The organism is Saccharothrix lopnurensis, from assembly GCF_042658445.1.
In the GTDB taxonomy this organism is placed as follows: domain Bacteria; phylum Actinomycetota; class Actinomycetes; order Mycobacteriales; family Pseudonocardiaceae; genus Actinosynnema; species Actinosynnema lopnurensis.
This window is the reverse complement of the sequence record NZ_JBHSQO010000047.1, coordinates 1-52,400: the sequence shown is the minus strand read 5'-3', so window position 1 is coordinate 52,400 and position 52,400 is coordinate 1. Positions and strand designations below refer to the sequence as shown.

46 protein-coding genes and 1 other RNA gene are annotated in these 52,400 nt (G+C 74.2%); 16 read left to right on the top strand and 31 right to left on the bottom strand.

All coding sequences use genetic code 11. The features are described 5' to 3' along the window. Window positions 1-122: 122 nt before the first annotated feature. Window positions 123-1,109, bottom strand: a complete 987-nt coding sequence (locus ACFP3R_RS30705; protein WP_380641081.1) for a TetR/AcrR family transcriptional regulator — start codon at window positions 1,107-1,109, stop codon at window positions 123-125. Between the two features lie 66 nt (window positions 1,110-1,175). Here ACFP3R_RS30705 and ACFP3R_RS30700 point away from each other — a divergent pair, with 66 nt between their 5' ends. Further along, window positions 1,176-2,879 (top strand): right-handed parallel beta-helix repeat-containing protein, encoded by a 1,704-nt coding sequence (locus ACFP3R_RS30700; protein WP_380641080.1) that lies wholly within the window; start codon window positions 1,176-1,178, stop codon window positions 2,877-2,879. Here the strand turns inward: ACFP3R_RS30700 and ACFP3R_RS30695 are convergent. Next, on the bottom strand, window positions 2,857-3,216 hold the full coding sequence (locus ACFP3R_RS30695; RefSeq protein WP_380641078.1) for a VOC family protein: 360 nt from the start codon (window positions 3,214-3,216) through the stop codon (window positions 2,857-2,859). The genes ACFP3R_RS30700 and ACFP3R_RS30695 overlap by 23 nt on opposite strands. Window positions 3,217-3,338: 122 nt before the next feature. Here ACFP3R_RS30695 and panB point away from each other — a divergent pair, with 122 nt between their 5' ends. After that, window positions 3,339-4,193 (top strand): 3-methyl-2-oxobutanoate hydroxymethyltransferase, encoded by an 855-nt coding sequence (gene panB, locus ACFP3R_RS30690; RefSeq protein WP_380641076.1) that lies wholly within the window; start codon window positions 3,339-3,341, stop codon window positions 4,191-4,193. An 85-nt stretch (window positions 4,194-4,278) separates the two neighbouring features. Further along, complete coding sequence (pip, locus tag ACFP3R_RS30685; protein ID WP_380641074.1) at window positions 4,279-5,223, top strand: prolyl aminopeptidase; 945 nt, start codon at window positions 4,279-4,281, stop codon at window positions 5,221-5,223. Between the two features lie 146 nt (window positions 5,224-5,369). Here pip and ACFP3R_RS30680 read toward each other — a convergent pair whose 3' ends face one another. The 11 genes from ACFP3R_RS30680 to ACFP3R_RS30630 all read right to left on the bottom strand — a co-directional run bounded on the left by ACFP3R_RS30680 (window position 5,370) and on the right by ACFP3R_RS30630 (window position 16,312). Further along, window positions 5,370-6,134, bottom strand: a complete 765-nt coding sequence (locus ACFP3R_RS30680) for a helical backbone metal receptor (RefSeq protein WP_380641073.1) — start codon at window positions 6,132-6,134, stop codon at window positions 5,370-5,372. 1 nt (window position 6,135) lies between these two features. Continuing rightward, the gene (gene npdG / locus ACFP3R_RS30675) at window positions 6,136-6,801 is read right to left on the bottom strand and encodes an NADPH-dependent F420 reductase (RefSeq protein ID WP_380641071.1); all 666 of its coding nucleotides are present in this window, start codon (window positions 6,799-6,801) and stop codon (window positions 6,136-6,138) included. A 12-nt stretch (window positions 6,802-6,813) separates the two neighbouring features. Continuing rightward, entirely contained in the window at window positions 6,814-8,235 is a 1,422-nt protein-coding gene (locus tag ACFP3R_RS30670; protein ID WP_380641069.1) for an RNB domain-containing ribonuclease, read from the bottom strand. Between the two features lie 67 nt (window positions 8,236-8,302). Beyond that, window positions 8,303-8,491, bottom strand: a complete 189-nt coding sequence (locus ACFP3R_RS30665; protein WP_380641068.1) for a hypothetical protein — start codon at window positions 8,489-8,491, stop codon at window positions 8,303-8,305. 64 nt (window positions 8,492-8,555) lie between these two features. Continuing rightward, window positions 8,556-9,179, bottom strand: coding sequence for a hypothetical protein (locus tag ACFP3R_RS30660; RefSeq protein WP_380641066.1), 624 nt, complete (start codon window positions 9,177-9,179; stop codon window positions 8,556-8,558). 12 nt (window positions 9,180-9,191) lie between these two features. Beyond that, on the bottom strand, window positions 9,192-10,190 hold the full coding sequence (locus ACFP3R_RS30655) for a C40 family peptidase (RefSeq protein ID WP_380641102.1): 999 nt from the start codon (window positions 10,188-10,190) through the stop codon (window positions 9,192-9,194). Between the two features lie 6 nt (window positions 10,191-10,196). Then, the gene (locus ACFP3R_RS30650) at window positions 10,197-10,808 is read right to left on the bottom strand and encodes a hypothetical protein (RefSeq protein WP_380641064.1); all 612 of its coding nucleotides are present in this window, start codon (window positions 10,806-10,808) and stop codon (window positions 10,197-10,199) included. Next, the gene (locus ACFP3R_RS30645) at window positions 10,808-12,724 is read right to left on the bottom strand and encodes a hypothetical protein (RefSeq protein ID WP_380641062.1); all 1,917 of its coding nucleotides are present in this window, start codon (window positions 12,722-12,724) and stop codon (window positions 10,808-10,810) included. The genes ACFP3R_RS30650 and ACFP3R_RS30645 overlap by 1 nt, the downstream gene beginning before the upstream one ends. Continuing rightward, the gene (locus ACFP3R_RS30640; protein ID WP_380641100.1) at window positions 12,721-15,471 is read right to left on the bottom strand and encodes an ATP-binding protein; all 2,751 of its coding nucleotides are present in this window, start codon (window positions 15,469-15,471) and stop codon (window positions 12,721-12,723) included. The genes ACFP3R_RS30645 and ACFP3R_RS30640 overlap by 4 nt, the downstream gene beginning before the upstream one ends. Window positions 15,472-15,559: 88 nt before the next feature. Then, entirely contained in the window at window positions 15,560-16,033 is a 474-nt protein-coding gene (locus ACFP3R_RS30635; RefSeq protein ID WP_380641060.1) for a hypothetical protein, read from the bottom strand. A 3-nt stretch (window positions 16,034-16,036) separates the two neighbouring features. Further along, on the bottom strand, window positions 16,037-16,312 hold the full coding sequence (locus tag ACFP3R_RS30630) for a hypothetical protein (RefSeq protein WP_380641058.1): 276 nt from the start codon (window positions 16,310-16,312) through the stop codon (window positions 16,037-16,039). A gap of 382 nt (window positions 16,313-16,694) precedes the next feature. Here ACFP3R_RS30630 and ACFP3R_RS30625 point away from each other — a divergent pair, with 382 nt between their 5' ends. Beyond that, entirely contained in the window at window positions 16,695-17,039 is a 345-nt protein-coding gene (locus ACFP3R_RS30625; RefSeq protein WP_380641056.1) for a hypothetical protein, read from the top strand. A 171-nt stretch (window positions 17,040-17,210) separates the two neighbouring features. On the opposite strand, the gene ACFP3R_RS30620 is transcribed toward ACFP3R_RS30625, so the two are convergent. Together ACFP3R_RS30620 and rnpB are read right to left on the bottom strand one after the other, a co-directional pair. After that, window positions 17,211-18,878 carry a DUF6345 domain-containing protein gene (locus ACFP3R_RS30620; protein WP_380641054.1) on the bottom strand — a complete coding sequence of 556 codons (1,668 nt, stop codon included), beginning with the start codon at window positions 18,876-18,878 and terminating at the stop codon, window positions 17,211-17,213. 317 nt (window positions 18,879-19,195) lie between these two features. Further along, window positions 19,196-19,592: RNase P RNA component class A (gene rnpB / locus ACFP3R_RS30615), an RNA gene on the bottom strand. Between the two features lie 225 nt (window positions 19,593-19,817). On the opposite strand from rnpB, the gene ACFP3R_RS30610 reads away from it, so the two are divergent. After that, on the top strand, window positions 19,818-20,375 hold the full coding sequence (locus ACFP3R_RS30610) for an NAD(P)H-dependent oxidoreductase (RefSeq protein ID WP_380641052.1): 558 nt from the start codon (window positions 19,818-19,820) through the stop codon (window positions 20,373-20,375). Here ACFP3R_RS30610 and ACFP3R_RS30605 read toward each other — a convergent pair. The 6 genes from ACFP3R_RS30605 to ACFP3R_RS30580 form a co-directional block, all read right to left on the bottom strand. Then, entirely contained in the window at window positions 20,372-21,556 is a 1,185-nt protein-coding gene (locus tag ACFP3R_RS30605) for a bifunctional RNase H/acid phosphatase (protein ID WP_380641050.1), read from the bottom strand. The two genes, ACFP3R_RS30610 and ACFP3R_RS30605, sit on opposite strands and share 4 nt — an antisense overlap. After that, on the bottom strand, window positions 21,553-22,290 hold the full coding sequence (locus ACFP3R_RS30600; protein ID WP_380641048.1) for a zinc ribbon domain-containing protein: 738 nt from the start codon (window positions 22,288-22,290) through the stop codon (window positions 21,553-21,555). Before ACFP3R_RS30600 ends, ACFP3R_RS30605 begins: the two co-directional genes overlap by 4 nt. Further along, complete coding sequence (locus tag ACFP3R_RS30595; protein ID WP_417750604.1) at window positions 22,287-23,411, bottom strand: Nif3-like dinuclear metal center hexameric protein; 1,125 nt, start codon at window positions 23,409-23,411, stop codon at window positions 22,287-22,289. Before ACFP3R_RS30595 ends, ACFP3R_RS30600 begins: the two co-directional genes overlap by 4 nt. 14 nt (window positions 23,412-23,425) lie before the next feature. After that, complete coding sequence (cobC, locus tag ACFP3R_RS30590) at window positions 23,426-24,469, bottom strand: Rv2231c family pyridoxal phosphate-dependent protein CobC (RefSeq protein ID WP_380641044.1); 1,044 nt, start codon at window positions 24,467-24,469, stop codon at window positions 23,426-23,428. Window positions 24,470-24,598: 129 nt separating this feature from the next. Further along, a complete protein-coding gene (locus ACFP3R_RS30585; RefSeq protein WP_380641042.1) occupies window positions 24,599-24,721 on the bottom strand; it encodes a hypothetical protein in 123 nt (40 codons plus the stop codon). 155 nt (window positions 24,722-24,876) lie between these two features. Next, window positions 24,877-25,353 (bottom strand): hypothetical protein, encoded by a 477-nt coding sequence (locus ACFP3R_RS30580; RefSeq protein WP_380641040.1) that lies wholly within the window; start codon window positions 25,351-25,353, stop codon window positions 24,877-24,879. A 316-nt stretch (window positions 25,354-25,669) separates the two neighbouring features. On the opposite strand from ACFP3R_RS30580, the gene ACFP3R_RS30575 reads away from it, so the two are divergent. Together ACFP3R_RS30575 and ACFP3R_RS30570 are read left to right on the top strand one after the other, a co-directional pair. Then, entirely contained in the window at window positions 25,670-26,233 is a 564-nt protein-coding gene (locus ACFP3R_RS30575) for a DUF1349 domain-containing protein (RefSeq protein ID WP_380641038.1), read from the top strand. 16 nt (window positions 26,234-26,249) lie between these two features. Next, window positions 26,250-27,059 carry an SURF1 family cytochrome oxidase biogenesis protein gene (locus tag ACFP3R_RS30570; RefSeq protein ID WP_380641036.1) on the top strand — a complete coding sequence of 270 codons (810 nt, stop codon included), beginning with the start codon at window positions 26,250-26,252 and terminating at the stop codon, window positions 27,057-27,059. On the opposite strand, the gene ACFP3R_RS30565 is transcribed toward ACFP3R_RS30570, so the two are convergent. Continuing rightward, window positions 26,986-27,969 (bottom strand): cobalamin biosynthesis protein, encoded by a 984-nt coding sequence (locus ACFP3R_RS30565; protein WP_380641034.1) that lies wholly within the window; start codon window positions 27,967-27,969, stop codon window positions 26,986-26,988. The genes ACFP3R_RS30570 and ACFP3R_RS30565 overlap by 74 nt on opposite strands. A 52-nt stretch (window positions 27,970-28,021) precedes the next feature. Between ACFP3R_RS30565 and ACFP3R_RS30560 the strand changes: the two genes are divergently transcribed. Genes ACFP3R_RS30560 through ACFP3R_RS30550 form a run of 3 tightly spaced genes read left to right on the top strand, consistent with a single transcriptional unit; the run spans window position 28,022 to window position 34,982 of the window. Further along, on the top strand, window positions 28,022-29,500 hold the full coding sequence (locus ACFP3R_RS30560) for a DUF2397 domain-containing protein (protein ID WP_380641032.1): 1,479 nt from the start codon (window positions 28,022-28,024) through the stop codon (window positions 29,498-29,500). Then, window positions 29,500-30,669 carry a TIGR02678 family protein gene (locus tag ACFP3R_RS30555; protein WP_380641030.1) on the top strand — a complete coding sequence of 390 codons (1,170 nt, stop codon included), beginning with the start codon at window positions 29,500-29,502 and terminating at the stop codon, window positions 30,667-30,669. The genes ACFP3R_RS30560 and ACFP3R_RS30555 overlap by 1 nt, the downstream gene beginning before the upstream one ends. Continuing rightward, complete coding sequence (locus ACFP3R_RS30550) at window positions 30,666-34,982, top strand: SbcC/MukB-like Walker B domain-containing protein (RefSeq protein ID WP_380641028.1); 4,317 nt, start codon at window positions 30,666-30,668, stop codon at window positions 34,980-34,982. Before ACFP3R_RS30555 ends, ACFP3R_RS30550 begins: the two co-directional genes overlap by 4 nt. A gap of 154 nt (window positions 34,983-35,136) precedes the next feature. On the opposite strand, the gene ACFP3R_RS30545 is transcribed toward ACFP3R_RS30550, so the two are convergent. From ACFP3R_RS30545 to ACFP3R_RS30525, 5 genes are all read right to left on the bottom strand, one after another. Beyond that, window positions 35,137-36,339, bottom strand: coding sequence for an ROK family transcriptional regulator (locus ACFP3R_RS30545; protein ID WP_380641026.1), 1,203 nt, complete (start codon window positions 36,337-36,339; stop codon window positions 35,137-35,139). 324 nt (window positions 36,340-36,663) lie between these two features. After that, entirely contained in the window at window positions 36,664-37,614 is a 951-nt protein-coding gene (nudC, locus tag ACFP3R_RS30540) for an NAD(+) diphosphatase (protein ID WP_380641024.1), read from the bottom strand. Further along, window positions 37,611-38,999: a M16 family metallopeptidase gene (locus tag ACFP3R_RS30535; protein WP_380641022.1), complete on the bottom strand. Its 1,389-nt coding sequence runs from the start codon at window positions 38,997-38,999 to the stop codon at window positions 37,611-37,613. Before ACFP3R_RS30535 ends, nudC begins: the two co-directional genes overlap by 4 nt. Beyond that, on the bottom strand, window positions 38,996-40,282 hold the full coding sequence (locus ACFP3R_RS30530) for a M16 family metallopeptidase (protein ID WP_380641020.1): 1,287 nt from the start codon (window positions 40,280-40,282) through the stop codon (window positions 38,996-38,998). Before ACFP3R_RS30530 ends, ACFP3R_RS30535 begins: the two co-directional genes overlap by 4 nt. A 318-nt stretch (window positions 40,283-40,600) precedes the next feature. Further along, window positions 40,601-42,241 carry a DUF2207 domain-containing protein gene (locus tag ACFP3R_RS30525; protein ID WP_380641018.1) on the bottom strand — a complete coding sequence of 547 codons (1,641 nt, stop codon included), beginning with the start codon at window positions 42,239-42,241 and terminating at the stop codon, window positions 40,601-40,603. 420 nt (window positions 42,242-42,661) lie between these two features. Here ACFP3R_RS30525 and ACFP3R_RS30520 point away from each other — a divergent pair, with 420 nt between their 5' ends. Together ACFP3R_RS30520 and ACFP3R_RS30515 are read left to right on the top strand one after the other, a co-directional pair. Next, on the top strand, window positions 42,662-43,624 hold the full coding sequence (locus ACFP3R_RS30520; protein WP_380641016.1) for a neutral zinc metallopeptidase: 963 nt from the start codon (window positions 42,662-42,664) through the stop codon (window positions 43,622-43,624). Between the two features lie 15 nt (window positions 43,625-43,639). Next, window positions 43,640-44,539 (top strand): neutral zinc metallopeptidase, encoded by a 900-nt coding sequence (locus ACFP3R_RS30515; RefSeq protein WP_380641015.1) that lies wholly within the window; start codon window positions 43,640-43,642, stop codon window positions 44,537-44,539. Here ACFP3R_RS30515 and ACFP3R_RS30510 read toward each other — a convergent pair. Beyond that, window positions 44,509-44,946, bottom strand: a complete 438-nt coding sequence (locus tag ACFP3R_RS30510; protein WP_380641013.1) for a hypothetical protein — start codon at window positions 44,944-44,946, stop codon at window positions 44,509-44,511. The two genes, ACFP3R_RS30515 and ACFP3R_RS30510, sit on opposite strands and share 31 nt — an antisense overlap. 590 nt (window positions 44,947-45,536) lie before the next feature. On the opposite strand from ACFP3R_RS30510, the gene ACFP3R_RS30505 reads away from it, so the two are divergent. Beyond that, window positions 45,537-46,214, top strand: coding sequence for a response regulator transcription factor (locus tag ACFP3R_RS30505; RefSeq protein ID WP_380641011.1), 678 nt, complete (start codon window positions 45,537-45,539; stop codon window positions 46,212-46,214). Further along, complete coding sequence (locus ACFP3R_RS30500; protein ID WP_380641009.1) at window positions 46,211-47,725, top strand: sensor histidine kinase; 1,515 nt, start codon at window positions 46,211-46,213, stop codon at window positions 47,723-47,725. The genes ACFP3R_RS30505 and ACFP3R_RS30500 overlap by 4 nt, the downstream gene beginning before the upstream one ends. Before the next feature lie 136 nt (window positions 47,726-47,861). On the opposite strand, the gene ACFP3R_RS30495 is transcribed toward ACFP3R_RS30500, so the two are convergent. Continuing rightward, complete coding sequence (locus ACFP3R_RS30495) at window positions 47,862-48,941, bottom strand: potassium channel family protein (RefSeq protein WP_380641007.1); 1,080 nt, start codon at window positions 48,939-48,941, stop codon at window positions 47,862-47,864. Then, the gene (locus ACFP3R_RS30490) at window positions 48,938-50,350 is read right to left on the bottom strand and encodes a M20/M25/M40 family metallo-hydrolase (RefSeq protein ID WP_380641005.1); all 1,413 of its coding nucleotides are present in this window, start codon (window positions 50,348-50,350) and stop codon (window positions 48,938-48,940) included. The genes ACFP3R_RS30495 and ACFP3R_RS30490 overlap by 4 nt, the downstream gene beginning before the upstream one ends. 58 nt (window positions 50,351-50,408) lie before the next feature. Here ACFP3R_RS30490 and ACFP3R_RS30485 point away from each other — a divergent pair, with 58 nt between their 5' ends. Both ACFP3R_RS30485 and ACFP3R_RS30480 read left to right on the top strand, forming a co-directional pair. Further along, on the top strand, window positions 50,409-50,795 hold the full coding sequence (locus ACFP3R_RS30485) for a DoxX family protein (protein WP_380641003.1): 387 nt from the start codon (window positions 50,409-50,411) through the stop codon (window positions 50,793-50,795). A gap of 79 nt (window positions 50,796-50,874) precedes the next feature. Continuing rightward, complete coding sequence (locus tag ACFP3R_RS30480) at window positions 50,875-51,411, top strand: hypothetical protein (protein ID WP_380641002.1); 537 nt, start codon at window positions 50,875-50,877, stop codon at window positions 51,409-51,411. Between the two features lie 52 nt (window positions 51,412-51,463). Here ACFP3R_RS30480 and ACFP3R_RS30475 read toward each other — a convergent pair. Further along, the coding region (locus ACFP3R_RS30475) for a PD-(D/E)XK nuclease family protein (RefSeq protein WP_380641000.1) at window positions 51,464-52,400 on the bottom strand (937 nt) is incomplete at its 5' end.

Below are 52,400 nucleotides of genomic sequence, written 5' to 3'. Positions count from 1 at the left end.
GGGCAGGTCTGACCCGGGCAGGTCTGACCCGGGCAGGTCTGACCCGGGCAGGTCTGACCCGGGCAGGTCTGACCCGGGCAGGTCTGACCCGGGACAGGTCGGGGTTCCGGAGCAGGTCGGGGTCAGCTCGCGGGCCCCGACCTGCGCTTGCGGTAGGCGCGCTGCTGGCAGGCGCGGGAGCAGTACGCGCGGGGCCTGCCGGATTGCGGTTGGACCACCGAACCACCACACACCGGACAGGTTTCATCACGCTTTACATCACGCTGTTCAACGAGCAACGCGATGCTGTCGAGCAGGCGGGCCAGGCCGAACTCGAACGAGGAGGGCTGGTCGAACCCGCCCGCCTCCCAGAGCGCGGTCAGCACCAGGTAGCGGTCGAACCGGGCGAACAGCGAGTCGCGGGCGCCCCACCACTCCTCGTCGCCGACGCCGGTGCCGCGCTCGGCCTGGACCGCGTCGGAGAGGGCGCGGGCCTCGGCGTCCAGGAAGCGGCCGAGCAGTCCGACCGAGGCGACCACCTCGGTCGGGGTGAGGGCGGTGCCGGCCAGGACGGCGAGGGCGTGCTCGTAGTGGGCCAGCGCGTTCGGGCCGGGCACACGGCGGTTGACGGGCACCTCGGCCAGCCAGGGGTGGCGCCGGCGGATCTCCCAGCCCACCCTGGCGAACGCCTCCAGGCGGGGCCGCCACCCGCCGCCGGAGTGGTCGCCACCGGGGTTATCGCCGAGATTGCCGCCACCGGAGTTATCGCCGGAGTAGCCGCCGGAGTAGCCGCCACCGGAGTCGCGGCCGCGCCGGCCCGCCCCTGGTTCGTCCGCGCTCGCCCCCAGCCCACCCGCACCCGCCCCACCAGCCCTCGCCCCACCCACGGGAAGCTCCCCCAGCACGGCGTCGCACATGAGGTCCACCAGGTGATCACGCCTCGGCACGTGCCGGTACAGCGACATCGTGGTGAAGCCCAGCCGCTCGGCCACCTTCCGCATCGACAGCCCGGCCAACCCCTCGGCGTCGGCCACCGCCACCGCGGCGCCCACGATCCGCGCCAGGTTCAGCGCGGGCCGCTCGCCCCACAGCAGCTCGACCCCCAGGTCCGGGTCGCCGGCCTCGTCCATGCCCCACCTCCGCCGGCCATGATATACATCCCTCTTGTTTATGGCGTAAACACACGAGGAGCCATCATGGCCGAGTTCTACGTCTCCCCCGCCGGGGACGACGCCGCGCCGGGCACCGCGGCCCGGCCGTTCGCCACCCTGGACCGCGCCCGGCGGGCGGTGGCGGGGACCGGCGGCGTCGTGCACCTCAGAGCCGGCACGCACCGGCTCACCGCGCCGCTCCGGCTGACCGAGGCCGACTCCGGCGTCGTCTACCAGGCGTTCGGCCACGGCACCGACGCCGCGGAGGAGGTCGTGATCAGCGGCGGGCGCGAGGTCACCGGGTGGCGCGAGCGGGACGGCGTGCTGCTGGCCGACGTCGGCGACCTGGTCACCCGGCACCTGACCGCCGACGGCCGGCGGGTCGAGCGCGCGGGCGTGAACGGGCTGCCCGGTCAGGTGCGCCGCACCGACACCGGTTACGTCACCGACGCCCCGCTGGACTGGGTGAACAACGCGGGCGTGGAGTTCGTGCACCGGGGCGTCTACCCGTGGACCGAGGCCCGGCTCGCCGTCGCCGCGCTCGCCCGCGACGGGGACTCGACCGCGATCACCATGGCGCAGCCCGCCTTCGGCTGGTCCCTGGAGGTCTACCGGTCCGAGTGGGAGGGCAGCCGGACGGTCGGCCCGGACGCGCCGACCAGGGTGGAGGGCGACCCGTCGTTCCTGGCCGAACCCGGCGCCTTCGCCCTGGACCGGTCGCGCCCCGGCCACCACGTCCTGCACCTCCTGCCGCACCCCGGCGAGCCGGTGCGCTCGATCGTCGCGCCCGAGCTGGAGGTGCTGGTGCACGCCACCGGCGCGCGGGACGTGGCCTTCCGCGGCCTGGTGTTCGCCGACACCACGTGGCTGCGGCCCGGCGGCGACCGCGGGTTCCTGCACTACCACGCCAATGGCTGCTACGACGGCGGCGCGATCGGCAAGGTCGTGGTGGGCGAGGGCGCGTGGCTGACCGTGCCGGAGGAGCACGTGCAGGTCCCGGCGGCCGTGCGGCTCGACGGCGTCACCGGCGCGCGGTTCGAGCACTGCCGCTTCACCCGGCTCGGCGCCACCGCGCTCGGCGTGACCGGCGGCGCGGACGTCGAGGTGCGCGGCTGCGACTTCGACGACCTCGCCGCGTCCGCCGTCTCCGTGGTCGGCGCGCGGGACGTGCTGGTCGAGGACAACCTGGTGCGGCGGGTGGGCCTGGACCACGCCGGCTCGCCCGGCGTCGCGCTGCTGGACACCGTGCGCTGCACGGTGGCGCACAACGAGGTCCGGGACGTGCCGCACAACGGCATCGCCGCCGGTCCGGGGCGCGGCACCCGCCTGCTGCGCAACCTCGTCACGGGCTCGATGGGCGCGCTGGCCGACGGCGGCGGGGTCTACGTGTCCGGCCCGCAGGGCGACGACGCCGACAGCGGGGCGCTGATCGCCGGGAACGTCGTCGAGGACACGCGCACCCCGTACAACTTCGGCCTCTACACCGACTACGGGGCCGCGTGGGTGGTGGTCGAGGGCAACGTCGTCGCCCGCGCCGACAACACCGCCGTGCTGCACGTCAGCCCGCCGTTGGAGCACGTCGCCTACCGGGGCAACTTCTTCGACGCCGACCCGGTCGGCGCGGACGCCGTGCCCGCCGGGGTCGCCTACGAGGGCAACGCCACGATCACCGACCCGGGCGAGCTGGCCGCGGCGACCTCGGCCGTCCGGGCGCGGGCCGGGCTGCTCACGGCTCGACGCGGCGGCTGAGCAGGCAGAACTCGTTGCCCTCCGGGTCGGCCAGCACGTACCAGCTCACGTCGCCCTGACCGATGTCCACCTGCCGGGCGCCGAGCGCGAGCAGCCGTTCGAGCTCGGCGCCCTGGTCGTGGTCGGTGGCGTTGACGTCGAGGTGCAGCCGCAGCTTCTGGAGCTTGGGCTCGTCGACCCGCTCCAGCAGGAGCGTCGGGTACTCGCCGGGGCGGCCGATCTCGACCAGCCCGTCCTCCCGGTCGAGGACCTCGAAGTCGAGCACCCCGCACCAGAAGCGGGCGAGGGCTTCGGGATCGGTGCAGTCCAGCACGAGTTCGGTGATGCGGCACGCCATGCCGTGTGAAGCTACTCGCACTCCGGTCAAATTCCCCTCCGACGTGTCACGCTGGGCCGGTAACCGTGCAACGACACCCGGGGACCCGCGAAGAGGCAGGCCCCGAGGGAGGACGGTCGAAGATGGCCTCTGCCGAGGTAACCGCGCCTTACGGGAACGGGGCCGCCGGCGCCCCGACCGGAAAGCGAGTGCGGATCCACCACCTCCAGGCGATGAAGGACCGCGGCGAACCGTGGCCCATGCTCACCGCCTACGACATGTACACCGCCGAGCTGTTCGACGAGGCGGGCATCCCGGTCCTGCTGGTCGGGGACTCGGCGTCCAACAACGTCTACGGCTACGACACCTCGCTGCCGGTCACCGTGGACGAGCTGATCCCGCTGGTCCGCGGCGTCACCCGGTCGGTGAAGCAGGCGCTGGTCGTGGCCGACCTGCCGTTCGGCTCCTACCAGGTGTCGGTCGAGCAGGCCGTGGCGACCGCCGTGCGGTTCATGAAGGAGGGTCGCGCGCACGCCGTGAAGCTGGAGGGCGGGCGGCACTTCGCGCCGCACGTCGAGGCGATCGTGCGGGCGGGCATCCCGGTCATGGCGCACATCGGCTTCACCCCGCAGAGCGAGCACCAGCTCGGCGGCTACCGGGTGCAGGGGCGCAGCGAGGCGTTCGACTCCGTGGTGGCCGACGCGCACGCGGTGCAGGCGGCCGGGGCGTTCGCGGTCGTGCTGGAGATGGTGACCGCCGAGGTCGCCAAGCAGATCACGCACGACCTGCGCATCCCGACCGTCGGCATCGGCGCGGGCCCGGACACCGACGCGCAGGTCCTGGTCTGGCAGGACATGATGGGCCTGCGGCGGGGGCGGGCGCCGAAGTTCGTCAAGCGGTACGCCGACATGGCCGGCCTGATGGTCGGCGCGGCCCAGCAGTTCGCCGCCGAGGTCAAGGGGCACCAGTTCCCCGGCCCGGAGCACACCTTCCACTGATCGTCGACGGGTGGGGCCGCCCGGAACGCGGGCGGCCCCGAACCCGGGAGATCCACTCTTCCCCCGGTTGGGGCACAGTGGAGGCATGTACCCCGAGATCGAGCCTTACGACCAGGGCATGCTCGACGTCGGTGACGGGAACCGCGTGTACTGGGAGGTGTGCGGCAACCCGTACGGCAAGCCCGTGGTGTTCCTGCACGGGGGTCCGGGCGGTGGCTGCTCCCCGGTGCAGCGCCGGCTGTTCGACCCCTCCGCGTACCGGATCGTGCTGTTCGACCAGCGCGGCTGCGGGCGGTCGGTGCCGCACATGTCCGACCCCGGCGCGGACCTGTCCGCCAACACGACCTGGCACCTGGTGTCGGACATCGAGAAGATCCGCGAGCACCTCGGCGTGGACCGGTGGCAGGTGTTCGGCGGCTCGTGGGGGTCGACGCTGGCGCTGGCCTACGCGCAGAGCCACCCCGAGCGGGTGACCGAGATGGTGCTGCGCGGGGTGTTCCTGCTGCGCCGCAAGGAGCTGGACTGGTACTACGGCGGCGGGGCGGGGTTCCTGTTCCCGGAGCGGTGGGACCTGGTGGCGGCGCTCGCGCCCGACGGCGACGTGATCGGCACCTACGCGCGGCTGCTGAACGACCCGGACCCGACCGTGCACGGGCCGGCGGCCGTGGCGTGGAGCGTGTGGGAGGGCTCGACGATCACCCTGCTGGAGCGGCCGGAGGTGGTCGCGGCGCACGCGGACCCGCGGTACGCGCTGGCGTTCGCGCGCATCGAGAACCACTACTTCCACCACCGCGGCTGGCTGGAGGAGGGGCAGCTGCTGCGCGACGTGGGTCGGCTCGCGGGCATCCCGGCGGTGATCGTGCAGGGCCGCTACGACGTGGCCACGCCCGCCGTGTCGGCCTGGGAGCTGCACCGGGCGTGGCCGGGCTCCGAACTGGTGGTCGTGCCGGACGCGGGCCACGCCTTCGACGAACCCGGCATCCGGCGCGCCCTGCTCAACGCCACCGACCGCTTCCGTCCCGAACGCTGAACTCACCCGTCCCGAACGTACGACACGGTGGTCCCGAACGTACGACTCGCGCGCGAGTCGAACACTCAGGACGCGCGAGTCGTACGTTCGGGACGCGCGAGTCGTACGTTCAGGTTGGGCGTGTCGTACGTTCAGGTTGGGTGAGTTCAGCGTTCGGGGGCCCCTAGTTCAGCGGTCAGGGTGGGGTGGGCGGCCAGGAGGGACGGGCCGTACCAGGTCAGGTGGCAGCCGGAGACCAGGACCGGGCGCAGGGTCGGGAAGAACTGCGGGCCGTCGGTCCGGGTGAAGTTGTAGGGCTCGTCGGGCAGGACCACCAGGTCGGCGTCCTGGAGGTCGGACAGGGGCGGGCGCGGGTAGCGCTCGGGGTGCGACGCGAAGGTGTTGACCACGCCCAGGCGGCGCAGGACGTCGCCGGCGAAGGTGTCCCGGCCCAGGACGACCCAGGGCTTGCGCCACACCGGCACCACGGCCCGCGCCCACGGCGGGGCCACCTCGCGCCAGAGGTCCTCGGCCGCCGGCAGCCACGCGGGTTCCGCGTCCCAGGCGGTGGCCAGGAGGCGGCGCAGCGAGCCCAGGGCCGCGAGGACGCCGGCGGGCGCCTCGGTCACCCACACGGGGATGCCGTCGGCACGCAGCCGCGCCACGTCCTCCGGGCGGTTCTCCTCGCTGTTGGCCAGCACGAGGTCCGGGCGCAGCGCGAGGACCCGCGCCACGTCCGGGTACTTCGACCCGCCCACCCGGGTCACGTCCAGGTCCGGCGGGTGCGTGCAGTAGTCGGTGGCGCCGACCAGCGCCGCCGGGTCCAGGACGTCGGTGAGCACGGCCTCGGTGAGCGACGGCACCAGGCTCACCACCCGCCGGGGCGGGGCGGGCAGCGGGACCGGTTCGCCCAGGTCGTCGACGGGCAGCACCTCAGACTCCGGTGATCCGCAGGCCGGCGTGGGTCTTGTAGCGGCGGTTGACCGCGATCAGGTTCGCGGTGAACGCCTCCACCTGGTGGGCGTTGCGCAGCCGCCCGCCGTAGACGCCGCGGAAGCCCGGCACGGTGTCGGCCAGCTCCCGCACCAGGTCGGTGGCCTCGCGGTCGTCGCCGAGCACCAGCACGTCCTCCTCGACCGACTCGACCGACAGGTCCGCCAGGGTCACCGCCGAGACGTGGTGGAACGCCGCGGTCACCCGCGACCCCGGCAGCAGCGCGGCGGCCTGCTGCGCGGCGCTGCCCTCGGGCACCGGCAGCGCGTAGGGGCCCTGCTTGTCGAAGCCCAGCGGGTTCACGCAGTCGACCACGACCTTGCCCTCCAGCGCGGAGCGCAGCGACGCCAGCAGGTCGGCGTGCCCGTCCCACGGCACCGCGACCAGCACCAGGTCGGCCCGCGCCGCGCAGCCCTCGTTGTCCGCGCCGCTGACGCGCCCCCCGGTCGCCGCCCGCACCTCCTCGGCCGCGGCCTCGGCGCGCTCGGCCCCGCGCGACCCGATGACGACCTCCAGGCCCGCCTTCGCCCACCGCAGCGCGAGGCCCCGGCCCTGCGCGCCCGTACCACCCAGGACCCCGACGGTGAGCTCACGAATACCAGTCACCGGGCCATCACATCACACGCGTTCGAAGACGACCTTCCGGCGATCGGGGTCCGCCTCCGCGAGCCGCACCCGGATCCACTCGCCCTCCGGCAGGTCCGGTCCGGTGCAGCGGCCCATCACCGGCGGCTGCGCGACGAACACGTCCGCCGCGTTGCCGTCGGCGCGCAGCACGACCGCGTCGAACTCGTGGCCCACCCGGTCGGCCAGCACCCACGCCTCGACCTGGTCCAGGATCGCCCGGTCGACCTTGCCCGCCAGCGCGTCCGAGCCGCCCATCAGCCCCGGCAGCCGCGGCAGCGCCCGTCGCAGCCACCCCGGCACGGGCTCGCCCGCGGTGACCGCCAGGCACACCTCGGTGGCGAACCGGTCCACCAGCCGCCGCAGCGGCGCGGTGACGTGCGCGTACGGCGCGCCCAGGCCCGCGTGCGTGAAGACCTCCGGCGCCTCGCCGTCGAACGCCGTGTACCCGGCGCCGCGCAGCAGCCGGGTCGCGTCCACGAACAGCGCCAGCGCCTCCGGCCGCGCCGGGTCCAGGCCCGCCAGCAGCTCCGCGGGCGTCGCGCCGTCGGGCCACGGCACGCCCAGCGCCTGCGCGGAGCGCCGCAGCGCCTCCACCGCGCCGTCGTCGGCGTCGGGCAGCGTGCGCAGCACGCCGACCCGCGCGTCCAGCATGATCCTCGCCGCCGCCATGCCGGTGAGCAGCGAGACCTCCGCGTTCCAGGTCTCGACGTCGGCGCGCGGCCGGATCACCAGCGCCCAGTCGCCGTCGCCGGTGGCCACGACCTCCTGCTCCGGCAGCTGGAGCTCCACCGCGCCGCGGTCGGCCGCGCGGGCCCGGCGCAGCCGGCCGAAGTCGGGCAGCGCCTCGATCGACGGGTGCGGCTCGCCCGCGTCGAACGACGCCTGCACGCCCGCGTAGTCGAACTGCGCGGTCGACCGCACCACGGCCCGCCGCACGCGGACCTCGCGCGGCTCGCCGTCGGGACCGCACTCGAACGTCCACAGCACCGCGGGCCGCACCTGGCCCGGCAGCAGGCTCGCCGCGCCCTCGGACAGCACGGGCGGGTGCAGCGGCACGTTGCCGTCCGGCAGGTACAGCGTCTGGCCGCGCCGGCGCACCTCGGCGTCCAGCGCGCCGTCGGGCTCCACGAACGCGCCCAGGTCGGCGATGGCGTAGTGCACCCGGAAGCCGTCGCCGACCCGCTCCAGCAGCAGCGCCTGGTCCAGGTCCTTCGAGCCGGGCGGGTCGATGGTCACCAGCGGCAGCGCCGTGGCGTCCTCGCGGTCGGCGTGGTCGACGTCCCCGGTCACGGCCCGCTGCGCCTCGCCCAGGGCGGCGGGGGAGAACCCGTCGGGCAGGCCGAACTCGGTCCGGACGCCCCCGAAGTCCAGGCCGGGGTCCGTCTCGGCGCGGTCGGTGCGGATCACCACCATGGGTGCACCCTAGACCGGCGGGCGCGCCCGGGGCCGGCGTTCCCGGCCCCGGCGCGCGGGTCGGCCCTCAGCTCTTGCCCCACTCGCGGTCGGCCTGGTCCTCCGACTCGGTGCGCTGCCGCGCCAGGTCCAGCGCCCGCTGCGCGGTCGCCTCGTCCGGGTAGGGGCCCATGCGGTCCGCGCCGCGGCAGCCCGCGCCGCGCTCGACGGTGCGGTGGGTCAGGCAGTAGTACCACGCGTTCGGATCAGCAGCCATGGCACCAGGCTTCCACCCGTGTCCAGGATCCATGCGCGATCCGGCACACCCGGGCGGGAGCGCGTCATGACCGCCAGTGCGGGGGCGGCGGCGCCTGCACGGGCAGCGGGCCCGACTGCGGGTAGGTCGGCTGCGGCACCCCCGGCTGGGACATCCCCGGCTGCGGCGCCCCGGACTGCGGCACCCCTGCCTGCGACAACCCCGCCTGGGACACCCCTCCCTGGGACACCCCCGGCGGCTGCGCGAACCCGCGCGGCGGCGTGTTCTGGTTGGCGTTGGCGTGCTCGCCCGGGATCGGGTCGAGCACCGACACCAGCGCCGTCCGGTGCTCCGGGTCCGGGATCTTCTGGCCGCTGCGGTCGCGGTAGACCAGCTCGCCGTCCGAGTCGATCTCGACCAGCACGCCGACCTCGGCCAGCTGCTCCTCGTCCAGGTCGACCAGTCGCTCCCGCCGGGACGGCACCACCCGGTACACCGGCCAGGTCAGGTGGGCGTAGGAGCGGTGGAAGTCGGCCAGCAGGTGCGCCATCTGCTGCTGCCACGGCAGCGGCATCGCCTCCACCAGCGACCGGGGCAGCACCGCGTACTGCGCGTCGGTGCCGGGCGGGCGGGTGTTGAGGTAGTCGCGCGTGGGCGCGTTCGGCGCCGGCGGTCCGGCGGGCCGCTGGATGGGGTCGTGGTTGAACACCGTCGCGCCTCCCTACACGCCCGGCCGGACGGCCAGCGGCATCAACTCGTGGTAGTCCCAGTTGACCTTGCTGATCTTCACCACGTCGCCGGTCTGCGGGGCGTGGATGTACTCGTCGTCGCCCAGGTACATGGCCACGTGGTGCACGGTGACCGGCTGCGCCGGGTTGGTCGCCCAGAAGATCAGGTCACCGGCCTTGGCCTCGCGCACGGGCAGGTGCGCGCCGCCGGACACGTACTGGTCGTTGGCCACGCGCGGGATCTTCACGCCCGCCGCGGCGAACGCCTTGACCAGGATGCCGGAGCAGTCCCAGGCGTCGGGGCCGTTGCCGCCCCACAGGTACGGCTCGCCCAGCTGCTGCCGGGTGAACTCGATGGCGGTGCCCGCCGCGTTGGAGGCGAGCAGGTAGTCCCCCACGGCCTCGCCGCAGCCGGCCGGGTCGCTGACGTCGCCCTCCTGGCCGATCAGGAACGCCGCCATGGCCTCCCACCGGTGGTAGCGGTCGGGGAAGGCCGACCGCTCCACGTCCTGCGCCGAGTCGCCGGGCCGCTGCTGCTCCCAGTCGGGCAGCTTGAGCAGCACGTCGTAGAACTTGTTGATCGCGTAGTGGGGGTCCGTCACCTGCTGCGGCGTGCCCCAGCCCATCGACGGGCGCATCTGGAAGATGCCCAGCGAGTCGCGGTCGCCGTAGTCCAGGCTGCGCAGCCCGGACTCGGTCATGCCCGCCTGGATGGCGATCTGCCAGGCCAGCGGCGGCAGCTGCCGCTCGCGGCCGATGGAGATGATGTTGGCGACGGTGGTGAGCTGGTCGTCGGCGAGCCGGTCGGCGTCACCGCGGCCCTTCTCCTCACCGCCACCGGTCCACGGCCCGATGGAGGCGTTGCAGCTCGCCATCCGGAACCGTGTGTCGCCCTCGACGGGGGTGTTCTCCTTGATGACCGTGGACACGCCGTTGGTCACCACGACCGCGACCACGGCGACCACCGCGGCGACCGCCATCCCGATCTTCAGCACGCCTCAGCCCACCTTGTCGAACTTGTGCACTCGCCAGCCCTCGGGAAGCCTCACCACGACCACGTAGAGCTTGCCGTCCTCCAGCGCGGCTTCGAACTCCACCGAATCGGTGAAGGACTTGACCGGTGTGACCGGCTGGTCGATCACCACCGGCACGTCCACCGGGTCCACCGACTCCAACTGGGGGAACACCTCGTTGGAGGTGTGCGGTTGGAGGCCCGCCAGCCACTGGTCCTTGGACGTGCGGCCCGGTTCGAAGGAGGCGAACGCGTCGACCCACATGTCCGCGACGAGCTGCGCGTTGGGGTTGACCGGCACCGTGGTGCCCTGGGGCGTGGGGCTGGGCGCCTTGGTCGGCAGCGGGGTCGTGGTCCGGGCCGGCGGCAGCACCCCGACCTGGTTGCCCGCCCCGGACGCGGCGGTGGTGCTCGTGGCGGCGGACCGGGGTCCCGTGCCGGGCCGGGTGCCGACCGCGTTGTCGAGCGCGATGCCGGCCACGGCGACCACCGCGGCGAACCCGATGATCGTCATGGCCAGGTGGCGGGGCGACCGCAGCGGCCAGCCCCACAGGCGTCGGTAGACCGCGGTGCGGCCGCGGTTGGTCCTGATCGGCATCAGCTGTCCCTGACTTCCAGCCCGCGTGACGGTCGGTAGATCACGTGGACCTGCCTGCCCGCCACGACCTCGGTCTCCGCCCGGCGCGGGGTCGGCAGGACCGGGTTGTCCGCGACGCGCGACACACCGCCGGAGACCCGCGAGGGCACCAGCACCGCGTCGTCCGACCGGTCCCAGCTCCGGTCCGCCACGGGCGGCGCGTCGACCACGCGCGAGCGGCCGACCGGCAGCGCCGCCGGGCCGCCGCGCGAGCCCGCGGGCAGCGCCGGCACCGCGCCGCCGCCCCCGGAGCCCGGCACCAGCTCTCCGACGCTGTTGCCGTTGCGGTCGAGCCGCTGGGCGGTGGCGACGACCGGGTTGGCCGCCTCCGGCCGCACCCGCCGCCGGTCCCGCTGCGGCACCTCGGGGCCGTCCGGGTCCGTGTCGCGCACGGTGTCCCAGAACTCGTCCTGCGGGGACGGCCCCTCCTTCTTCTTGCGCAGCCTGGACAGCACGCCGCCGCTCATCGGCAGGGCGTTGCTCGCGGTGCCCACGGACATCTCGACCATCTGCCACATGCGGCGCAGCGGTTTGCCGACCATGAAGCAGACCAGCGTCAGCATCAGGCCCAGCAGGGTCCGGGTGAGCAGCGACAGCCCGGTCGCGCCGAAGATCGCCTGGAGCAGCAGCGCGTGCACTCCCGCCAGGACCGCCAGCACCAGCACGTTGAACACGGTGACGGCGGCGGCGCGGGCGACCTTGCGCAGCAGCTCGTGGTGCAGCAGCGCGACCAGGCCGATGAGCGGGCCGGCCAGCGTGAACACCCGCAGCAGCAGCTGCGCGAGCAGCACCGCGGCCTTGGCGAACAGCTGGAACAGCGAGAACGCGACCGCCTGGAGCAGCGACAGGAACCCGGCGCCGGTGCGGCCGCCGTCGTCGCCGGTGAAGTAGCCCTGGGTGGGGCCGAGCTGGTTGTAGATGGAGGTGAACTCGGCCTTCTTCGCGTTGAGCGCGGCCTGGTCGCCGTCCTTGCCCTCGCTCAGCTCCTGCACCGTCCACGCCTGGGCGTTGAGCAGCTTGGGGCCGTACTCCGCGGCCTGCGGCGCCTCGGGCGAGCCGAACTCGCCGCGCAGCCAGCTCTGGTAGACGACCGCGTCGTGCAGCCGCGAGGGCAGCACGTCCAGCGTGTCCTTGTCGTCGTCCACGTCGATGAACCCGGCCTGGATCTCCGAGGTCTTGGTGACCAGGGTGTTGTCCAGGAAGTCGTAGAACTGGGGCAGCGCCAGCGTCGAGGTCGCCAGCCACATCGCGGCCAGCGCCCACAGGCCGCGCTTGCTGATCGAGGCCAGGTCGCCCTGCCAGATCTGGCGGAACATCAGCACCGCCAGCAGCAGCGCGACCAGGCCGAACCAGCGCAGGTAGACGTTGTCGTAGACCTTCTGGACGCCGTCCTTGACCGCCTGGTCCAGCGGCTGGAGCAGGCCCTGGCCGACGACCGTGTAGTGCAGGGCGTTCGTCGCGCCGACGATGTTCTTGCCGACGTTGAACAGCTCGTTGCCCATCCAGGTGTCGAGCACCGGGGTGGCGTTGGGCAGCGAGCACTTCTGCTGGTAGGTGTGCCAGACCAGGCCCGCGTAGCCGTGGGTGAGGTACGGGGTGTCGGGCAGGCCGTTGCCGATCGGCGGGTCGATCGCGCCGACCATGCCGGAACCGGGGCGCTCGGGGTTCGGCGCCTCGCCGCACGGGGCGGCCTGGGCCGGGGTGGCGCCGAGAACGACCTGGAGGCCGACCAGCGCCACCACCACGGTCATGGCGCGCCAGCGGCCGGCGCCGGCGCGGCCGGGCGCCCGGCCCGCGGTGTCCTCACCGGAGCGCGCGGACCGCCGCCGCGCGTAGAGCGCGGCCGCCACCAGCCCGATCAGCAGCAGCGTGCTCATGCCACGCCTTCCCGACCCGGACGGCGGTTTCCTCCCTCGCCGTGCGCCGACTCGACCAGGTCGTCCACCAGGCCGACCTCCAGGTCGGCGGCCAGTTCGTCGTCGTAGTCGTCGGGGTACCGCTCCTCGTGGGCGAACGGGTCCTGCGGCGGCGCGGCCTCCAGCTCGGCGGGCTCGGCGCCCTCGCGCAGCGCGTCCGGCGTGGTGTCCAGCGCGTTGCGCAGGTGCTCCAGGTGCGGCCCGGAGAAGTCGGCCCGGATCCGCTCCACGCCGCCCGCGCCGTCGGCGAAGATGAACTGCCGGGGCGCGCGGTCGCGCTCGGTGCTGTTGCGCACGCCGCCGGGTCGGCGGCCCAGCGAGGCCACCACCTGCTCGTAGCCCGCGCCGACCGGCACCTTGAGCAGCCGCAGCGCGTCGGCCTGCGCCTGGTCGTCGTCCAGCCGGCCCACGAACACCGAGTCGAGCAGGGCCACGAAGCCCTGGATGCGCAGGAAGTCCGCCGGGATCTGCGACGACAGCAGCACGCGCACGTTCCACTTGCGCGAGTCGCGGGCGAAGCGGTTCATCAGCACCCGGCCGGTGGGCACCTCGGACAGGAAGAACGCCTCGTCGATCCAGACGCCCTTGCGCAGGTCCTTCGGCCGCTCGTAGATCGACCGCTGGGTCAGCCACGCGGCGAGGTTGAGCATCTCCACGCCGAGCGCCTCGGCGTCGGTCCAGTGCTCGCGGCCCACGCCGTCCTTCGGCAGGTTCAGCCCGGCCATGGTGAGCACGGTGAGCCGGTCGTCGCGCTGCTCGTTGTACGGGTCCGCGTCCTGCTCGGGGATGAGCAGCGACATGCGCTCCCGCATCTCGTCGAGGAAGTCCGCGACGATCACCGCGTGCTCGTGGTGCTCGCTGGCGTCGCGGCGCAGGGCCTCGAACACCAGGCCGGGGTGGGCGTCGGGCCGGCCGCCGACCGTGCGGACCGCGCGCAGCAGCACGATCCGGGTCTGCGGCAGCCTGGCCACCTCGAACGGCAGCAGACCGGTGAGCACGTCGAGCACGAGGCGGCGCCGGGTGGCCGCGGCCAGCGCGCGTTCGCGCCGCCACGCCCGCTCGGGGTCGTCCTCGTCGGTGAAGTGCTCCAGCTGCGGCTCGGCCACCACCCGGTACGGGTTGAGGATGCCCGGCTGGGCGTTGAGCAGGTTGATCGGCCGCGCGTACGGGCGCAGCTCGGGCAGCTCGCACAGGGCGGCCAGCGGGCCGGACGGGTCGAGCAGCGTCCAGTGCGCGCCGGAGCGCAGCGTCTTGTAGACGATGCCGCCGCCCAGGAACGACTTGCCCGCGCCCAGGCCGGCGACCATCGCGGTCAGGCCCGAGGAGTCGCGCAGCTCCTGCGCCATCCACGGGTCCCACGCCACCGGGCGGCGGGTCGCGGTGACCGTCTCGCCCAGCAGGATGCCCCGGCGGTCGCCCACCTCGGCGGTCGCCGTGGGCACGGCCGAGGCCGCCCACAGCACCGAGCCGCGGCGCAGGTAGGCCGAGGACGACAGCGGCTCGCCCGGGATGAACTCGCGGGCGATCGCGTACTGCGCCTCGGGGTGCTCGACGGCGACCTTCGGCTTGTAGAGGTCGAGCAGCGACTGGGCCAGCTTGAGCGCCTCGCGCTCGGTCGGCCCGGACACCGCCAGCCGCCACCAGGACCGCACCCGGGTGCCCAGCGCGGTGAAGCCCGACGTCATCTCGTCGTCGATCTCCAGCACCCGGGACGCCTGGCGGGCCAGCGACTGCGGCGGTTCCAGCTCGTGCTCGTCGGTGTAGTGGCGGACCTGCGAGCGGACCTTGCTCATCTGCCGCTGGAGCTCGCCGGAGACCTCCTCCGGGCGGCGCACGTAGATGCGCGCCGACCACTCCACCGAGGCGGGCAGCCGGTCGGACCGCTGCACCCACGGGTCGTCGACCTCGGGGATCTGGAGGCCGTGCATCAGGCCCACGGTGAGCACCGCGACGTGCCGCCGGACGCCCGCGTTCGAGCCGGTGCGGCCGCGCACGACCACGGTCGGCGCGTAGGGCTCCTGGTGGAAGTCGGCGGCGTCGGTGAACGAGGCCAGGTCCTCCGGCTCCCACGGCGCGCCGGGCACGGCGGGCAGGTTGCGCGGCGCGGGCAGGCCCAGCGAGCACGACCGGTGCATCAGCCAGGACATCTCCTCGGCCGTGGCCGGGCGGCCCTCCAGTCCCGCGGAGCCGATCACCTGGTCGAGGTGGTCGATCTCGGACTCGATCGCGACCAGCTCGGCGTCCACCGCGTCCGGGAAGACCTTGCGCAGCACGGGGGCGGCGCGCTCGACGGCGCGGTCCATCATGTTGCGGGTCTGCACCTGGACGCCGAGGTAGACCTCCTTCTCGGCCATCGACCGGCCCATCAGCTGCTGCTGCTCGCCGACCATGTAGTCGTCGAAGCTCAGCGTGCCGGGGGTGTCGGGCAGCCGGCGCACGGCGTTGTGCACGTGCGCCTCGGCCCACATCCGGATCGGGTAGGGCCGGTTCGTCACGCGCAGGTGCATCCACCGGCCCTGGAGCTCGGCGTACTGGCCCGCGATCGCGGCGATCAGGTCCTGCCGCTGGGAGTCCGAGCGGAACGACCAGCGCTGCGGCGCGAGCCGGTACCAGGCGTAGACCTCCTGGCCGGTGCGCAGCAGGTGGCCGTCGATGCTGCGGGCGGCGATCGACGGCGTGTAGCTGGGCACGGCCTGCTCGCCGGGCAGGCGGCGGCCGCGCTTGCTGTAGACCTTGCGGTCGTCGCGGGCGGCGGCTGCGTGCTGGGCGACGTGCGCAGCGGAGCGTCGGTTGCGGTCACGCCGGCGTCCGAACACCGCGCACCTCCTTCTGACGGCGGTCTGGCGTGCGCTGCTGGGATCGGGCGGGGGCGCTCGCGCGTTTCGCGCCCTTCCCCTTCACCCGCTTGCGCGGGCGTCGGGAGCCCACCCGGATCCGGGCGGCGCTGGCGGCGCCGCCCCGGCCGGAGGTCGTCTCGCGCGGCGAGGTCAGCTCGCGCACCCACATCGTCAGCACCGACGACAGGGGGCGCTCGTGGCTGATCCGCGCGCAGATGAAGCGGGTCAGGGCGACCGTGATCACGAAGCCCCAGCCGGTGTTGATGAAGTCGAACCCGAAGCCGACCTGCCGCTGGACCGCGGTCACCAGCAGGAAGACCACGATGCCGACGCCCCACGCGACGTAGCGCGCGCGCCACGGGAACGTTGCCCTGGGCGGCCCCAACCAGACGGCGTCGACCCGGTAGACCTCGTCGTCAGTGCGTACCCGCAAGGGTCACCCGCCGGTGAACAGGCCGGCGAGCCACGAGCCGATGTTCTCGCCCGCGTCCGTGGTCACGGCCAGTCCGACGATCGCCAGCGCGACGATCACGCCGCCCAGGCGGCGCATGACCCCGGCGTTGTCGCCCTTGCCGCCGCCCAGCCACAGGAGCAGGACCGCGACCGTGAGCAGGAGCAGGGGCAGGAGGTTGTCGAGGATCCACTGGCGCACCCCGCCTGTGCCCAGGCCGGGCTGTTGCTGGGCGAGTGTTACCAGGGTCATGGCGGTCATTGCAGTACTCCTGAGTACGCAGGACTTCGCCGGGCGGACCGAGGGGTGTCCGACCGGGTGTGCGCTATCGAGTAGAACACGTCTTGGTCACGAGGTGTATCGGCCTGTTAGCGGTGCGTAGATCAACAAGCATTCCCCTGACAGTCGATTACGTCTAATCTAGCCACAGACATGATGAGTCCGGGGGAGCCGGTGGAGAACCGGGGAGTCCGGATTCTCCCGATTGCTGGGACAGTTCACCCGGCTGCGAACGTCCTGATCACGGACAGTGCGCAAGATCCCAAGCCCCCCATCCGCCTATCAACATCGTGTGCACCGTTCAGCCCAGTGACCGATCCGAACGGTCCGCACCCACACGAGTGACGACGCCGAGGAGGCCGAGATGGCCCAGCCGCCGGAAGCCGCGCCCGAACCAGCCGCCGGGGTGAACGAGATCACGGTCGCGGTGGCCGTCTCGGGTCTTGATCAGGTTACCGGCCCGGAGCGGCCGGCGGGGCGGCGGGTGCAGCGGACGGTCAACTTCGACCAGGAGGTGCTCGAACGGGCCCGGGCGGCGGCGACCTACCTGGCGGCGTACGAGGCGTCGGCGGGCGTGCGCAGCCTCGCCGACATCGTCAACCCGGCGGTGGCCGCCTACGTGGCCGAGCTGGAGGAGCGCTACAACGGCGGCGAGGCGTTCCGCCCGGTGATCCGGATGCAGCCGGGTCGGCCCTCGCGGCGCACCTGAAGGGGCGCAACGGACGGGACTCGCCGAGCGGGACTCGCCGGACGGTACTCCCCCGGACGGGACTTCCTCGGGGCGCACGCGGAAGGGGCCCCTTCCGACCCCCAGTAGCCGGAAGGGACCCCCTCGGTCACGGTCCGCCGGTCCACGCCCGGCGGTCGCCCCGCGCGCCGGTCAGCTCGAACCGGAGATCTTCCAGTAGCCGTTGGGCGAGGTGATGTCCGAACCGACCGAGCCCCGGCCCCAGAAGTAGTCGTCGAAGTTGGCGCTGTAGTAACCGGAGCCGTTGCGGCTCATCGGCCCCATGGTCGCCCAGCGCACCCACGACGGCTGCGTGTCGCGCGACGCCTGGGCCCACGCCTCGCGCACCTTCATCGGCCGCTGGAGCGGGCGCAGCGACGAGCGCAGCAGGTAGTTCGCGTACCGGCCGCCGAACGTGCTGGTCGGCGGCACGAACGCGCTCTGCTGGACGATGCTCGTCTCGAAGCTGTTGATCTGGTGCAGGCCGCGGAACGCCCCGCTCCACCGCTGCGCCCAGTTCTGGCCGCTCGCCGTGGGCTGGAGCAGGCTCGGGGTGTAGAGGCTCATCCACTCGGAGTCGCGGTTGCCCCAGCGGGCCTCGGTGTTGCGCAGGGTGGTGTCGTTGACCGCGCTGCACCGGGCGAACGACAGGCCGAACGGGCCGCCGTTGCCGTGGTAGAAGGTCATGTCCACGTCGTCGGTGTAGACGTGGTCCTGGCCGCCGGCGAAGGCCGGGTCCTTGAAGTCCTGCTCCCAGGCGTTGGCGCCGGTCCAGCTGAACTGCACCGGCACGCCGGCGGAGGTGAACCGGTTGTTGAAGCCGCCGACGCTGTTCGGCACCCCGTACAGGCCCTGGCAGGAGCCGGTGCCCTCGCTGCCGACGTCGACGCGGGGGATCCAGTTGGCGCCGACCTCACCGGTCGGGGCGGACGTGGCGGACCCGGCGGTCGCCCGGCGCGGCGGCACGGCGGGGTCGGGGCTCGGCGCGGAGGAACCGACCACGGCGGGCAGGAAGAACACCGGGGCGTTCTCGCCCGGGTCCACGCCCTGGCACCGGAAGAAGGGCTCCAGGTGCGTCTGACCCGAGCCGAGCGGCTCGGCGGGGTAGGCGTACTGGACCGTGCCGAGCGGCACGCCGCCCAGCACCTCGACGCACTTCTGGTAGCCCAGGTCCAGGTGCAGCACCGGCTTGAGGCCCGCGGTGACGACCTCTCGGGCGGCGTAGGTGAGCTGGGTGACCGCGCCCGTGCCGTCCAGCGAGACGCGGATCTTCGCGCCGGCCCCCTCCAGCGGCACGCCGCCGAGTTTGAAGTCGAACGTGACGGTGGTGTCCATCGGCGCGCTGACCAGGGTGGCGCCGTTGGCGTCGACGAGGTCGAGGGTGGAGTACGAGGCGGTCGGGGTCGCCTCGGCGGGCAGCAGGCCGACCCCGCGGAGGGTCTCGGTGACGCGCTTGGTCGCGTCGTCGAGCGGGACGGTCCTGAGGGCGCGGATCGCCTCGACGTCGAAGGCGGTCTGGGTGGTGGCCTGACCGCTCTCGTCGGGCCGGCCCGCGCCCAGGCTGATCGAGGGCACCCGCAGGTACCGCTCCTCGTCGGTGAAGGTGACGACCCCCTCCGGGGTGCGCTCGACCGCGCTGAGGCCGAACGCCTTCTGGAGGGTGGCGGCCTGCTCCTGGGTGATCCCCTCGGAGCGGACGGCGTAGACGGGTAACTCGTCCGCCGGGGCCGCCCCGGCGCCGCCGGCGCCGGCGAGCGCCGCCGCGCCCAGCAGCCCGGTCAGGGCGAGCACCGTTGCTCCCTGACGTCTGGTGGTGGACATGCGTTTCCTCCTTCTGCCCCGCGGGGCAGGGCCCGCGGTTCGCCGGGAGGAGGGGGAGTCGGCGGGGTTGATACCGGAGATCACTCGAACGGCGTCACTTCTGTAACGCGGCGGGTCGAGGGAGGATCTACAGGCGGAGCGGTGTGCCCTCGGGCGGTCGGGGTGCTCCCGGTCGGGTGCTCCACTGTGGAGGGTTCCGGCGGGTGCGGGGAACCGAAGTACCGGCCCTGTTCCGCCAGGCCACGGCCAACCCGAGCGCGCCCGCCCGAACGCATCCCCGCGCGCCGGGTTTCCGCGCCGGGTTCCGGGTGTGGGGGCGGATGAGCCGGCGTGTAAGCCGGATTCTGTTCCCGGGGGCCTCGCGGCGCTCCCGTTCGGCGGCCATCCATCTCGGCCTGCCGTTGCCGACAGGCTCGTGCGGCCTACCCGCAGGCATCGGACGGGCAGTCCTCGAACGCCTGCGCAGGTGCCCGGGGGCACCCTCTTGGCCTTGCTCCGGGTGGGGTTTACCTAGCCGCCCCCGTCACCGGGGGCGCTGGTGGTCTCTTACACCACCGTTTCACCCTTACCCCGGCTCGCACCGGGGCGGTCTGTTCTCTGTGGCACTGTCCCGAGGGTCGCCCCTGGTTGCCGTTGACAACCACCCTGCCCTGTGGAGTCCGGACTTTCCTCGGCGGCGGGAAACCCCGCCGACGCGGCCGCCCCGCCGACTCATCCGCTCCGACCAGCCTAGTCGGCCCGCTCCCAGGCAGTGGAACCAGGGCGGTCGAACCTTGTTCGACCGGACCACGGCTGCTCTACTCGAAACATGCCGGGAATAGGGGTGCTCACCCGCCGTCGACATGTCGACTTCGGCCGCACGGCCGCCGCGATCTGTTGTCGCTGACGATTTTACCTCGTATCCCGATCCTTTTTTCGCACCGAAAGGTGTTCGCGCCCATGTCCTCTGTCCTGGTGATTTCCGGCAGCCCCTCCCCCGGGTCCCGGACCGGCATCCTCGTCGCCCGCGTCGAGGAGCTGCTGCGGGGGTCCGAGCACGACGTCCGCACCGTGCACGTCCGCGAGCTCCCGACGTTGTCCCTGCTCACCGAGGACCTGCGGGACCCGGAGATCGGGGACGCGGTCGCCGCCGTGTTGCGCGCCGACGGCATCGTGGTGGTCAGCCCGGTCTACCGGGCCGCCTACAGCGGCCTGGTGAAAGCCCTCCTGGACCTGTTGCCGAAACGCGCGCTGCGCGGTCGCGCGGTGCTGCCGCTGGCGACCGGCGGCAGCCAGGGTTTCCTGGTGGCGATGGACTACGCGCTCAACCCGCTGCTCGCCGGGAAAGGCGCGGACAACGTGCTGCGCGGTGAATTCGTCCTCGACGGCGACATCACCGGCGACGTGGTCGAACCGAAAGCCGACGACGCCGTGCGCGGCGCGGTGGAGCGGTTCGCGCACGCCGTCTCGGAAGCCCGGTTCCGGCGTGCGCGCCCGCGCCTGCGGGTGGCGGGCTAGGCCAGGTGGGAGGTGTCGTTGACCAGCCGCACGGAGGCGTGCCCGTCGGGGTAGAACTCGACCACCGACAGCGACGCGAGATCCAGGTGGAGCCGGAACAGCAGTGACGGGCCGACGTCCAGCGCGGTCCGCAGCAGCTGCTTGATCGGCGTGACGTGGCTGACCACGACGACGTCCGCGCCGCCGTAGCGGGCGATGAGGTCGGTCTTGACCCGCCGCACGCGCCGCAGCACCTCGTCGAAGCTCTCCCCGCCCGGCGCGGCCACGGCCGGGTCGGACAGCCACCGCCGGTGCAGCCCGGGGTCGCGCTCGGCGGCCTCGGTGAAGGTCAGGCCCTCCCACGCGCCGAAGTCGGTCTCGATCAGCCCCTCGTGCGTGGTCGCCTCCGCGCCGGCGGCCTCGGCGACGGCGCGCGCGGTCTCCCGGGCCCTGGCCAGCGGCGAGGACACCACCGCGGCGACGTTCGCCAGCCCGCCCAGCCTGCGGGCGGCGGCCTCGGCCTGCCCCCGCCCCACCCCGGTCAGCGGCGGGTTGCCGCGCCCGGAGTAGCGGCGGGCCACCGACAGCTCGGTCTGCCCGTGCCGCAGCAGGTGGAGGCGGGTCGGTTCGCCGACCGCGCCGGTCCACGACGCGGGCGGCGCCTGCGCCGTCGCCCCGACCCCCGGACCCGTCTCCCCGGGCTGTCCGGGCTCCGGTCGCCGCGCCACGCCGGTCCGGTCACCCGTGGCCCGGTCGTCTGTGGCCCGGTCGCCCGTGGCCCGGTCGCCCGTGGCCTGGTCGTCCATGGCCTGGTTGGCCAGCCGGTCGGCGCGCTTGTTGCGCTCGCGCGGAATCCACTCGTAGCCGACCCGCTCGAACTCCCGGGCCAGCTCGCGGGCCCGCGCGAACAGCGGCTGCATCGCCGGGTGCTTGACCTTCCAGCGCCCGGACATCTGCTCGACCACGAGCTTGGAGTCCATCCGCACGAGCACCTCGGCGGCGCCCACCTCGGCCGCCGCGCGCAGGCCCGCGATCAGGCCCTGGTACTCGGCGACGTTGTTGGTCGCCACGCCGAGCCCGGCGGACCGCTCGGCCAGCACGTCGCCGGCCGCGGAGAGCACCACGGCGCCGTAGCCGGCGGGTCCGGGGTTGCCGCGCGATCCGCCGTCGGCCTCGACGACGACCTTCCCCGCTCCGGTCACAGGCCGGATTCCCCCGTGCGGACCATGATCGCGCCGCACTCCTCGCACTGCACGACCTCGTCCGCCGCGGCCTCCTTGACCTTGGCGAACGCGTTGCGGTCCAGCTCGATCCGGCACGCGCCGCAGCGGCGGGACCGGAGCAGCGAGGCCCCGATGCCCTTGTGCGCGCGGACCCGGTCGTAGAGGGTCAGCAGCGGCTCGGGGAACCGGCCGACCATCAGCCTGCGGTCGGCGGTGCGCTTGGTCTCGGTGGACTCCAGGTCGGCCAGCGCGGAGTCGCGGCGCCGGGCCGCGTCCGCCATCGCCTCCTGCGCCTTGTCCAGCTCGACGCGGGCGTGCTGCGCGTCCGCCTCGACGGCCTCCCGGCGCTCCATCAGCTCCAGCAGGTCGTCCTCCAGCGCGGCGCGGCGGCGGCCGAGGGTGGCCAGCTCGTGCTCCAGGTCGGTGAGCTGCTTGGCGCCGACCTTGCCGCCCTGGAGCAGCACGCGGTCGCGTTCCTCGCGGGCCCGGACCTGCTCGATCTCGGTCTCCTGCCGCCGGACCTCGCGGTCGAGGTCGCCGAGGTTCGTGCCGACGGTGGTCAGCGCGTCCTGCTTGGCCCGCAGCACCTTCTCGGCCTCGGCGATCTCGGCCAGCTCGGGCAGCGTGCGGCGGCGGTGGGTGACGCGCGCCAGCTCGGCGTCGACCTCGGCGAGGTCGAGCAACCTGCGCTGCACTGCGGGCTCGGCTTTCACTGGGCTCCTCCTGTTCGGCTCGTCGCGCCGACGGTCCACGGGTCGGTCCGGCGGGTCGAGACGACGACCTCGACCGTACCGCCGAGGGCCGCGCGCACGACGCCGGCCGCCTGCGCGCACCACGGCCACTCGCTGGCCCAGTGCGCCACGTCGACGAGCGCGGGTCCGCCCGCGGCCAGGTGCTCGCCCGCCGGGTGGTGGCGCAGGTCCGCGGTCACGTAGGCGTCCACGCCCGCCCGCGCCGCGGCGGACAGGTAGCCGTCGCCCGCGCCGCCGCACACCGCGACCCGCCGCACCGGCCGGTCCGGGTCGCCCGCGGCGCGCACGCCCCACGCGGTGGCGGGCAGGGCGTCGGCGACGCGTCGGGCGAACACCCGCAGCGGTTCGGCGGCGTCCAGTTCGCCCACGCGGCCGATGCCGGCGCCCGACGGCAGCTCCGCGATCTCGTTGAGGTTGAACGCGACCTCCTCGTACGGGTGGGCGGCGCGCAGCGCGCGCACGACCTCGGCGCGGCGGCGGCGCTCCAGCACCACCTCGACGCGCGTCTCCGGCAGCCGCCGCAGCTCGCCGACCTCGCCGTCGGCGGGGCGCGCGCCGGGCAGCGGCCGGAACCGGCCGGTGCCCTCGACGGTCCAGGCGGCCTCGCGGTAGTCGCCGAGGGCGCCCGCGCCGGCGGCGTGCAGGGCGTCCAGGACCCGCTCGACGTGCGCCGCGGGCGCGTAGGTGGCGAGCACGTCGAGCTGCCGGGCGGGCGCGGGCGACAGCGGCCCGGTGACCCGCAGGCCCAGGGCCCCGGCCAGCGCGTCGGACACGCCCGGGTCGGCGATGTCGGCGTTGGTGTGCGCGGTGTAGAGCGCCACGCCCGCGCGGATCAGCCGGTGCACCAGCGCGCCCTTGGGGTCGTCGGCGGGCACGCCGGTGACCCCGCGCAGCATCAGCGGGTGGTGGGCCACCAGCAGCTGCGCGCCGACCTCCAGCGCCTCGTCCACGGTGGACTCGACGGGGTCGACGCAGAACAGCGCCCTGGTCACCGGTTCGGCGCGGTCGCCGCAGACCAGGCCGACCGCGTCCCACGACTCGGCGGTCGCCGGCGGGTAGGCCGCCTCCAGCGCGGCCAGCACGTCCCCGAGCGTCGTCACGCGTCCTCCAGCACCACGCGCAGCGCGTCCACCAGCACCGCGAACTGCTCGGGCGCGCGCACCGCGACCCGGATGTGGTCGGGGGTCAGGCCGGGGAAGGTGTCACCGCGCCGCACCGCCACCCCCTTGTCCCGCAACGCTTGCCGCACCCGCGGCCCGTCGGGCACGCGCAGCAGCACGAACGGCGCGGCCGGCGGCACGACCACCAGGTCGCCCAGCCGCGCCACGGCCAGCGACGTGTGCTCGCGCGCCTCCCACGCCAGCTCGTCGGCCTCGGCCACGGCCTCCGGCGCGCAGCACGCGGTCACCGCCTCCAGCACCAGGCTGCCCACCGGCCACCGCGGCCGGGTCGACGACAGCCGGGCCAGCAGCTCCGGCGCGCCCAGGAAGTAGCCCGCGCGCAGCCCGGCCAGGCCCCACGTCTTGGTGAGGCTGCGCAGCACCAGCAGCCCGTCCAGGTCGCCGCGGCCGGCCAGCGAGGCGGGTTCGCCGGGGATCGCGTCGGCGAACGCCTCGTCCACCACCAGCACCCGGCCCGGCCGGGCCAGCGCCGCGACCACCTCGGCCGGGTGCAGCACGGAGGTCGGGTTGGTCGGGTTGCCCAGCACCACCAGGTCGGCCTCGTCGGGGACCAGCTCGGGCCGCAGCCGGTAGCCGTCCCCGGGCCGCAGCGCCACCCGCGCCACGGGCACGCCCGCGTCGCCCAGCGCCACCTCGGGCTCGGTGAACGACGGGTGCACCACCGCGGCCAGGCGCGGGCGCAGGTCCGGCAGCAGGGCGAAGCCCTCGGAGGCCCCGTTGAGCACCAGCACCTCGTCCGGCGACCGGCCGTGCCGGGCCGCGACGGCCTCGCGGGCCCGCAGGTCGGCGGCGGCGGACGGGTAGGAGCCGAGGGTGTCCAGGGCCGTGACCAGCCGGTCGCGCAGCCAGCGCGGCGGCGCGGGCGCCCGCACGTTCACCGCGAAGTCCGCGAGTCCGGGCGCGGCGTCGACGTCCCCGTGGTGGCGCAGCAGCGCCCGACCGGGGTCCTGGCTGGTCATCGCCGGGAGTCTAGGCGATCTGCGAGGCCGCCCGGTCGAGGTGGGCGCCCGGGAGCTCGCGCGGCACGCCGAGGGCGTCGGCCGGGACCGGCGAGGGCAGGTAGGGGGAGACCGGTCGGGGGAACCCGGTCAGCCGACCGCGGAGACCAGCGAGGCGAACACGGCGAACAGCACCACGGCCGCGCTCAGCACCAGGTGCGCGAACGAGGGCACCTCGCACACGGCCAACCGGCACAGCGACGGCTCGTTCACCGGTCCCCGGCCTTCCGCGGCCGACCGGGTGAACCCGCGCGGACGGGCTTCCCCACATTGGACGTACGAACGTGGCGGACGACACAGGTATGGGACATGCGCGTTCCTTCCCCGACATTCCATATGCATTGTCGTCGGAATTGAACGCCCGTACGTTACCCGTTCTCGCGCTTTCGCAGGCTTTCCTCCGCGGCAGACAGGAACCGGGCCCGGTCCTGCCTGGCGCGCTGCCTCCGCCGCCGCTCCCGCACCCCCGTCCGCACGTCGTCGACCTGGAGACCCGCCGCCTCGCGGTAGAACTCCCCCTCGAACCACCACCACGACCGAATGCCGTGCCGGGCAATGCGCACGGGCTGTTCCCGCTGCGACACGTCCAGTGACGAAAAGTCGGTCACCAGCTGCGGCGGGCACCCGGTGCCGACGAAGAAAAGTCTTTTCCGGAACAAGAAACCACGATCGGTGAAGAATCCGGCGTTCGGGTCGGGGGCCAGCCCGCCGGGCGAGGCCACCGGCCGGGGCCGCGCGAACGCGGGCGTCTCCGGCCACGACCGGCGCCACAGGGTCACCGCGACGGCCGCCCCGGCGACCACCCCGACCGCGAGCAGCACGACGAAGACCACGACCCCGGACATCGAACAATCCCCCCGCGCGAACCGGTCGGTCCGAAGGGTCCCGCGTGCGCGCCCGTGACGTCCGCCGACCCCACCCGGAGCGCGCGACCCGGCAGGCTCCGCTGCCGCGGGCCCGCACGTGACCCTTCATCCGCACCGGCAACATCTGCCGTTCCCCCGTGGCCGCGATCATATTCGGGGAGCACCCGGGGTGGACGTCCCGGACCCGTACTACGGCGACGAGGCCGGGTTCGGCCGCGTGGTCGAGATGGTGGAGGCGGCCGGGGTTACGCCCAACAGGCGTTGGCAGCGGCCCGCGCGCTGACATGATGGTCCGATGGGGATGCGACTGTTCGGCCACGAGGACTGGCGCTGGATCAACGAGCCCCGCTCCTGGTCCGCGGAGGCCGGCCTGACCGTCACCGCCGACCCGGACACCGACTTCTGGCGCACCACCCACTACGGGTACGACCGCGACTCCGGGCACCTGCTGGGCGTCCCGGTGATCGGCGACGCCACCTTCACCGCCTCCTTCACCGCCGACTACGCCGCCCAGTACGACCAGGCGGGCATCGCGCTGCGCCTGGACGAGCGCAACTGGATCAAGGCGGGCGCCGAGCTCGTGGACGGCGAGTTCCAGATCAGCACCGTGGTGACCAGGGACTTCTCCGACTGGTCGGTGGTGGGCGTGGCCCGCGCCGACCGGATGACGATCTCCGCGGTCCGGGAGGGCGACGCGGTGACCATCCGCTACGGCCTGGGCGACGACGAGCCGGTCACGCTGCTGCGCCTGGCCTACTTCCCGCCCGACGTGCCCGCCCTGGTCGGGGTGATGGCGGCGGCTCCGACGGGAGGCGGTTTCACCGCCCGGTTCGACCGGATCCAGGTCACATCGGCCTAGGGCTTACCGTGGTGGCGTGCGGTTGAGGTTCCTGTTGCGTCCTGGCTGGCTCGCGCTGACGTTGACGGTCTGGGTGTTCGCGGGCGCGTGCTTCGCGCTGCTCGCGCCCTGGCAGTTCGACCGGGACGCCGAACGGGACGCGCAGAACAGCGCCGTCACCACGGCCGTGCGCACCGACCCGGTGCCGGTCGAGGGGCTGCTGGACCGCCCCAACACCGACTTCGAGTGGCGCCGGGTCTCGCTCACCGGCCGCTACCTGCCCGAGGGGCAGGCGGTGGCGCGGCTGCGAACCGTGCAGGGCGAGGCCGCGTTCGAGGTGCTGACCCCGTTCGAACTGGCGGGCGGCCGGGTCGTGCTGGTCGACCGCGGTTACGTGCGGCCGGTCAACGGCATCCGGGTGCCGGCGCTCAAGCCCCTGCCCACCGGGACCGTGACGCTGGTCGCGTGGACCCGCGCGGGCGAGTCGGACGACCGGGACGCGTTCGCCGAGGACGGCCACCGGCAGGTGTACGCGATCAACCCGGCCGTGGTGGGCCGGGCGGCCGGCCTGGACATCCGGCCGGGCTACTTCCAGCTCACCGAGGACCAGCCGGGCGTCGAGGGCGCGCTGCCGCTGCCGAAGCTCGACGCCGGCCCGTACTTCTCCTACGCGCTCCAGTGGATCGCGTTCGGCGCGATGGCCCTGGCCGGCTGGCTGTACTTCACCGTCCGCGAGGTGCGCCCCGGCGGGGCGCTGCACGAGGGGCCGCGCCTCAGGCGGAAGTCCGTCGCCGAGATGCTCGCCGAGGACGAGGCCGCGGCAGACGAGGCCGCACCAGCGCGATGAGCGCGGTCACGGCCGCCGCCGCCGCGCCGACCACCCGCGACAGCTCCACCGCCCGCGTCACGTGGCCCGCGTCGGGGTTGCGGCCGTGCCCGAGCACCGGCCGGTCCTCCGCGCCGTGCGCGTACACCGTGCGCCCGCCCAGCCGGATCTCCAGCGCGCCCGCGAACGCCGCCTCCACCTGGCCGGCGTTCGGGCTCGGGTGCGCCGCCGCGTCCCGCCGCCACGTCCGCCACGCCTCGCCCGCCGACCCGCCGACGACCGGCGCGCCCACCGCGGTGAGCAGCGCCGCCAGCCGCGACGGCAGCAGGTTCGCCACGTCGTCCAGGCGCGCCGCGGCCCAGCCGAACCGCAGGTAGCGGGGGTTGCGGTGGCCGATCATCGCGTCGAGGGTGTTCACCGCCCGGTAGCCCAGCAGGCCGGGCACGCCCGCGACCGCGCCCCAGAACAGCGGCGCGACCACGGCGTCGGAGGTGTTCTCCGCCACGGACTCCACGGTGGCCTTGGCCAGGCCCATGGTGTCCAGCCTTGAGGGATCGCGCCCGCACAGGCCGGGCAGCCGGTCGCGGGCCGCCGCCAGGTCGCCGGCGTCGAGCTCGCGGCCCATCGCGGTGCCCTCGTCGGCCAGCGACGCCCCGCCGAGCACCACCCACGTGGCGGCCGCCGTGGTCAGCGCCCGCACCACCTGATCGCGCCCGGCCAGCCGCTCGACCGCGACGCCCGCCACGACGGCGCCGCCGACCAGCACGGCCACGTGCGCGACCCCGGCCGCCCGGTGGTCGCGGTACAGCCCGCGCTCCAGCGCCGACGCCGCCCGCCCGAACCCCGCCACCGGGTGGTACCTCCGCGGATCGCCGAGCACCGCGTCCGCGGCCACCCCCAGCACCAGCCCCACAGCCCGCCCCAGACTCACAGGGGCACGGTAGCCCCGGAGCCGTCGGCGCCCGGCACTAGGGTGGGCAGGCGTGGAACCAGCCCGCCTGAAGCTCTACGCGTACCTGGACGCGCGCGACCACCAGCGCACGTACCTGGCGATCATGCGGCTGTTCACCTCCACGCTGCTGGCCGACCTGTCCGCGGGCGAGGTCGCGGGGGCGCTGGCCGGCGCCGAGCGCGAGGGCCGGGTCGAGCCCGGCGAGTCGCAGATCGAGAACGTCATCAAGCGGCTCAGGCAGCTGGTCGAGTGGGGCAACCTGGTGCAGGGCCGGCGCGAGGTGGTGGCCTCCAGCATCGCCGAGTTCCGGCACGGCAGCGTGCGCTACCAGGTCGGCAAGCTCGCCGTGCGGGTGCAGCGCGACGTGGACGAATTGCTGCGCGTGCCCGAGGGGGCGCGCGAGGTGTCGCGGGAACTGCTGCCCGCCGTGGAGCGCGGCCTCGGCCGGCTCGGGCGGACCCTGGCCGAGGCGCTGGCCGGCGAGTCCCGGCGGCCCCGGGAGGAGCTGGCCGAGCAGGTGACCACGCTGTTCCTCCAGCACGCCGAGCTCGCCGCCACCGTGCGCGACTTCTACGCCTACCTCGGGCAGGTCGTGACCCGCCACCACCTGGCGCCGGAGGAGATCTCCGGGTTCCGCAACCTGCTCGTCGAGTACATCCAGGCGGTCGTGGAGGACGTGCTGCGCCACACCCCCGCCGTCGCCGCCGGACTGGCCCGGCTCAACACCTCCCGCGACGGGCTGCTGGGCCTGCTCGGCCGCGCCGACCTGGGCGACCGGGTCGAGCGGGCGCGCGGCCGGTCGGCCGAGGACTGGCAGGAGCTGACCGACTGGTTCGTGGACCGCCCGGGGCGGCCCAGCCAGGTGACGGCGCTGCGCGAGGCCACCGCGCGGGCCATCGGGTCGCTGCTGGCCAGCGTCAAGCGGGCCACCTCGGGCGGCGGGCTGCTGCCCGGCAGGCGCGCCGAGCTGCTCAGGCTGGCCGGGTGGTTCGACCGGGGCGACGCGTCCAGGGGGCACCGGCTGTACGCGGCGGCGTTCGGCCTGCACTCGGCCCGGCACGTGTCCCCCGAGCCGGAGCACGACCGCGACGACGAGCGCACGCCGTGGCGCGACGGGCCGGTGGTGGACGTGCCGGTGAGCGTGCGCAGCCGCGCGGACCGGGCCAGCCGCGGCCGCGCGTCGCGCATCCTGGACGACCCGATGACCGAGCAGTCGCTGCTGGCCGAGGCGCGCGAGGCCGACGAGCGGCGGGCCGCGTCCGTGGCCGAGCTGGCCGGGGCGGCGCCCGCGCTGGCCACGACGACGCTGTCCGGCGAGGCGCTCGGCGTGCTGTGCGAGCTGCTCACACTGGCCATGGCGCAGCGCGACACCGCCGACGACCCCGGCTCGGCCACCGACCCCGTGCGCGGGCTGCGCGTCACCGTCTCCCCCGCCGCCGGGCGGGTCACCCGGATCAGGTCCGCCGCGGGCACCCTCACCCTGCACGACTCCGCGCTGGTGCTCGACTGATGTTCGACGGCCTCTCCGAGATCGACGCGGCCGACGTCGTGCGCTGCGCCCGCACCCTGCTGCGGCGGCCGCTGCTGCGCGCCGACGGGCCGGACGGCGAGCTGGTCGTGCTGGTCCACCGCCACCGCGTCACGTTGCAGAACCTGTTCGCGCGCCTGCTGGGCTACCGGCTGGTGGTGGAGCGGCGCTTCGCCCGGCTCCACAAGTCGGGCCCGGTGGACGACGACTCGCGCGGCGTGCCCGGCATGTCCCCGCGCGGCTACGCCTACCTGGCGCTCACCCTGGCGGTGCTCACCGGCATCGGCCGGCAGGCGCTGCTGTCGCGGCTGGTCGCCGACATCCGCGCGGCCGCCGCCGAGGCCGGGATCGCGGTCGTCGACGACGTGGCCGACCGGCGGGCGCTGACCTCCGCGCTGCGGCACCTGGTGTCGCTGGGCGTGCTGCACGAGACCGAGGGCACGGTCGACGTCCAGACCGAGGCGCTGATCACCGTCGACACCGACCTGCTCGGGCAGCTGCTCACCGGCCCGGTCGCCGAGGCCACGTCCCCCGAACGGCTGGTCGAGCTGGCCGCCCGGCCCGGCCCGCGCGGCGTCGAGCACGCGGTGCGGCGCAGGCTCGTGGAGAACCCGGTCGTGCTCTACGCCGACCTGCCGCCCGAGCAGGCCGACTGGCTGCGCCGCCACCAGCGCAAGGAGTCCGCGCTGCTGGAGACGTGCTTCGGGCTGCGCACCGAGCGCCGCGCGGAGGGCGTGCTGGCCGCCGACCCCGAGGACTACCTGACCGACCTGCACTTCCCGGGCGCCTCCACGGTCGCGCGGATCGCCCTGCTGGCGCTGCCCGAGCTGCTGGAGGCCCCACCGGGCGCGGACGGGCGGCACCCGGTGGCGGCGGCCGACCTGCGGGCGCTGTGCGCGCGGCTGGTCGAGGACCACCCGACGGCCTGGTCCCGGCAGTTCACCGACGACCTCGACCGGCTGGTCGACGAGGTGCTGGAGCTGCTGCGGCGCACCGGCCTGGCGGTCCCGACCGGGGACGGGTGGCGGCTCAACCCGGTCGCGCACCGCTGGGTCCCCGTGCCCGACGGCGCCCCGGAACGCGAAGCGGAACAACCGGCGACCGCACCGGCGGAGCCGGGCTGGTCGCTGTTCGACGAGGAGATCGCGTGAACAGGTGGCGGCTGCACAGGGGCGGCATCGTCAACATCTGGCAGTACACCGAGCAGGTGTTCGACTTCTCCGGCGGGCGCGCGATCTTCCAGGGCACCAACGGCTCCGGCAAGTCGCGCACCCTGGAGCTGCTGCTGCCGCTGTGCCTGGACGGCGACCTGCGGCAGGTCGGCTCCAAGGGCTTCGACACGGTGTCGCTGCGGCGGCTGATGCTCGACGACTACGACGGCGGGCCCAACCGCGTCGGGTACGCGTGGGTCGAGCTGACCCGCGACCCCGGCGAGTACCTGACCTGCGGTCTCGGCGTGAAGGCGTCCAAGACGTCGCAGGCCATCACCGACTCGTGGCGGTTCATCACCCCGGCCCGCGTCGGCCACGACCTCTCCCTGACCGCCGACCGCACCCCGCTGGCCCCGGCGCGGCTGCGCGAGCTGATCGGCGCGGACTGCGTGCTGGAGGAGGCCGCGTTCCGCGCGAAGGTCGCCGAGCGGGTCTACGGCGTCCCCGCCGCCCGCTACGGCGACCTGCTGCACCTCCAGCGCACCCTCCGCAACCCCGACGTCGGGCTGAAGGTGCTGGAGGGGCAGCTGGAGCAGATCCTGTCCGACGCCCTGCCGCCGCTGGACCAGGCCGTGGTCGAGCAGCTGGCCACGTCGTTCGACGACCTGGAGTCGATCCGGGAGAACATCACCCGGTTGTCCACCGCGGACGCCGCGCTCGGCACGTTCCTCAAGACCTACTCGGACTACGCGTTCGGGGGCCTGCGGGCGGCCTCGGACAAGCTCGGCGCGGCCGAGGAGGACGTCCGCAGGCTGGAACGCGGATCGGCCCGGCTGTCCGCGTCGCTGGCGGGCGCCCTGGCCGGGCGGGCGGCGGCCGAGCACTCGCTGACCTCGCTGGAGGTGGCGGAGCAGCAGGCCGAGGAGACCATCGGCGCGCTGAAGGAGCTGCCCGCCTTCCGCGACCTCCAGGACCTGCGGACGCGCGAGAAGCTGGTGGCGGAGAAGCGGTCGTCGGCGGTCGCGGCGCTGGAGGTGGCGGGCAGGCAGCGGTCCCAGGAGGACGGCGCGGTCGACGGCGTGCTGCGCCTCCGGCGGCGCCTGGCCGAGGACCTGGGAACGGCGGAGGAGCTGGTCGAGCCGCTGCGCCACCACCTGCGCACGGCCGGTCTGCCCCTGTCGCCGCCCGAGGTGCCGCGCCTCGGCGTCGTCGAGGCGGAGACCCGCACGGAGTCCGTGCGCGCGAAGCCCGACCCCGAGGCCGAGCCGCTGCCCATCGAACGCCGCGTGCCCCCCGCCGTGGCGGACCTGCCCCTGGGCCCCGCCGCGGCGGGCACGGCGGAGATCGCCTCGGCGGCCAGGCAGCGCCGGGCCCTGGCGCTGGCCCTGGCCGAGGAGGCGGCGGCCCTGGACGAGGCCCGGCGCCGGCTGGACGCGCTGCACCAGACCGAACGCGACGCCCGGCGGTCGGCGACCGAGGCCGCGCTCCTGCGCGACGAGGAGGCGCGCGAACTGGCGGAGGTCGCCCAGGCGTGGCTGGCGGAGGTGGACGCGTGGCGCACCTCCGGCCCGCTCGCGGACACGCGACCCCCCGACCCCCTGCCCTTCCCGCGGTCGGTGGACCCGGCCGCGGCCCGAGCCCTCACCGGTGCCGCGCGCGACTGGGTGGGCCCCCTGGTGTCGACCGCGAGGGACCGCGCCCACACCGACGCGCGGCGCAGGTCGGAACTGGCCGAGGTGATCAACGGTCGGGACGCCGAACTGGCGGCCCTGCGCTCCGGCACGTCCCGCGTGCCCGAGCGGTCCAGGTTCGTGTCACCCGACCGGGAGGTTTCGACGGGCGCGCCGTTCTACCGCCTGGTTGACTTCCACCCGTCGGTGCCGGACGAGGAGCGAGCCGGCCTCGAAGCGGCCCTGGAAGCCTCGGGCCTCCTCGACGCCTGGGTCACACCTTGGGGTGAAGATGGCCCGGAAATGTACGGAAACACCGTCACCGATCATCGGTTGAGAGAATCGGACGCCGAAACCACCCCGGAACCCACCACCACACCCCACCCGACCCAACCCCACCCGACCACCAACGCCACGGCCACCACGGTCGCAGCCACAGCCACAGCCAGCCCAGCCACCACCAGCCCAGCCGCTACCCGGACCCCAGCCGACCCCCGCACCCCGGCCGACCCCCACCCACCGACCGACAGCACCCCGGCCGACCCACACCTCCCGGCCAACAGCCCCCCGGCATCGACCCCAGCCCCGGCCCACGACGTGTACGCGGTAGCGAGCGAGCCGGCACCGGCCCCGTCGTTGGCGTCGGTGCTGGTGCCGGCAGTCGAGCCGGACTCGCCGGTGCCGGCCCGGACCGTGGCGGACCTGCTCGCCTCGGTCTCCCTGGGCCAGGGCACGTTCGCGGTCACCCCCACCGGCCGGTGGCAGGCGGGCGTGCTGACCGGGACGTGGCACAAGGACGCGGCCGAGTTCATCGGCGCGGGCGCCCGCGAAGCCGCGCGGCAACGCCGGATCGCCGAGCTGGAGGACGAGCTCGCGATCCTGCGCGCCGACCTGGGCACGGCCGAGTCGGACCTGGTCGCCGCGCGCCGCCTGGTCGAGCAGTGGGAGGCCCACCTGGAGCGCTTCCCCGCCGACCGCGACCTGGTCACCCGGCACGGCCGCCTCCAGGGCGCCCAGGAGTCCGCCGACCGCGCCGCCCGACGCGCGGAGCAGTTGCGGGCCGAGCTGGCGGAGGCCGAGGCCCGCAGCGAGGCTGCGCGCGCCGCCCTGGTCCGGCAGGCCGGTGACGCCGGGCTGCCCGCGACGACCGAGGGGCTCCGCGAAGCACGCGCCGCGGCCGCCGAGGCGCAGCGCACCGCGGACCGGTTGGGGGACGTGCTGGGGCGCCAGTGCCGGGGCACGGTGGCGGACCTGACCGACGCGGGGCACCGGTACCACGCGGCGGTGGAGGACCGCGTGGCCGCCGAGGCCGAGGCCGAGACTCGGTGCCGGGACTACGCGACCCAGGCCACGGCGCTGGCCGAGCTGACCGACGCCATCGGCGGCGAGGCCCGCGAGGTCGCGGATCAGCTGTCCACTGTGGAGCGTTCGCGGCGGGAGATGCGCGTCGAGATCAAGCGCGTGCGCGAGGACGTGACCGCCGCCCGCGAGCAGGCCGCGAAGCTGTCGGCCCAGCTCGACACGGCGACCGAGCAGCTCGGTGGGGCGCGCGAGTCCTCGACCCGCGCCGCCGAGCACTTCCGGGCGGCCGTGCGGGCGCCGGGTGTGCTGGTGGCCGCGTTGCCGGACGTGTCCGCGGACGAGCCCGTGGACGTGACCTCCGTGCGCGCCGCGCTGGCCACCGGCGACCGGCGCGGCGCGAGCGAGTCGACCGTGATCGCCAAGCTCCAGGCGTTGCAGACCTCGCTGGCGGGCAGCCACGACATCGCCGCCGACCAGCACGCGGGGCTGCTGACGGTCATGGTCACCGGCGAGGAGGGCGCCCGGCCGGTCGCCACCGCCGCGCGCCGGGTGACGGCGAGGTTGGCCGAGCAGCGGGGTTTCCTGGACGACCAGTACCAGCGGATCTTCGCCGACTACCTGATCCGCGACCTCGCCGAGTGGCTGCGCGGCCAGGTCGCGGTGGCCGAGGACCTGTGCAGGAGGATGAACGAGGTCCTCGCCCGGGCCAGGTCCAGCCAGGGCGTGCACGTCAAGCTGACGTGGAAGTACTCGGCCGCGCTGGACGACGAGACCCGCGCCGCCCTGGCCCTGGTCCGCCTGCCCTACGCGGAGCGCGACGCGGAGCAGGACACGACGTTGCGGAAGGTGTTCACCGAGCGGATCGAGCAGGAGCGGGACACCCGGAGCGGCAGTTACGCGGAGGTGCTGGCCAGGGCGCTGGACTACCGGACGTGGCACCAGTTCACCGTGACGGTCGCCGACACCGGGCCGGACGGCGGGCCGCGCGAGCGCCGGTTGCGCCAGCTGTCGTCGGGTGAGACGCGCCTGATCTCGTACGTCACGCTGTTCGCGGCGGCGGCCTCGTTCTACGACGCGGTGAGCGGCGACTTCTCGCCGCTGCGGCTGGTGCTGCTGGACGAGGCGTTCGAGCGGCTGGACGACCCGACGATCGCGCGCATGCTCGGCCTGCTGGTGGACCTCGACATGGACTGGGTGATCACCTGGCCGAGTGGTTGGGGTGTGTCGGACAGGATTCCGCGCATGCACATCTACGACGTGTTGCGCCCGCGCAACGGTCGCGGTGTCGCGTGCATCCAGACGACCTGGGACGGTGCCGCGCTCGACCGCGTCGACCCGTGACCCGATCGGGCGGGGTCCGGAAGTGCGGAGTCGGAAGTGCGGGTCGGAAGTGCGGGAGCCGGAGTCCCGCTCGCCGCTGCCGTCCGGCCGCTGTTCGAGCCGGTCGGACGGCAGCGCGGGCGCGGTGGTCGGCCGCGAGCCGGCGGCGGTGGGATCACCCCGCGCGGCTGGGCGCCTGGCGGCGCACCCCGCCCGCGGCGAGGAACTCGGCCACCGGCAGCGTCGCCGCGCCGAGGGCCACCGACTCCGGACCCAGTTCGCACAGGGCGATCGACGCCTGCTCGAACGGCCGGTGCAGCGCGTGGCGGGCGGCCTCGGCGCGGACGTCGTCCAGGATGCGAGCGCCCAGCAGCAGCCCGGCCCAGCCACCGACGATGACGCGCGACGGGTTGAACAGGTTGATCAGGTTCGCGATGCCCAGGCCCGTGTAGCGGGCGGCCTCGGTGAGCACGTCCCGCGCGGCCCCCGACCCGTCGGCGACCAGCGCGGCCAACGCCGCCTCCTGCTCGGCGGGCACGTGCGGTTCGACCGCCCGGTACCGCTCGACCACGCCGGACGCGCCGATGTACGCCTCCAGGCACCCCCGGGCCCCGCACCGGCAGGGCCTGCCGTCGAGGGCCACGGTCGTGTGCCCCCACTCCCCCGCGCCGCCCGACGAGCCCCGGTAGAGCACGCCGCCCGCGATGACGCTCGCGCCGACGCCCGACCCGATCAGCGCGACCACCGCGTCACCCGCGCCGCGGCCCGCGCCGAACCAGACCTCGGCCTGGCCCAGCGTGTTCGCGCCGTTGTCCAGGAACAACGGCAGGTCGGTGCCCGCGCGCAACATCCGCTCCAGGGCGACGCCGTGCCAGCCCACGGTCTGCGCGTAGACCAGGCCCCGCTCGACGAACCCGGGCACACCGATGCCCACGCCGAGCACGTCCTGCACCCCGCTGTCGCGCAGGCAGCGGTCCAGGCCGTCGAGGACGCGCTTCGCCACCTCGTCGACCGAGTGCACGTCCGGCCCCATCGGCGAGGTGGCCTCGGCCAGCCGCCGCAGGGTCAGGTCGAACACCTCGACCAGCACGTGCGTCTCACCGACGTCGACCCCGACCACCGCCGCGTACGCGGGGTTGACCCGCAGCAGCACGCGGGGCCGCCCGCCGTCCGAGTCGACCTGCCCGGCCTCCACCACGACGCCCTCGGAGATCAGCTCGCCGACCACGTTGCTGACCGACGCCTGGCTCAACCCGGTGATGCCGGCCAACTCCTGCCGACTGCGCGGCTGGTCGAAGTACAGCGCGCGCAGCACCCGCGCCCGGTTGCCGGCGCGCAGGTCGCGCACGGTCAGCTTGCGGTGCACAGCGACCCCCATCAGGCCAGTTGGCGATGTCCTGCCACAAAGGCGCGGTGGACATACGACGTTATCCCCCGCGTACCCCCGGAGGAGCCCGATCGGCCGTGCGCCCCCGCCACTTTCCGCGCGGACCACCCTGTGGGAAGCGCCCGAACGGAGACCGCCGGTCAGGGCACCACGCCGACACCAGCGGCGAGCACAGCCCGCCGACACCACACCCGGCACCGTCAGGGGCTCGCGCCGCCGGTCGTCGGCACCGCCGCTGTCCACGCGCCCCCGCCCGGCCCGGCGGCCGAGCCCGTCACCACCCGCCCAGGTGACGGTTCCCGATCCCGGGACGTCCTAGCCGGCGGCCACCCAGGACTGGATCATCCGGTAGGCGATGGACGCACCCGGCGCGAGCAGCAGGTCCGGCACGCTGCCCGGCTCGGCCAGCGCCCGCCGCACGTCGGCCCGGTCGACCCACTTGGCCTGGGCGATCTCGCCGTCGGCCAAGCGCAGCGGTTCGGTCGGGTCGGCCACCGCCTCGAAGCCCACCATGAGCGACCGCGGGAACGGCCACGGCTGGCTCCCGAGGTAGCGGATGCCGCCCACCTCGACGCCGACCTCCTCCTCGATCTCCCGCGCGACGCACGCCTCCAACGACTCACCGGCCTCGACGAACCCCGCCAGCACCGAGTACCGCCCCTCCGGCCAGCCCGCGCCGCGGGCGAGCAGCACCCGGTCGGCGCCGTCGTGCACCAGGCAGATCACGGCCGCGTCGGTGCGCGGGTACTCCTCGTGTCCGCACCGCTCGCAGACCCGCGCCCAACCCGACTTGATCGACTCCGTCGGACCGCCGCACACCGAGCAGAACCTCGCCGAGCGGTGCCAGTGGAACAGCGCCACCGCCGAGGTGAACAGGCCCGCGCCGGTGTCGTCCAGCAGCGCGCCGACGGCCCGCAGGTCCACCCACTGCGGGTCGTCGGTCAGCTCCGGCTGGGACCACACCCGCCTGGCCGGCGCCGCCACGTCCGTCTCGTCCTCGGTCAGCGGCACCGCCCAGTAGGCCACGCCGTCCTGCTCGCCGAGCAGGACGGCGGTGTCCGGCGGCCCGTCGCCGAAGTCGGTGGCGGGCCGGTCGACCAGGCGCGTCCCCCGGTCGACCACCCGGGTCCGGCCGTGCACGTCGATGGTGATGACCCGCGCCTTCGGCCACAGCTGCGCGATGCGCGCCCCGTCACCGCGCAGCGGTTCCCGCCGGTCGACGGTGAACCGCGAGAGCGCCGGCAGCTCCACCAGCTCGAAGCTCACGGCAGGGCCACACCGCCCAGCGCCCGCAGCTGCGGCGTCAGCTTGTCGGCGTCGCCCACCAGCACGCCGGTGAACGCGCTGGGCGCGAAGAACTCCAGCGCCACCTCGGCCACCTGCTCGACGGTGACCGAGGCCAGCCGCCCGGGGTGCGCGAGGAACCAGTCCACGCCCAGCCCCAGGCCGGCGAGGTTCACCAGGAACGACGCCAGCCCGCCCTGCGACGACGTCGCGGTCAGCAGCGCCCCGATGGCGTACCGGCGGGTGGTGTCCACCTCGGCCTCGGACGGCGGCACCAGGGCCATCCTGCCCAGCTCGTAGCGGGTCTCCAGCAGCGCCGCCGCGGTAGCCTCGCTCGCCGTGTCGGCGTCCACCAGCAGCGCCGCGCCGCCCGGCGTGAACTCCGGGTACGACCGCGCGTGGTAGGTGTAGCCCTTGTCCTCGCGGATGTTCTCCACCAGGCGCGAGGAGAAGAACCCGCCGTACACCAGGTTCGCCAGCTGCAACGCCGGGTAGCGCTCGTCGGTGCGCACCAGACCGCGCGCGGCGAGCCTGATCTGCGACTGCACCGCACCCGGCCGGTGCACCAGCAGCACGTCGCCGCCCCGGACCACCGGCAGCGGCGACGGCGTCACCGCGGCGCCCTCGGCGGTCCACCCGCCCAGCGCGTTCTCGATCGCCCGCACCGCCGCGTCCGGCGCCACGTCGCCGACCAGCACCAGCACCGCACCCCGCGGCAGCACGGCCGCCGCGTGCAGGGCCAGCACGTCGTCGCGCGTCACGGACGACACCTCGTCCGCCTCGGGCATCTCCTTGGCGTACGGGTGGTCGCCGTACAGGTGCCGCTGGAGCGACTCCCGCGCGATCACGCTCGGCTGCGACCGCGCGAGCCGGATCCGCTCGACCAGCCGCTCCCGCTCCCGCTCCACCTCGTGGTCCGGGTAGGTCGCGCCGGTCAGCGCGTCCCGCAGCACGTCGAGGACGGTGTCGAGGCCGGCCACCAGCGCGTTGCCGGTGAACGACAGCCGCTCCGGGTCCACCGCCGCGTCCAGCTCGCCGCCGACCAGCGCCAGCTCGGTGTCGACGTCCACCCGGCTGCGGGTCGCGGTGCCGGTCAGCACGGTGCTGGCCAGCAGCTCGGCGCGGGCCGCGTGCGTCGAGCCCGTGCTGGAGGTCGCCGGGTCCCCGAACGGGATCCGCACCCGCAGCTCCACCAGCGGCACCGACGACCGGCGCACCGCGATCACCCGCAGGCCGTTGGCCAGCGTCGTGTCGACGGTGTCCAGGTCCGCCGCCGCCCGCTGCTCGCCCAGTTCCGGGAACGGGCGAGGCCCGAGCGCCGTACGGCCGATCTCCTCGGCGCTGCGGTGCTTGGTCGGGGCGCTCACTCGTTACCTCCGGTGGCCGGGTTGAGGATCAGGACGGCGCGCGAGTCCGGCCGCAGCGCCTTGGCCGCGGCGGCGACCTCGTCGGTGGTGATGCCGGACAGCTTCTCCGGCAGCTCGTACAGCAGCTCGGCCCGCCCGAACAGCAGCTCGGCCGATCCGAGGCCCAGCGTCCGGCTGGTCAGCCGGTCGTGCTCGCGGTGCATGGTCGACACCCAGCGGGCGGTGATCTTCGCCAGCTCCTGCGCGGTCGGCCCTTCCTCCGCCAGCCGCAGCAGCTCCTCGTCCACCACCGCGATGATCTGCTCGACGGTCACCTCGGAGGGGTGGATCGCGGTGATGCTGAACGTGTCGGGGTCGCGCGCCTCCAGCGGCCCGAACAGACCGCACCCGGCGCCGACCTCCACCACGAGCCGGTCGCGGTGCACCAGCCGCTGCTGGAGCCGCGACCCGTCGCCGTCGGTCAGCACCCCGGCCAGGACCAGGTAGGCGAGGTAGCCCTCCACCTCGTTCACCGGGTCCGGGATGCGGTAGCCCAGGGCGAGCGCGGGCATCGGGGCGTGCGGATCGGTGTGCTCGGCGCGCAGCTCGCCCTTCGGCGCAGCCTCGGCGAAGGACTTCCGGGGCGGCGCAGGACGGGCCGGCACGTCGTCGAAGTGCTTCTCGACCAGCGTCTTCGCCGTCTCCACGTCGAAGTCGCCCGCCACCGTCAGCACGGCGTTGCTCGGCGCGTAGTAGGTGTCGAAGAACGCGGCGCAGTCGTCCACGGTGGCGTTCTCCAGGTCGGTGAAGTCGCCGTAGCCGTTGTGCGCGTTCGGGAAGGTCTGGAACAGGACCGGTGGCAGGAGGATCCAGGGGAACCCCCCGTACGGTCGGTTCAGGACGTTGAGTCGGATCTCCTCCTTCACCACGTCGATCTGGTTGCGCAGGTTCTCCTCGGTGATCTTCGGAGCCCGCATGCGGTCCGCTTCGAGGAACAGCGCCCGCTCCAGTGCCGCCGACGGCAGCACCTCGTAGTAGTCGGTGTAATCAGGGTGCGTGGAGCCGTTGAACGTGCCACCCGAGGACTGCACGTGCCGGAAGTGCGCGAGCTTCTCCAGGCTCTCGCTGCCCTGGAACATCAGGTGCTCGAAGAGGTGCGCGAACCCCGTCCGCCCCTCCGGTTCGGAGCGGAATCCCACGTCGTAGTGCACACTCACCCCGACGACCGGGGCGCTGCGGTCTGGTGCGAACACCACCCGCAGGCCGTTGGGGAGCGTGAACCTGTGCAGTTCGGGTAGCGCCATGGACGCAGCCTACGGGTTCGGACCGCCACTCGGGCCGCAGGTCACCCGCCGGCCGCGCCGTCCCGTTGCGCCCACCGCGAACCGGCCGGGTTCGGACCGGCCGACCGCCACTTCGACGCCCCGACAGACCCGGGTGCACCCGGGAACGCGGGCCGTTCCGACCTGCCGCCGGCCCGGTGGAGCCACGCGCTTGGACACCGGACCGGCTTCGGCCGCCGCGCCCGGCCCCCTCACCCGCCGCCCGCGGGGTGGTGGTCGGACCGTGTCATTGTCGAACGGGTGTTCGACGGGGGGCAAGATCTCTATCGGGTGGTGATGTCAGCCCCGCAGCGACCGCAGGTGCCCGGCCTGCGCCAGGACCCCGTCCAGCGCGCCCAGGAACGCGGGGAACCGGTGCGCGAAACGCCCCAGGTCACCGCCCTGCTCCGCCTCGCCGAACCAGTACAGCCCGGGACGGGTCCCGGCGAACGCCGCCAACCACCGCTCCGTCTCCCCCAGCACCACCGCGTACGGCAGCGACCGCGAGAACACCATCTCCCGGTCCGCCTCGGGGATGTCCTGGGGCGTCGCCGTGTGCAGGTACCCGCGCAACCCCCGCACGTGCTCCAGCAGGGCGCTGCCCCGCTTCGTCCGCGCGGGCATCGAGCGCGCGCCCAGCGCCAGCGCCACACCCGCCGCGATCACCACCAGACCGACCAGCGCACCGGTCCCGACCAGCGCCAACACCGCGGTCAGCGCCGCGCCGAGCACGCCGACCCCGACCCCGGCCCACCACCACAGGTTCCGCTCGGCGTCCGGCCGTCGCGCGAACCAGTTCTTCGCCACCACGTCGGCGTAGAGCGCGTCCCGCACGCGTGACAGGTCGATCCGCCGACCGCGCAGCTCGGACAGCAGCACCGCGTCCACGCCGTCGGGCAGCAGCGCCTCGTAGACCGCGCGCTCGTACCCCGACAGCGACGGGTCGGCCGGGTTGCGGCGGACGAACCGCCAGTCCAGGCCGCCGACCTCCTCGATCCACACGTAGTTGCGCACCGCGAGGTCGACGATCGTCGCGGTCACGTCGACCACGTCCACGTGCTCGTCGACCACGGTGCCGACCTGACCGGGCAGCACGCCGTCCGGCGAGGCGAACGCCACGCGCCCGGCCGGGTCGGCGACCAGCACGGCCACCGGTCCGACGTCACCGGCCAGGGCGCGCGCGTCGCGACCGCGGAGGTACCACAGCAGCACCGCCCCGCCGAGCAGCAGCAGGACCAGGGCGCCGAGCCCGACGCCGGTCGCGGGGGTCAGCGCGAACGCCGCGGCCAGGCCGGAGGACTCCACCACGCGCGCGTTGGCCGGCGCCGCGCCGTCCTGGAGACCGACCGCCACGTCGACCCGCTCGCCGGGCGCCAGGCCGATCTCCGTCGCCCGCACGCCGCGCCCGTCGCCCAGCTCCGCCGTGGTGCACGGTGTCGCCGTGCCCGGCTCGCCGGCCAGGCAGTTCACCGACCGCGGCGCGTCCGGCGCGATCACCGAGACGGTGACGGAGTCCAGCGCGGTGTCCCAGCCGCTCGCGGGCTGCCAGCGCAGTTCCAGGGTGTCGCCGATCTGCGCGACGACGCCGACGACCGCGTAGGTGACGGTGGACGTGCCCGCCCGGAGTGCGATCGCCAGTTCGTCGGCCGATGCTGTAGTCGTGCCCTCGCCGTTCACTCGCGCGTCGACGACCTCGTACACGCGGTCGCGGTTGCCGCCGACCGCGATGCGTAGCGGGACCACACGATTGGCTGATTTTCCTTCGGGGACGGTCACCACCTCGGTCACGGTCAACCGGCCGTCGCGCTCCAGTTTCAGGCGCACGTCGGCGCTGACCGTCCCGGGCAGACCGGACGGGCTGCCCGGTTGCGCCACCGCGACACCCGCGCCCATGCCCAGCGCGATCACGCAGATCGCGGCAGCTCCCCAGTTTCTCAACACGGCCGCGCAGAATAGCGGAGTTCCCCTAAGCTCCAATGCTGATTCGGGCATCCGCGACATGGGGGACCACCAGCGATGACGCAACCACCACCGCCGGGTGGCTGGCCGCCGCCACGACCGGTTGGGCCTCCTCCGGTGCCCGCGCCGCTGCACCACCAGCAGCCCCCGCCGACCCTCCAGTGGCCCGTCCAGCAGCCCCCGCCGACGGGTCCCCCACCCGGTGGGCGGCAGCCCCCGGGACCTCACCCCGGTGGTCATCCCCCGATGGGACCGGGGCCCCAGCAGGTCGGACCGCCACCGCCCTGGCCCGGACCGAACGCCGGGCCGCCGATGGCCGCGCCGCAGCCGCCGCCCGTCAGTTGGGGTCCACCGCCCGGACCGCCGCCGGGGTGGGGTCCGCCGCCGATGCCCTACCCGCCGATGCCGCGCCCCAGGAGCAAGGGACCGCTGGTGGCGGTGCTGCTGATCGGTTTCGTGGTGCTCGGCATCGCGACCATCGGCGTCGTCGCGGCGACCCGCGACTCCAGCCAGGCCGGCGACTCCGGTTACTCCGGGTATTCGAGTTACACCTATTCGCCTGAACCCACGACCACGACCAGTGATTCTCCGACCACCGCGGACAGCACGACCAGGCCGCCCACCAGCACGACGCAGGCCGGCCCGAAGGCCGTGATCGCGCTGGGCGACAACCCGATCCACTCGGCGGACCTGGGCGCGTTCGACATCGCGGGCTGCCCGCTGCCCGCGATGGACTACTCGCCGGCGGGGCAGGACCAGTTCCTGCGCGCCGCGCTGCCGTGCGTCGAGGCGATGTGGAAGCCGTCGTTCACCAAGGCCAACCTGCCCTACCAGCCGGTCGAGCTGGTCATGGTGACCTCGCAGATCACCAACACGTGCGGCTCCATGGGACCCGACCGCACCGCCATGTACTGCGACGGCACCATCTACTGGACGCCCAACCACTACGCGAACGAACAGGGCACGGCCAACCCCAACCACCCGGGCAAGTACCTGGGCCAACTCGCCCACGAGTACGGCCACCACGTCCAGTGGCTCTCCGGCATCCTGCGGGCGTCCGGCGAGGCGCAGTACGAGCAGGGCGGCTGGGACACCCCCGCGGGCCTGGAGCTGAACCGGCGCAAGGAGCTCCAGGCGACCTGCTTCGGCGGGATGACGCTGGCCCCGCTGTCGCACGGCGCGGTGCCCGGTGACGTCATCTCGGTCGCGCTGACCGACGCGGGCAACCGCGGCGACTACCCCATCTACCCCAACCGGGACCACGGCGCGCCCGAGCGGAACTCGGCCTGGGTGAACCACGGGTTCAAGAACAACAACACCGGCGCGTGCAACACTTGGGTGGCCGGCGCGGCGGAAGTCAGCTGACCCGACTGGAGGACCGTGCGCACACCCGACCAGCCCAAGAACAACCCGATCGTGCTCATCGGTGTGTTCTCGTTGATCGTGTCCTGCGTGCTGGGCCTCGGTGCGGTGACCCAGGTGGAGTCCTCCCGGCGGATCGGCGGGCGACCGGTGGCCGCGCCGGACGTGACGCCCGATCCCGCGAGGGGCACGGAGGAGCCGCGGCCGCGGGCCGTGCACCGGCTCGCCGACCACCCGTTGCTGGTCACGCCCACCAAGCTGCCCGCCGTGGCGTGCGCGCTGCCGGGGTTCGGGCTGTCGGACGGCCAGCTGTCGACGTACTACGAGGCCGGCACGGCGTGCCTCGACCAGGCGTGGCGACCCGTGCTGGAGCAGGCGAACCTGCCGTTCTCGCCGCCCGCGCTGGACACGACCCCGGAACTGGCGGAAGGTCCGTGCGGCTCCGCGCCGGCGGAGAGCGAGGCCGTGGCCTACTACTGCGGTCGCAACCGGACCATCTACATGCCCACGCGGCGGCTGCGCGACAACGGCGGCGGCGAGCGCGCCGGGTCGCACCTGGCGACGTTGGCTCACGAGTACGGGCACCACGTGCAGGCGCTGAGCGGGATGCTGCGCGCGGCGGACGGCAAGATCGTGGCCGCGGGTGAGCGGACGCCGGCGGGCCTGGAGATGTCTCGGCGGCTGGAGTTGCAGGCGAACTGCTTCGCCGGGATGTTCCTGTCGGCGGCGGCCGGGTCGATCGGGCCCGCGCTGGCCGCCGAGGCGGCGGAGGACTTCCGGTACGCGGTGGAGCAGCCCGCCGAGGAGAACGCGCACGGCAACCCCGCGAACCAGGCCGAGTGGGCCTCGAACGGGTTCAGCACGGGGATGACGACGTCGTGCAACACCTACGCCGCGACGACGGCGGCCGTGGGCTGAGAACGCCTGGTCAGCAGGTGGGCGTACAGGCCGCCGGCGAGGCCGCTCAGGCACAGCAGCGTCGCGGCCAGCCTGATCTCCAGCGGCATGCCGGCGGGGGCGCTGGCGGCCGCCTGGACGGTGAACTCGCCGCCGGTGTCGGCGGGGAGGACGATGTCGACGACCTCGTTCTCCTGGTGGCCGCAGCCGTCGAGCCTGGCGGTGCGCACCTCGCCGTCGAGTTCGAACTCGACGCGGTCGTAGGCGTCCGCGCTGCCGCAGGAGGCCGGTTCGACGACGGTGGCGGAGGCCGGGCGGGTTCCGGCCGGCGCGCCCGGCCACCACAGGGCGATCGCCGCCGCGATGCCCACCAGTCCCGTGACCAGCAGGATCAGCGCCCACCTCGCCGGGCTTCGCGGAACCACCACAGCGTGGATGGTCGCAGACGGGAGGGGCGGTTGTCGTGGGGCCCGACGGGTGTTCCCGCCCGCCTCAAGTCACTCGATCGTGATCTTGCCAGTCGTCGAACGCCTGTTCGAAAATAGACCCATGAACAACCCGTCGAAAGTCATCGGACAGGTCGGGCCCCTGGTGGGGAACGGGATTCGCTCCCGGGGTCGGGCGGCTGATCGCCCGGGTCGAGGTGGTCCGCCGGGGCGAGGAGTCGCGTCACGCGCCGGGGGCCGCCGTGCTCGACGGTGGCCTGATCGATCGCGGTCGCCGAGTGCCGGTTTCGGGGCTTGGGGTCGGGTCCGAGCAGGCCCGGGTTCGGCTTCGGACTCGGGCTCGGGCTCGGGATAGGTCCGGGTTCGAGCTCAGGTGCGGCCGGCTCGACACGCGAGGACGTGCCGCCCGTGCGGCCTCGCGCGCCGATCCGCTCCTCGGACCCGCCGGCTCATAGCGGTTCGCCATGGTTTCTTTCGGTCTCGGTGGACAAGGTTGGTCATCGGGTGCGACCCGTGCTGGTTCCGGGGTGGAGCGTCGGGGAATCGCGGCCGGGGCGTCGCAGAATGAGGAGGTGTCGACTGCTGCCAGGGTGCTGGTGATCGAGGACGCGGAAGCGATCGGTGCGGCGGTGAGCTCCGCCCTCCGGGACGCGGGTTACCAGGTGCAGGTCCGGCCGGACGGCCGGGACCTGGAAGGCGAGCTGAGCCGGTTCCGCCCGGACCTGGTGGTGCTCGACGTGATGCTGCCCGGTCGGGACGGCTTCACGTTGCTGGAGGTGATCCGGCGGACCAGCGGGGCCGGGGTGGTGATGCTGACCGCCCGGGACGGCGTGTCCGACCGGCTGCGGGGGCTGGACCGGGGCGCGGACGACTACGTGGTGAAGCCGTTCGTGCTGGCGGAGCTGGTCGCGCGGGTCAGTGCGGTGCTGCGGCGGCTGGGGCGCACGCCGTCCACCGTGCAGATCGGTGACCTCGTGGTCGACGCGGACTCGGCGGTGGTGTTGCGCGGGAGCAGACCGGTCGAGCTGACCGCCACCGAGTTGCGGCTGCTGCGGTACCTGGCGGCGCAGCGCGGGCGGGTGATGGGCAAGACGCAGATCCTCACGGCGGTGTGGGGTTACGAGGACTACGACCCCAACCTCGTGGAGGTGCACGTCAGCGCCCTTCGCCGGAAGTTGGAGGAGCACGGTCCCCGCCTGCTCCACACCGTGCGGGGTCTGGGCTACGTGCTCAGGGCCGACGAGACGTGAGCCTGCGGACCGTCTCGCTGCGACGTCGGGTCACGCTGTACGCGCTCGGCGTGCTCGGGGTGGTTCTGCTCGGGGTCGTGCTGCTGGTGGACGGGTTGTTCGCGGCCCAGTCCAAGCGGGACGTCGAGACCGCGTTGCTGGAGAAGGCGCGGGTGGCGCAGCAGTTGGCCAAGCAGGACGTGCGCGGGGCGGAGCTGGCCGGCCGGTTGGAGGGCCGGGGTGTGGAGGTCCGGCTGGTCATGCCGGACGGGACGGTGTTCGGGAAAGCTCCTGTGGAGGGGGTGGCCAACCAGGTCGACCGGGAACTGGTGGACGGATCGGCGATCACGCTCTACGCCGAGGCGGCGGTGATCACGGCCGCGCAGGTGCGGCTGCGGCGTTTGCTGCTGCTGGTCGGGTTCGGCGCGTTGGCGGTGACGGCGGCGGCACTGGTGTGGACGGTGCGGCGGGCGTTGGCGCCGTTGGACGCGATGGCCACGCTGGCCCGCTCGATCGCCAGGGGCAAGCGCGGGTACCGGCTCCACCCCTCGTCGGTGGAGAACGAGCTCGGTCGGGCGGCGGCCGCGTTCGACGACATGTTGGACTCGTTGGAGGGATCGGAGGAGAGGACCAAGAGGTTCGTGGCCGACGCGGCGCACGAGCTGCGGACACCCATCGCGGGGGTGCAGGCGGTGGCCGAGGCGTTGATGCAGACCTCGGACGCCGAGGAGCGGGAGCGGTTGACCCTGCTGCTGGTCCGGGAGTCGCGGCGGGCCGGGCGGTTGGTGGACGACCTGCTGGCGCTGGCCAGGATCGACGTCGGGCTCGAACTGCACCGTGAACGCGTGGACCTGCTGGCGCTGTCCGAGGCCGAGGTGGGGCGGACGCGACTGCTCGCGCCTGACTTCGACATCGTGGTCGAGGGCGTGCCGGTGTTCGTCTCCGGCGACCCGCAGCGGTTGGCGCAGGTGCTGGCCAACCTCGCCGACAACGCCCGGCAGGCCACCGGCCCCTCGGGGCAGGTGAGGCTGTCCGTGTCGACGGCGGGTGGGTTCGCGCTGCTCGTGGTGTCCGACAACGGGCCCGGGGTGCCCCCTGACGAGCGGGAACGCATCTTCGACCGGCTGGTCCGGCTCGACGAGGCGCGTGATCGGCGGTCGGGCGGCTCGGGGCTCGGGCTGGCCATCGCGCGTGGGGTGGTGCGGGCACATGGTGGGGAGCTGACCTGCACGGATGCCTACCGGGTCGATGCGTTGATGCTGGACGAGGTCGACGAGCCGACGCTGAGGATGAAGGGGGTTGTGGACGCTGTTCAGGGCATGACCGGTGCCGGGACGAACAGGGACAGGACGAACGGGGAGGAGACCAACGGGAAGGGTAGGCACGGGGAGGGGAGGAACGGAGACGAAGGCGGGGACGGGACGAGCAGGGAGGGGACGATCGGGGACCGAGCGCATGGGCGCGGGGCGCATGAGGACCGAGCGCACGGGGACGGGGCGGCGTTCGTGGTGCGGTTGCCGCTTGCGGAGTGACGGTGGGTGCGTGGGCTGAGGCGGGGTGGACCGGTCCGGGCGCTGCGGGGAGTGCTGTGTGGGTGATGGCCGCAGCGGTCCGGGTGGTGACCGGGTCCGGTTCGGGTGGTGGCTGCCTGCTGCCCGCGGCTCCCCGCTACCGCCCTGGCTCCTTCTCCTTCGGCATGGTGACCTTCTTGACGTAGAGGAGGCGGTCGCCGGCTTCCACGGCGTCGGCTTCCGGGGCGTCGATGCGGTAGAGGGTGCCTTCGCGGACCACGCCCAGCACGATGTCCGGGAGGTGTCGTGGGGAGCCGCCGACCTCGGAGGGTTCCACGTCCCGCTCGGCGATGGCCAGGCCGGCGTCGGGGGTGAGCAGGTCCTCGACCATGTCGACCACCGACGGGGTGGCCGTCGCCATGCCGAGGAGGCGGCCCGCCGTCTCGCTGGAGACGACGACGGAGTCGGCTCCGGACTGGCGCAGGAGGTGTTCGTTCTCGCGTTCGCGCACCGAGGCGACCACCTGGGCCTTCGGCGCCAGTTCACGGGCGGTGAGGGTGACCAGGACCGCCGTGTCGTCGCGGTTGGCGGCCACCACCACGGCCCTGGCCCTGGGCACGCCCGCCACGCGCAGCACGTCGTTGCTGGTGCCCGAGCCGTGGACGGTGACCAGGCCGATGGCCGAGGCGGCGTCGAGGGCTTCCTGGGAGGTGTCCACGATGACGATCTGACCGGGGTCCATGCCGTCGCCCATGAGGGCGCTCACCGCGGACCTGCCCTTCGTCCCGTAACCGATGACCACCACGTGGTCCCGCACCTTGGTCCTCCACTTCTGGATGCGCAACGCCTGGCGCGAACGCTCGGTGAGCACTTCTAGGGTCGTGCCGACCAGCACGATCAGGAACAGCACCCGCAGGGGCGTGATCACCAGGACGTTGACCAGGCGGGCGTGGGAGGTGACGGGCGTGATGTCGCCGTACCCGGTGGTGGACAGCGACACCGTCGCGTAGTAGACCGCGTCCAGCAGGGACAGGCCGTCCTCGTTGACGTCGCGGTAGCCGTCCCGGCCGAGGTAGACGATCAGGACCGCGGCCGTGAGGGCGGCGGTGGCGCCGATGACCCGCTTGACGATCGCGCGGACCGGGCTCTGCGACGAGTCCGGCATCCTGATCACGCCGACGAGCGAGTGGCCGGGTCGCTCGGCCAGCGGCTCGCCGTGGTGGGTCCGGCGGATCATGACAACCTCTCCGGAAGTAGCCGCCACAGCCTGGCGGCGGCCTCGGCGCCGCGGAGCAACTGGGGCACGACGACGCGCTCGTTCGGCGCGTGGATGCGATCATCCGGCAACGTCGCCCCCAGGTACACGACCGGCACGCCGAGCCGCCCGTGCAGCAGCGCCGCCGGGCCGGAGCCGCCCGTGCGGCTGAACCTCACGGGCTGCTCGAACGCGGCCTCCAGGGCGTCGCGCACCGCGCCGACCGCCGGGTGCGCCACGTCCACCGCGTAGGGCGGGGCGCCGTCGCCGGCCGCGATCACCTCGGAGCGCAGGCCGGGCGGGGTGTGGGCCCGCACGAACTCGCGCAGCGCGTCGGCGACCCGCTCGGGCCGCTGGTCGGGCACGAGCCGGAACGAGAGCTTCACCGACGCCTCGGCGGGCACGATGGTCTTCAGGCCGGGGCCGGTGTAGCCGCCGCGGATGCCGTTGACCTCGGCGGTCGGGCGCACCCACACGCGTTCCAGGGTGGACCAGCCGGACTCGCCGGACGGGGCCTGCGCGCCGCCGGCGTGGGCGAGCCACTCGGCCTCGTCGAACGGCAGGGCGGCGTAGTCGGCGCGCTCGGACTCGGTGGGCTCCACCACGTCGGTGTAGAAGTCGCGCAGGCGGACGCGCCCGTCGTCGTCGTGGAGGGCGGCGACGAGCCTGGCGACGGCGGTGGCCGGGTTGGGCACGCCGCCGCCGGCGCGGCCGGAGTGCACGTCGGACTCACCGCCGGTGAACACGACCTCCGCGCCGTAGACGCCGCGCTGGCCGGTGCAGACGGTGGGGGCGTCCCGCGCGTACAGCGGGGTGTCGGTGAACACCACCAGGTCGCACGCGAGGTCGTCGCGGTGGTCGTCGAGCAGGCGGGTCAGGTGGGGCGAGCCGGACTCCTCCTCGCCCTCCACGAACAGCTTCAGCGTCACCGCCGGCCGGGTGGCGCCGGTGGCGGCGAGGTGGGCCCGGACGCCGAGCAGGTGCATCGCGACCTGCCCCTTGTCGTCGCTCGCGCCGCGCCCGAACAGCTCCTCGCCGACGAGGGTCGGCTCGAACGGCGGGTGGTGCCACCGCGAGACCGGGTCGACCGGCTGCACGTCGTGGTGGCCGTAGACCAGCACGGTCGGCGCGTCGGGGTCGTCGGCGGGCAGGCAGGCGTACACGGCGGGCAGGGCGGGGCCCGCGTCCCAGACCCGGACGTCGGGCCAGCCGTCGCGGCGCAGCGCCGCGGCGAGCCAGTGGGCGGAGGCGAGCACGTCGCCGCGGTGCGCCGGGTTGGCGCCGATCGACGGGATGGCCAGCCACTCGCGCAGCCCGGCCACGAAGTCGTCGGCGAACGCGGCCACGGCCGCCCGCTCGGGATGTTCCGGTTTTTCGGGATCACCGCTCACGTTGCGGGAGGATAACCCCGGGAGCGCAGTTCGCGGGTCGACGTGACAGGGTGGTCCCATGGAACCCACTCGTTCCCGATCGTGGTCGGCGCTCGCGCTGGCGGGTCTGCTCGGCGCGGCCGGCGCCACGCACTTCGCCAAGCCGCGTCCGTACGACTCGATCGTGCCGCGTTCGCTGCCCGGCGAGCCGCGGACCTGGACCTACGCCTCCGGGGTCGCGGAGGTGGCGCTGGCCGCGGCGGTCGCCCTGCCTCGCACGCGCCGGCTGGGCGCGAGGCTGGCGGCGGTGTTCTTCGCGGCCGTGTTCCCGGCGAACGTGAAGATGGCCCTCGACTACCGCGCGAAGGCGAAGTCGCCGAAGGCCAGGGCGATCGCGTACGGGCGGCTGCCCCTCCAGGTCCCGCTGGTCCTGTGGGCCTTGCGCGTGGGTCGATCGGCTCCCTGATCACCCTCGGCGTCCGGGTCGACACCCACCGCGCCGACAGGTCTGTCATTGAAACCGCAACCAGTTCTAGGATGCCCGAGTGCAACCGCTCCTCCACCGTGCCGCCTCGGCGTTGGGTTGGCGCGGCGTCGTCGTCCCAGACGTCGCCGTGCTGGGTCACCAGGTCTCGGCCGTCGTGCGGGTCCGCGCCGACGTGCACGAGTGGCGCAGTGCGAACGGCTGGCCGCCGCAGGCCGATCCCTCGTGGTTCCGCTCGTGGTTCGAGCCCGCCGCCCACGACCAGCTGCCCGTGCCCGCGGTGGAGCTGGTGGGCGTCCTCGTGGGCGAGTCGACGGTGGACCGCGCGTTGCAGTCGTGCGGGACGCTGATGACGCTCGCGCCGTGCTCGGTGGTGCTGCCGGCGCCGCAGGGCGGCCAGTCGTGGCCGCTGATCGAGCTGGACTACTACGGCATCGGGGTCGTCGCGGTGGACCCGTCCGGCGTGGCCGAGCTGGTGGTGCCGCCGGAGGACCGGTCGACCGAGTTCGGGCCGTCGCTGTTCGGGCGGTGGCTGCTGGAGGTGCTCTACGAGCGGGTGCTCAAGGAGGTGCCCGCGGACGCGCGGGTGCTGGGCTGAGCCCACCCGGGCCACCGGCCCACCGGGGAAGCCTCCCACCGGACCGAACCGGCTAGTCCGGCACCGAGCGGACCAGGTCGCGCAGGCCCTCGGCGTCCAGCAGGTCGGCCGGGCGCAGCGTGCGGTCGTGGCGGACGTAGTGGAACGCCGCGCGCACCTTCGCCACGGGCGTGCCGGTGAGCGCCGCCCAGGCCAGCCGGTAGGCCGCCAGCTGCACCGACAGCGCGGGCAGGCGCTCCTCCTCGGGCACCGAGCCGGTCTTCCAGTCGACCACGGTCCAGCCGCCGTCCTCGTCGGCGAACACCGCGTCCATCCGGCCGCGCACGGACATGCCCTCGATCTCCGCCTCGAACGGCACCTCCACGTCGTAGGGGGTGCGCCGGGCCCAGTCGCTGGCCAGGAACGCCTCCTGGAGGCGCCCGAAGTCCGAGTCGGGGGCGGCGCCCTCGTCGGCCGCGCCGGGCAGCTCGTCCAGCTCGAACAGCCGGCTCGCGCCGAACCGCTGCTCCAGCCACGTGTGGAACGCCGTGCCGCGGCGGGTCAGCGGGTTCGGCGGGAACGGCAGCGGGCGGCGCAGGCGGCGGGCCAGCCGGTCGGGGTCGTCGGCCAGCTCGACCAGCTGGCTGACGGTGAGGTGCTCGGGCAGCAGGACGCGTTCCCGGCGGTCGGCCGCGGCGGCGCGTTCGGCCAGGAGCACGTCGACGTCGCGGGACCAGCCCTCGGGGTCGTCCTCGGGGGTGTCGGGGGCCGCCTCCGGGGGCGCCGACCCGTCCTGCGCCTCGACGACGTCGGTGGACGGCTCGAAGTCGGACGGCGACGCGAGGTCCGGCGGTGACGCGTGGTCGGCCGCCGGTCCGACGTCGGTGGACGGCTCGAAGTCGGACGGCGACGCGAGGTCCGGCGGTGACGCGTGGTCGGCCGCCGGTCCGGGGTCGGCCGCCGGTCCGGGGTCGGCCGCCGGTCCGGGGTCGGCCGCCGGTCCGGGGTCG

What these genes read in the sequence shown, in the direction of transcription:
- ACFP3R_RS30705 (WP_380641081.1), bottom strand. Translation starts at nt 1,109, where the DNA reads ATGGACGAGGCCGGCGACCCGGACCTGGGGGTCGAGCTGCTGTGGGGC.
- ACFP3R_RS30700 (WP_380641080.1), top strand. Translation starts at nt 1,176, where the DNA reads ATGGCCGAGTTCTACGTCTCCCCCGCCGGGGACGACGCCGCGCCGGGC.
- ACFP3R_RS30695 (WP_380641078.1), bottom strand. Translation starts at nt 3,216, where the DNA reads ATGGCGTGCCGCATCACCGAACTCGTGCTGGACTGCACCGATCCCGAA.
- panB (WP_380641076.1), top strand. Translation starts at nt 3,339, where the DNA reads ATGGCCTCTGCCGAGGTAACCGCGCCTTACGGGAACGGGGCCGCCGGC.
- pip (WP_380641074.1), top strand. Translation starts at nt 4,279, where the DNA reads ATGTACCCCGAGATCGAGCCTTACGACCAGGGCATGCTCGACGTCGGT.
- ACFP3R_RS30670 (WP_380641069.1), bottom strand. Translation starts at nt 8,235, where the DNA reads ATGGTGGTGATCCGCACCGACCGCGCCGAGACGGACCCCGGCCTGGAC.
- ACFP3R_RS30665 (WP_380641068.1), bottom strand. Translation starts at nt 8,491, where the DNA reads ATGGCTGCTGATCCGAACGCGTGGTACTACTGCCTGACCCACCGCACC.
- ACFP3R_RS30650 (WP_380641064.1), bottom strand. Translation starts at nt 10,808, where the DNA reads ATGCCGATCAGGACCAACCGCGGCCGCACCGCGGTCTACCGACGCCTG.
- ACFP3R_RS30645 (WP_380641062.1), bottom strand. Translation starts at nt 12,724, where the DNA reads ATGAGCACGCTGCTGCTGATCGGGCTGGTGGCGGCCGCGCTCTACGCG.
- ACFP3R_RS30630 (WP_380641058.1), bottom strand. Translation starts at nt 16,312, where the DNA reads ATGACCGCCATGACCCTGGTAACACTCGCCCAGCAACAGCCCGGCCTG.
- ACFP3R_RS30625 (WP_380641056.1), top strand. Translation starts at nt 16,695, where the DNA reads ATGGCCCAGCCGCCGGAAGCCGCGCCCGAACCAGCCGCCGGGGTGAAC.
- ACFP3R_RS30620 (WP_380641054.1), bottom strand. Translation starts at nt 18,878, where the DNA reads ATGTCCACCACCAGACGTCAGGGAGCAACGGTGCTCGCCCTGACCGGG.
- ACFP3R_RS30610 (WP_380641052.1), top strand. Translation starts at nt 19,818, where the DNA reads ATGTCCTCTGTCCTGGTGATTTCCGGCAGCCCCTCCCCCGGGTCCCGG.
- cobC (WP_380641044.1), bottom strand. Translation starts at nt 24,469, where the DNA reads ATGACCAGCCAGGACCCCGGTCGGGCGCTGCTGCGCCACCACGGGGAC.
- ACFP3R_RS30580 (WP_380641040.1), bottom strand. Translation starts at nt 25,353, where the DNA reads ATGTCCGGGGTCGTGGTCTTCGTCGTGCTGCTCGCGGTCGGGGTGGTC.
- ACFP3R_RS30575 (WP_380641038.1), top strand. Translation starts at nt 25,670, where the DNA reads ATGGGGATGCGACTGTTCGGCCACGAGGACTGGCGCTGGATCAACGAG.
- ACFP3R_RS30555 (WP_380641030.1), top strand. Translation starts at nt 29,500, where the DNA reads ATGTTCGACGGCCTCTCCGAGATCGACGCGGCCGACGTCGTGCGCTGC.
- ACFP3R_RS30545 (WP_380641026.1), bottom strand. Translation starts at nt 36,339, where the DNA reads ATGGGGGTCGCTGTGCACCGCAAGCTGACCGTGCGCGACCTGCGCGCC.
- ACFP3R_RS30530 (WP_380641020.1), bottom strand. Translation starts at nt 40,282, where the DNA reads ATGGCGCTACCCGAACTGCACAGGTTCACGCTCCCCAACGGCCTGCGG.
- ACFP3R_RS30520 (WP_380641016.1), top strand. Translation starts at nt 42,662, where the DNA reads ATGCCGCGCCCCAGGAGCAAGGGACCGCTGGTGGCGGTGCTGCTGATC.
- ACFP3R_RS30495 (WP_380641007.1), bottom strand. Translation starts at nt 48,941, where the DNA reads ATGATCCGCCGGACCCACCACGGCGAGCCGCTGGCCGAGCGACCCGGC.
- ACFP3R_RS30485 (WP_380641003.1), top strand. Translation starts at nt 50,409, where the DNA reads ATGGAACCCACTCGTTCCCGATCGTGGTCGGCGCTCGCGCTGGCGGGT.